We start from the raw sequence: 45,313 nt of genomic DNA, 5'->3' as shown, positions 1-45,313 counted from the left end.
AACCTTTCGAACTCCTAGTTTTTACCAAAAATGCTAGGGTTCTTTCCTACGGGCTTTTTTCTTGAATATGTCCTTTGATAAACAAATATCATCTTATTTTTTCATTGACATACTACCGCAGGTCTTCATAATATAGTTCTTTCCTATCTACTATCCCGCTTTTCCTAAATACAAACATGGAGTTCCATTTCTTCTCCGGCATAAAAAAAGGCCCCGCAGGACCTTCTCTCTTTCTATTCACTTTCTTCATACTCTGTACCCATGCCTGAACCGGGTCTATCCATCATGCCCCGGTCTTTGTCGCTAAATGGACCTCCTTCCCTGCTCTGACCCGGGCAGTTTCCTCTATCCCTCATGCCGTAGCCTTCATCGTCTTCGTTCCAGTGCGGGCCCCGCGGCATTTGGTATCCATCCCCGTCTTCATTCCAGTACGGACCACGGTGCATACCGTTTCCTTCATCGTCTTCATTCCAGTACGGCCCCCGGTGCATAACGTTTCTTTCATCGTCTTCGTTCCAGTACGGACCACGGTGCATGCCGTTTCCTTCATCGTCTTCGTTCCAGTACGGACCACGGTGCATGCCGCTTCCTTCATCATCTTCGTTCCAGTTTGGACCCCGTGGCATGCCGTTTTCTTCAAAGCGGTTTTCCAGCTCTTCGTCTGTCATTTGCGGATGTCTTTCCTGCATATAAGGAAGCATGTCCTCGAAATCCTCCGTACCGTTCACCGCAAGCGCCGCTCCTCCTCCGGCGAACAAAACAGCAGCAAGGCCGATCAAAACAGCTTTTTTCATTTGAAGCATCCCCTTTCCTTTTATCTAATTTAAGTATATAAAAGAGTTGTGAAGACGTGATGTAGAAGTTATGAAGAAGTAATGAAGAAAAAGGGATTTTAAGGAGCAGATGATATACTGAAAGGAGAGGATGAGGAGGGATATCAGTGAGCTTGAAAGTACTGATTATTGAAGACGAACCAATGATTATTGATGTACTGACCGGATACCTTCTGCGGGAGGGATACCACGTAATAAGCGAAACAAACGGCCAGGCGGGACTCGAGCTTTTCCATCACGAGCAGCCGGATTTTGTACTTCTCGATTTAATGCTCCCGGACCTCTCCGGAGAGGAAATCTGCGAAAACATCCGCCGTGTGTCCAACGTTCCTATTTTAATTTTAAGTGCCAAATCAGCGGAAGAGGAACGGATCCGCGGGCTCCGTCTTGGTGCGGATGACTATGTGACGAAGCCTTTCAGCCCGAGGGAGGTACTCGTCCGGATGCAGACCGTTCTCCGGAGAACGGGTGTTGAACCGAAGGAACAGCTGCCCCTCTCCTTCAATCAAAGCATGCTGATTATTGATGACCGCCGGAAGCTGGTCAAAATATACGGGCAGGAAATTCATCTCACGAGAATCGAATATGTACTTCTTCATACGATGGCTTCGCACCCCGGCCAGGTATTTCACCGGACGGCTCTTCTCGAGGCTGTACAGGCCGATCAGTTTTTTGAAGGCTATGAAAGGAGCATTGACGTTCATATTAAAAACCTGCGTAAAAAGATTGAAACAGATCCCCGCCATCCCCGGCTGATCGTTACTGTTTTTGGTATGGGATATAAGTTTGGAGGGGAAGAGGATGTTTCGCACACTACAGGGTAGATTTTTTTTGTTCGCTCTTTGTCTTTCTCTGGGAGCCGTACTGCTTACGGGGCTCTTTATGTATCTCGGAATTGAACGAAGCTTCGGAAGCTACGTAGGTGAAAGGCAGGAACAGCAGGCGGAGGAAGCGGCTGCACAGCTGGAAAATATCTACGATGGTTCATGGGAAACAGCCGACCTGCGTTTTCTGCAGGGAGCCGGCATGCACGAAGGAATGCAGTTTACCCTTTACACGCTGGAAGGAGAAGTTGTTTTTTCCTCCCGTTCCATGATGCACGGCCAGGGTATGCATTCCGCAGACGGTGACACCGCTGCCTACGAGCTGGAAAGCGGCGGGGAGCCGATCGGCCGGCTGGAAGTGGTGTACCCGGATCAGCTCGGAGGAGCCGAGCAGAATTTTGTCCGGCAGACAGTTCTCCTGCTGGGTGGTTCTGTCCTTGCGGTGATTATTATGAGTGCCCTGCTCAGCCGCTTTTTTTCCCGTCGGCTCACCGAAGGTCTCCGCTCTATTGGAACCTATGTCCACTCACTGAAAGAAAGGAGCCGTCCTCCTGCCCTTTCTTCTTCCTACAAAGTAGAAGAACTCGACACCCTGGCCTCCGGCGTCAATGATCTGGCTCTTTCCCTCGAGCGGGGAGAAAAACAGCGCCGGCAGTTTACCGGTGATATGGCACACGAGCTGCGCACCCCTCTCTCCACTTTAAGAAGCCAACTGGAAGCTTTCCAGGATGGGGTTCTGGAACCGACCCCCGAACGGCTGCAGCAAAGCTATCTGGAGCTGATGCGTCTCGTCCGTCTGGTCGATGAAATGGAACGTCTCCATGAAGCAGAAAATCAGTATCAGATGCTGCAGATGGAACAACTGGATGCAGAGGAGATGATCGCACACCTCGCCTCGCAGTTTCAGCCTTCTTTTGAAGAGAAAGGCGTCAAACTGACATCCTCCTCCCCCGCCGTCACTTTTACAGCTGATAGGGACAGATGGATGCAGATCATGACAAATCTTCTGCATAATGCGTGGAAATTTACTCCATCGGGAAAACGTGTCCACGTTGAAGCTGCCGATCTGGGGGAGGAAGTGGAGTTTCAGATTATTGATGAAGGGAAAGGAATGAGCTCCCGGGAGATGGAGCACATGTACGACCGGTTTTTCCGGGGTGAAAAATCCCGGAACAGAGAACGCGGGGGACTTGGTATCGGCCTTTCCATCGTCCGCGCTCTCGTGGAGGCTCACGACGGAACGATTAATATTGAGAGCATAGAAGGATCTGGGACCACTGTAAAAGTCCGTCTGAAAAAATAAAGCTGTCCGGCAGAAAAACTGCCGGACAGCTCTTTCTTTACGTATTCAGGCGGTACATAAATGCTTCGTACGGCTGCAGCGTAAATTGCTTAAGGTCGTGAAGGTCTTCCTTCTCATTCGAGATCAGAAGCCCTATTTCTTTGCCCGCGATGGTACCCGGGAGGCTTCTCTCCTGCTTTTCTGCTGTGAAATTACAGACGACAAGAATGGTTTCCCCTTCACGGGTCCGCGTATAGGCGTATACTTCCTCATCCTCCTCCAGAAGCAGACCGTAGCTGCCATGCACGAGGGTTTCCTCTTCTTTTCGAAGCTGAATCAGTTTCTGATAGTAATAAAAAAGAGAGTTTCTGTCGGCGAGCGCCTTCTCCACGTTAATGTCTTCATAGTTTGGATTGACAGTAAGCCACGGACTGCCTGTCGTGAAACCGGCGTGCTCGGAGCTGTTCCACTGAACCGGCGTTCGGGCGTTGTCCCTGCCCCTGCCGTAAATTGAGGGCATAAGCTCTTTTTCCGAAAAGCCCTGAAACCGTTTTTCGTTGAACCAGTTGATCGTCTCAATGTCTTTATACTCATTAATGGAGGAAAACTGTACGTTCGTCATGCCGATTTCCTCACCTTGATATATAAAGGGTGTCCCCTTCATTCCGTGAAGAAGTGTAGCGAGCATCTTCCCGGATTTTTCCCGGTGCACACTGTCATCACCAAAACGGGAAACAGCACGCGGCTGATCGTGGTTATTCCAGTAAAGGCTGTTCCATCCGTGTTCGTCCAGTCCTTCCTGCCACTTCGTCATGATTTCCTTGAGTTCCGTCAATTTCCACGGGCGGTCCTCCCATTTACCGTCCGGACCGTCACCGAGACTCATGTGTTCAAAGTGAAATACCATATTCAGTTCCTGCCGTGCTTCGTCTGTATATTTTCTTCCCTGTTCCACATCAACCCCCGGCATTTCCCCGACAGTCATGATGTCGTAATGTTTCAGTACTTGTTCGTGCATTTCGTGCAGAAACTCATGGATCCGCGGTCCATTCGCATGAAATTCAAAAGCGGAAACGAGCGATTTTCCTGGATCCGGGCGGCGCTCCGGCATCGTCTGATCCTTGGAAATCAAATTGATGACGTCCATACGGAAACCGTCGATTCCTTTATCCAGCCACCACCTCATCATCCGGTACACATCTTCCCGTAGATCCGGGTTTTCCCAGTTAAGGTCCGGCTGTTTTTCGCTGAACATGTGCAGGAAGTACTCGCCCGTTTTTTCATCATACTTCCACGCGGATCCGCTGAAGGCTGATTCCCAGTTTGTCGGAGGCCCGCCGTCTTTTTCTTTTTTCCAGATGTAATAGTCTCTTTTCGGACTATTTTTGGAAGAACGGGATTCCACAAACCAGGCATGTTCATCAGACGTGTGATTTACTACAAGATCCATGACGATACGGATGCCTCGCTCATGTGCTTCGTCCAGCATACGATCAAAATCCTCCATCGTTCCGAACTCTGAAAGGATAGACTGATAGTCGCGGATATCGTACCCATTGTCATCATTCGGCGAGTCATAAACCGGCGACAGCCAGATGACATCAATACCGAGCTGTTTCAAATAATCAAGCTTTGCAATGACGCCGGGAATATCACCAATGCCGTCGCCGTTACTATCGTAAAAACTTCTCGGATAAATCTGATAGACCACACTCTGTTTCCACCATTGAGTCTTTCCCATACGAATCATCCTTTATTTCAGAGTAGGTGCTTCTCTCTCCATCATAACGGAGCTGTTTCCAAAGGTACACAGGGATCTTTTTTCAACTGTAATTTTTAAAACCCGTGTCCGCTGCTGGCTGCGAAACAAACTTCGCTTTTACAGCATAAAAAACGGCCATGACAATAAGCTGTCGTGGCCGTTCTCCTGAATATGCAAAAAAAGTTCAAACATAGAAGAAAAATGTCTTCTTTCTAGCTCTCTTCAAAACGGGTCAGGGCCCGGTCCAGTTTTTCCAGCCCTTCGTCAATCTGCTCCTTTGTCACAATGAGCGGTGGAATCATGCGCATCACTTCCGTTTTGTTACCGCAGAAGTAAAACAATACGCCCTCTTCCAGTGCAAGGTCCAGCACTTCCATCAGTCCGCCGCCGTCAGCTTTGTTTGTTTCCGGGTTGATAATCTCGATACCGATCATCAGTCCTGTGCCGCGGATCGTACCGAGCGTCGGATGGCTTTTTTTCAGCTGTTCCAGCTGTTCAGCAGCGTACTTTCCCATCTTTTGGGCATTTTCCAGCAGATTTTCTTCTTCCAGCACTTCAATTGTAGCGATCCCTGCTTCGCAGGCAATTGGATTGCCGCCGAACGTCGTGGCGTGCGAACCGAGCGGCCACTGGTGCATCAGTTCCTTCGAAGCAGCTGTCACACCGATCGGCATGCCGGACGCAATGCCCTTGGCTGCCGCAATAATATCCGGTTCCACATCGAATGCCTGGGAAGCGAACCAGTGTCCCGTACGGCCGAATCCGGTCTGTACTTCATCAAAAATCAGAAGAATTCCGTGTCTGCTGCAGATTTCCCGGATTTTTTGAAGCCATTCCGCAGGTGGAACGATATATCCGCCTTCCCCGAGTATCGGCTCTACGATCATGCAGGCCGTCTCCTCCGGTGTTACTTGATGATCAAACAACGTTTCTGCTGCTTTTTCCAGTGCTTTCACATTTTCCTCCGCCGAAAGTGATGGATCCGCGTACGGAAGCTGAAAGGCGTTCAGCTGTGGCTGCTGGTACTTTCTGTACTTGCTTTTGGACGTACTGACGCCCATCGATCCATACGTGCGGCCGTGAAAACCTCCGGTAAAGGAAACTACTGCCGGACGTTTCGTCACGTGTTTTGCGAGCTTCAATGCTCCTTCCACCGCTTCCGTTCCGCTGTTGCCGAAAAAGAAGCAGTCGATGTCCCCGGGCATAATTTCAGCCAGTTTATCGGCCAGGTTCAGAATGGATTCGTACATAATAACGCCGGAAGGGCCGTGGGTGAGCAGATCTGCCCCCTCTTTCACCGCTTTCACTACTTTTGGATGCCGGTGTCCGGTGTTTGTCACCGCAATGCCGGAAGTAAAGTCGAGGTATGTTTTGCCGTCTGCTCCGTAATAATAGCAGCCTTCTTCTTTAATCACCGGAAGATTCGGATGATCCTTTGCCATGCTGGGTGCCAGCCGGTCCCCCATTCGTTTCATCAGTGACTGTACGTCTGAAGCCATTGAAAACAGCCTCCTTTCTCTTAGTTGTTTATTTAAAATATAGCTAGATAAAGTTCGCTGTTGACGGCTGGAAACAAACTTCACTTCCAACCGGCAGGCTTGCCGTGGAGGAGATTCTCAGCTTCCTCAGGCTGCGCCCTGCGGGATCTTCCAATCTCCTTCTTCCACAGGCGTCCGCCGGTTTCCGCTTCGTTTTTTCATAGAAAAAGAAAAGTTCTGCTTTCATAGACGCTGCTCTTATTTTTTATAAAACCAAGGCCCAGGCGATTTTTCGAGACGCCTGCGGAAGCGCGAAGATCCTCCCGGACGAAAAGGACAGCCGCAGGCAACCTTCACAAACCATCCGGAGCTTTAACAGAGCCAAAATGTTATGAAGGCAGAAGCTGCACTCCATCCTTTGCGCTGTGGAGTAAAAGAAACTTTTCTGCTGCTTCTATCTTAGCAGGAATCCGGCTGCTAGAAAATCAGGTGAGCCACACCGGCGATAATCGGCAGCGTAATAATGGTACGCTGAAGGAAAATCACCGCAAGCTCCCAGAAGCTGAGCGGGATGCGTGAACGGAGAATAAGCACTCCGATTTCCGACATATACACAAGCTGTGTGATCGACACGCCGGCAATAACAAACCGCGTCAGCTCACTTTCAATACCGCTTCCGATAACGGCCGGCAGGAACATATCCGCAAATCCGACAATCATTGCCGGAGCGGCTTCTGCTGCTTCCGGTATGTTCAACAGCTGCAGAACAGGTACAAACGGGGCAGAAAGCCACACAAAAATCGGTGTGAATTCAGCGAGAATCAGTGCAATCGTCCCCAGCGTCATGACAATAGGGATAAGGCCGAGCCACATATCCATCACGTTTACGAACCCTTTTTTCACGACGCTCCCGATACTTTTGACGCTGTTCGCTTTAGCCACCGCCACTTTCAGACCGAAAGAGAGCGTCGATTCATTTTCAGGTACAGCTTCCACAATCTGCTTTCCAACTGGTTCATGGTATTCGTCCTTTTTCAGTGATAAAGGTGGAATACGCGGCATAATAATCGCAGCTACCACAACAGCAAGGGTGACTGTTAAATAGAAAGGAACAAAATACGCTTCCAGACCGATAAAGCTGATGATAACGAGACTGAAAGCAATCGAGGCAATTGAGAAATTCGTTGCAATAACGGAGGACTCCCGCTTCGTATAATACCCCTGCTCAAACTGCTGGGTAGTGATAAGTACACCAACAGGCCCCGCTCCCATCCAGGAAGCTGTCGCATCGATCGCAGAACGTCCGGGCAACCGGAAAACCGGCTGCATAATCTTACGTAGAATCGTTCCGATAAAATCCATCAGGCCGAAAGATAACAAAAAGGGCATGAAAAGCGCCGCAAATAAAAACCATGCCATCAGAACAGGTACGAGGTCGTACAATACCGTCCCCCCGGTAAATTCAGCCGTAATAAATCCCGGTCCGATCTCCATCAGGACCATTACAGCAAAAACAGCTCCAATGACCCGGACGATCATCCAGGCGGCAGAAATATCAAAGAGCCCCCGGAGTGTATCACTTTTTAAAATCCATTCCGGCTGGGCTGTTCTTGCAATGATCGCCCCAAGCGCCGAAAGAATAATGACCCCGGTCATGAACGCCGGGATCTGCGGACCGAAATTCGTTTGTAAAGATTCGGCCAATATACCTACACCTATAGTAATACTTCCGTCGAACGGTACAGGAACTAGAAATAATAAAATGCCGAATAAAGAAGGAATAAGAAAACGCATGCTCGATGTTTTTTGTGCTGGCTCAGTCATAAGAAACCTCCGCTGTAATAAGAATATTTATAAATATACCAATATAATGTATAAATATCAATGGCGGTTTGTTCTTAAATACAGAAGTTCAGGAGGACCTTATTTTCTCCTTCCATACTATGCCAATTTTCCTCCTCCTGATAACTTCGTGTGCTATAATAAAAAACGAATCTAAACAGAAATGAGGGCTGACATTGGCTTCGCTTGGTACACTTCCAGATAATATTTCTTTACTGCACGCCCTGGACAGTATTGGTGAAAACGTACTTATCGCAGATACGGATTATACCATTACGTGGATGAATTCCAATGCTTCCAGGCTGTTTTCAAATATTGCCCCCCTCTACAACATCACCGACGTTAATGAAATGATCGGGATGAATATGAACGCCTTCCATAAAAATCCTCCCCGCCAGGAAGAAATCATGGAATCATTAACAAGCGAGCATCGTGCCCGCATAAATATCCGGGAACTTTTTATCGCAGATATCGTGATCACGCCGATCAAGGAAACCGGTGGGAAGATTGAAGGCTACATCGTCATGCTTCAGGATGTCACAACAAAAGCCGAAGAAGAAAAACGGAAAGAAGCAATGATTGAAGAAATGTCTGTACCAATGATGTCGATTTGGGATAAAACCATTTCTCTGCCGCTCGTCGGGGAGTTTACGGAAGAACGGGGCAGCAGAATGACCGCTTCTGTTCTCCGTGAGTGCACGGAGAATAACTTGGAATACGTACTCATTGCAATGAACGGTATTAGGGAGTTTGATGAAACAATCCGCTGGAACATTCAGCAGCTTGTTGACTGCCTGAAGCTGGTCGGCACGGAATGCGTCCTTGTCGGTATTAAACCGTCGCTTGCTATGACAATGCGGGATTTTGACCCCGAAATCCGGACGTTCAGCTCTGCCTATCAGGGACTGCAGTACATCATGAAAAAGCAGGCGGAAGACGAAAAATAAATTCCGGCTGTTTTTTATTCAGGAGAGGATCCGATGAAACCGAAACTGTTCGATGCCCACCTTCACATTATTGACCCGGCGTACCCGCTCATACAAAATGAGGGGTATCTTCCTGAACCGTATACAGTGAATGATTATTTACTCGATATGAAAGCGTACCACGTGGCGGGCGGTGCGGTCGTTTCCGGCTCCTTCCAGGGGTATGATCAGTCGTATTTAACCGACGCTCTTGCTTCGCTCGGACCAGGATTTTCCGGTGTCACGCAGCTGCCTCCTGAAACGCCTTCCGAAGAAATTCTCCGCCTGCACAAGGCGGGAGTACGGGCCGTCCGCTTTAATATTAAACGCGGGGGACGAAAAATGCTCGAGCAGATGGAGGATACGGCACTTCACGTTTATGACACAGCCGGGTGGCATGCAGAGCTCTATATAGATGCGGTGGACCTTCCGGAGCTCCTTCCTGTACTGCGAAGGCTTCCTGCTGTATCGATCGACCACCTCGGTCTGACAGAGGAGGGCCTTCCCGATCTGCTCCGCTTCGTGGAGCAGGGAGGCCGGGTTAAAGCTTCCGGTTTCGGGAGAGGAAACCTGGACGTAAAGAAAGCGCTGATCTCTCTTTACGACGCAGACCCCGAGGCTCTTATGTTCGGAAGCGATCTGCCTTCCACCCGTGCCCCCCGGCCGTTTCAGCACGAAGACGTACAATTAATCATCGAAGCTCTCGGAAACGAAGGCAGCAGCAAAGTACTTTACGATAATGCCGCTTCCTGGTATAAAAAGAAAAGCTGAAAAGATTTGTTATGAAAAAAGACTGCTTTCATCGTTTCGGATGAAAGCAGTCTTTTGGTGTTATTCATTTCGGTTCCACTCAAGCTCCAATAAACCGATTATATTATCAGCCGCTTCTTCTGATGACCCGCTGTCGATTTCCATCCGGAAGTGGTGGGCACTGTAAATGTCTTTCCGTTCATAGAAAAGTGCTTCTATTTCTTCCATCGAGCGGTTTTGAAGAACGGGGCGGCTGTCGATGAGGATATCGATGCGCTCTTTCCAGGACTCCCACGTCATATCCAGAAAAAACACGATCGAAGATTTCAGGCACATATCCCGGATTTCATCCTGCAGAAAAGCCCCTCCCCCCATCGAAATCACCTGAAATTTCTGATTGGTGTAGTACTCCACATATTCCTTTTCTTTTTCGCGAAATGTTTTTTCTCCGTATTCTTTAAAGATTTCCGGGATGGACATGCCGAATTCCCTTGATATCTCTTCATCAATATCGATGAATGTCCGATTCAGCCGTTCGGATACTTTCTGTCCGATCGTGGTTTTTCCGACACCCATAAAACCGATAAAAATAATGTTCTGTTCCCGAAGTGGTACGTGATTTGTCATAGGAGGTCCCTCTTCCAGCTTATAATTTCCATCCGCTTTATTACGTTAATGCAGTTGCCTAAAGTCTAAATCATCACTCCTGGAAAATCAACCGGCTCAGCGGGTCAGACGTACTGCTCTTAAACGGAGATACATGAAACGCGTGTTCTTTTTTATTTGATTAAAGAAGCGCAGGCGCGCAGAGCGAGAAGGTAGCTGTCCACTCCGAACCCGCTGATCTGTCCCTGAGCAATGTCTGCGAAAACAGATTTGTGACGAAATTCATCCCGTGCGTGGATGTTGGACATATGAACTTCAATAAAAGGGACTTCCAAAATGTCGAGGGCGTCCCGTATCCCATAGCTGTAGTGGGTCCATGCCCCTGCATTAATAATCACTGCGTCTACATTATCTTTATACCCCTGGTGAATGCGTTCCGTCATTTCTCCTTCAAAATTTGTTTGAAAGCTTTCGACTTCAATCTCCATTTCATGTCCCAGACCTTTCAGCTGTCGATCAATCTCCTCCAGAGTAATCGTTCCATAAACTTCAGGATTTCTCTTACCAAACATATTGTGGTTGATTCCGTGCAGCATTAATACTTTCTTCATAAGCCGAACCTCCTTCTATACGAATACAACGGATATGTAATAATCCCATCATACTTTCCTTTTGCTCTTTGGAAAAGAGCTTCCTGTCTTTTTATACGCAGAAATAGCCTTCAGCACCTCAAAAAACCGGAAGTTTGTTATACACTTACGTTTCTTATAAGATATAGTTTGATTGAAATGCAGCGAAACGGAATGGGAAGGAAGTTTGTATCGACGTGAAAAATCTGATTATCTTTTTATATTCGAGTGTTATTCTCCTTTACATAGTCAATCGATTTGCATCTGTTCCAGCTTTAACCTACGTTATCGGCATCCTGGCTTTTACAGCACTGATTACCGCTTTTTTCAGATCCAGTGGGCTTTATCGAAAATCCGGAATTTTCTTTTTTACCGGTGGTATGCTGCTTTTTTTCTACAACGGTACTCCAATAGAAACTTTTTTCTTTCACTTCGATACGATGATCGGAATTTTATCTTTATTTTTTGTTCTTCCTTTTATGAATACTATTATCCGGACCGGTCACTACGATTCTCATTTACGGAAGCTTCTTCAGCACGGTGCGGGAGATTTAAATAAACTATATAAACGGAGCTTTCTTATTTCTCATTTTTTAGGATTGTTTTTAAATATAGCCACTATTCCGCTCGTTCATAATACGCTGCGCCAGTCCCTCTCCAGTATTAAAACGAAGCTGGCTCAAAAGTTTTATTCCCAGAGTATTTTAAGAGGTTACGCTCTCTGTCTTGCATGGAGTCCGATCGAAATCATGGTAATTATTTCTCTCGATATGACCGGGTTTACATACATCTATCTTTTTCCTTTTATTGTTTCTATCGTTCTTTTTATGTTTCTTTCAGACTGGCTGTTCGCACGAAAAAAATATCAGGGAACGGCACTTCCAATAGAATCGGAGGCTGCTTATTCGACTCGGAAAGTTGCTTCGAAAATAACACAGATGATGGGAATGCTTATCCTTCTCGTTCTGACAGCCACCCTTTTGGAATATCTTTTTAACAAAGGGTTTCTCTTTTCCATTGTTTTGTCGATTATTCCTGTGTCGGTTTTGTGGGCTGCTTCGATTAAACGTCTCCGGAGGTATTTCACGATAGCCCTTCCCGTATTTAAAGCAAGAACGCTCGGCCTTTCTAATTTTTTCTTTTTGTTTTTAAGTGCCGGTTTTTTTGTAGAAACTTTGTCAGCTTCAAATTTTATGAATTACCTGGAATTTGTTTTCGTTAACAGTACAGATTATATTTTGGTTCTTTACTTTCTCATTGGCCTTTATTTTTTCGTATCTGCGTTTGCAGGGTTTCATCCGCTCGTATCCATCGCTCTTCTTGGAGAAGTACTTGCGCCGGTCATGAATGAAATCGGGTCTATTTCTTTAACACTTGTACTGATCACTTCGAGCCTGGCTACAGCGATTTACAGTCCGTTTAACTTGTCTGTATCGCTGCTTTCCAATCAATTAGGGATTACCCCTTACAAAATCAGTGGCTGGAATCTGCCGTTTTCCCTTTATTATGTGACGGTAAGCATTTTAATCGCCTATGCCCTGACATTCGTCATTTAACTGCGGCGAATTATTATATGCGGTTTGAAAGAAAAGCTAAGTTCGCTGTTGATGGCTGGAGGAACACTTCGCTTCCAACCGGCAGGCTTGCCGTGGAGGAGATTTTCAGCTTCCTCAGGGATCTTCCAATCTCCTTCTTCCACGGGCCGGTTTCCGCTTCGTTTTTTCATAAAAAAAGAAAAGTTCTGCTTTTCATAAACGGTGCTCTTTATCGCGTAAAACCGACGCCCGGGCAGAGACACTGCGGAAAAAGAAAGTATGAAGATCCTCCCGGATAGAAGGACAGCCGCATGCTTTCTCCGCGGCAAGTGAAGAAAAAAGAGCCGCAGGCACATGGAGCTTGGCTTTCCAGCTCTTTATTACGGAAGGAAACTTCACTTAAAAAGCTGGTAGGGCGGGCTCAAACGATAGTAATTTTGGGTGAAATCAGCTTTTTTGTAAGATATAATTTACTTTTGCCGCACACACCCAAAAAGCCGGAGCTTTAACAGAGCCAAAAGAAAAAAGTTTGAACCTTCCTCTGCTGGGTTATTCCTATGTTAAGCATACTATACGAAGGAGGAATACAGATGAACCGTAAACTGGACTGGAGCAGAGATAATGTTATTGCTTTTCAGATCGATAATAAAATAGAAGAACAGGAGTACAAAGAAATGCTTCGGGAAGTCGAACAGCTTATGGAGCAGTACGATAAGATCCGTATTTTTATGAAAGTTCCCGATCTGGAAGGAACAGAGCTTTCTACGATAGCCGACCGGTTCAAGTTTGTGAAGGAAAATAACATGGACCAGATTGAAAAATATGCCCTCGTAGGCGAACAGAAAACGACACAAGCGGTGACGAAAGCCGTCGATGTTTTATCCAGCATCAACACCCGGCAGTACCCATTCGACGAGGAAGAAGCGGCGAAAAAATGGATTTTTGAATAACCTTTGAAATCCTCTGAACCAGCCGGGACACGAGGGCTGCAACTGTGTTCACAATAAAACTAATCAGCAGACGGAACCGTCCCTTTATCCAGGAAGGACGGTTTTTTACTTTTTTTGGTATACACTCCCCCTTTTCCCCTCCTCTATCGGCTATAATAAAAACAGATACCTTTTCATATTGATAAGGGAGGGACCGGTATGATCACGATGACGGACGTCGGTAAAGTGTACAAAAGCGGTGAAGTGGAAACCCACGCCCTCAAGCACGTAAATGTAACGATCGAAGACGGAGAGTTTGTTGTTATTCTCGGTCCGAGCGGAAGCGGCAAAAGCACGCTGCTTAACGTGATCAGCGGACTCGACACGGTAAGCAGCGGCACCATTTTCTTCGGCAGTAAGGAACTCACACGCCTTACCATGGATGAGATGACTGCCTTCCGCCGGGAACACCTCGGCTTTATTTTTCAGCAGTACAACCTGCTCCAGAATTTGACGGCTTATGAAAACGTACAGATCGGTGCCGATATCGGCCGTGATCCGTTCGATGTAGATGAGCTTCTCGCAAAAGTCGGTCTCAACGAAGCGCGGAACAAATACCCCCACCAGCTTTCCGGAGGCGAACAGCTCCGTGTCTCCGTTGCGAGGAGTCTTGCCAAAAATCCGGACATTATTTTCTGTGATGAACCGACAGGCTCTCTTGATGAAGGGAATTCAAAAAAAGTACTGCGGCTTCTTCAGGAGCTTAATGAGGATTTCAAAAAAACCGTCGTTGTCATTACCCACAACATCGGTATTGCGGAAATGGCGGATAAAGTCATCCTCATGAACTCCGGAGAAATTACCGAGGTGCGTCATAACGCTGTGAAAAAAGATGCCCAGGATATCCGCTGGGGTTAGGAGTGGGAGCATGCTTCTCAAAAATGTACGGAGGACCCTGTCTAAGAAGTGGATGCAGCTCACAGCCATCAGCATTATTGTTATTCTGAGTTCTTTCATTTACACGATGATGTCTTACGGTATCAGCGGTATTGAGGAACCGACAGAAACATTTCTGGAGGAGTACAATCAGGAAGATTTTGCTGTAGAAATGATGAATCAGCTGACCGACAGAGAAATTCAGATTTTTGATGCAGAGGTACTTCCCGCGGAAGGATTGTTTACACTTCACAGCATAAAACAGGCTGATGAAGCTTTATTTTATGAGCTGATGGAAGAAAGAATCGAAGCGTTCGGGGAGGAGAACGATGGGATCCGTCTCGAACTCCGGGAAATGAAGGAAGTACATTTCGACGATCCCGGAGCCGGACATAAAGCTCTGGTGCTCAAAGATGCTGATGCGATTAACCGCTCCTTTATCGAAGAAGGACGGCAGCCGGCGGAGGCAGACGAGATCGCTCTGACCAAAATTTACGCTGAAAAAAATGGTCTCGTCATCGGTGACGTCTTTCCGGTGCACGGAGAAGAGTATACAATTACAGGCTTTGTTCTCTTTCCGGACTACACCCTTCCGATGTTTGATGACAGTTTCACCCTTGATACAGGTATGCAGACATTGTTTCTTTTCACTGACGAAACGTACGAAGCCCTGAGTGAAACAGAGCAGTTCCGTCTTGCAGGCGCCTGGACGAACGGGGAAACAGAGCTGACTGCCGAAAGGGAAGAAACAAATTTTGTTGTCCAGATCATTGATACCGAGACGAACTTCCGGAGCGGCGGCATTTATGATGAGCTTTCGAGCAGCCGGATTACAGCGCTCGGCTTGAGCATCTTTATCGCCTCAATCGCTGTTGTTATCGTATCGCTGATGATGCATAACCTTCTGCAGACAGAAAGAGGACAGATCGGAATACTCAAAGCACTCGGTTACAGCCGGACAAAAATTGCTCTCCCCTACTTCCTTTCTTTAATGCTTCTCGCTTTTCTCATGCTCTTGCTCGGTTATATTCTCGGTTTTTTTGCGGCAGAACCTTTGAAAAACCTGTATCTGGATTTTTATCTGCTGCCGGAAGAGCCGATTGCCCAGCAGCCGGGAGTTTTCGCAGCTGCCATCCTTGTCCCCTTTTTCTTTTTCGCCGCCGTCTCTGCTCTCATCATTTACCGCATTCTCGGAGAACAGCCGCTGGAGCTGCTTAATCCGAAAGAAAGTCATTCGGTCAATTTTCTTACCCGTCTTGTGAGCCGGATGCTCCGCGGAGCCCGGGGAGCAGTGAAATTTAAGTACCTTCATGCGGTAAGGAGTACGGGCAGTTTTCTTATTTTTTTTCTCGGCATCCTGTTTGCGACTATCCTCATTCTTTTTGCTTTTATGATGAACGGCATGATGGATCGTATGACGACCGAACACCTGGAAAAGACCGACTATCAGTATGAAGCTTATCCTGACCCTTTAATAGAAACACCGGATATCCCGGAAGACGCAGAAAGATTTCTCGCTTATCCATACGGATCCTATGAAGGGGAGACGGTGTCCCTGTACGGCCTCGAACCAGACAACACCCTTCACCGTCTGTACGACGAGAGCGGGGAAAATATTACCCGGGAAATAGAAGATGGCGTTGTTATTTCCGAAACAATGCGTATGAAGTTTGGTCTGGACATCGGGGGCACTCTTCAACTTACAGTGAATCAGGAAGAAGTGGAAGTTACTGTTCAGGGAGTATCCGAGGAATATATTTCCGACAAAGTCTATTTTGACCGGGAAACATTGAGCCTTCTTCTGACGGACGACCAGTCGGAGGAACTATACAGCGGCATTTATTCTCTTTCATCCCCTCCGGATGAAGATTTTGCAGCGGTGATAAGCAAAGAAGGACTGATGGAACAGAACGAATCACTCGAAGGCTATATGACAATGATGACGAATATTATGGTGGCTGGTTCCGGCATGATTGCTGCTAGTATTCTGTTTGTGCTTACTTCCTTTACCGTCGAAAAGAATTACTATGCGATTTCGCTGCTGAAAGTCATGGGATACAGCCGCCGCGAAGTGAACGGGATGATTTTAAACAGCTACTTCGTCTATACACTGCTTTCCTATTTGATCAGTATACCGATCGCTCTTTTACTGCTTCGTCTTATTGTTGTCTTCTTTGCTGATTACGGGGTAATACTGCCCCTCCGGTTTGAGCCGTTGTCACTCGTTATAACGCTTGCGGTTCTGCTTTTGATTTTCTTTCTAAGCACCTACATCAGCCGCCGGAAAATCAACCGTATCTCCCTCCAGGAAGTGTTGAAAAAGTATCATGAATAAATCAATAAAAAGTACCGCCGGTTCTGTTAATCGAGAACCGGCGGTACATCAGAATTACAGGGAGCTGCCCCTTCACTGTTTGCTTTATGATCGAACGTTTTCCCTCCAGAAATGAACCGGCTGCCATCCAAGAAGTGTTTTCGCTTTTTCGCTGTTCAAAAGAGATTCGTATTCGCCAATTTCTTTTTTGAACGGCACTTCCGGAAATTCTGCTTTCATGAGTTCACGGCTCGGGATCGCCATACTTGTATCATCAGAAGCCAGATTGAGTGCTTCCGCCCCGAGACCTTCGGCTTCCACAGCAAGGCGGCAGGCAGCTGCGGCATCGCGCGTATCGATATAGCTCCAGAGAATGCGGTCCCGCTGCGAGGAATCATTGATAAAGGACGGGAAGTTTTTATACATTTCCGGCGAAATCACATTACCGAGCCTAAAGCTTACGACCTGCATTCCGGTGCGGCGGTGAATCATTTTCGCTGTTTCTTCATTCACTATTTTGGAAAGACCATACGCATCTTCCGGGAGCTGCGGGTGTTCTTCGTCAATCGGTACGTACTGCGGATCGAACCGTTCTTTTGCAAAGCAGATACCGTAGGAAGATTCACTGGAAGCAAGCACAGCTTTTTTTATACCAAGCCCGGCTGCTGCTTCCAATATGTTGTACGTGGAAAGTGTATTGTTTTCGAAAGTTACTTCATTGGGATGGGAGTATGCTACGGGAATGGCTGCAAGATGTACGACGGCATCCGCCCCCTGCAGCACCCCGTACACTTCTCCGAGATTGGTTAAATCCGTGATTACTGTATCACAGAGCGGTTCTTCCGGTTTTTTCACGTCCGCATTAACGACGTGCCACCCTTTATTAAGAAATTCTTTTATAACCCACGGTCCGAGCAGGCCTGCTCCTCCGGTTACAACGACTTTTTTCATTACTCTTCCTCCTCTGAAGATTTGTTTCAGCTGTTTTCCTTCTGCTCTTTTTTAATCTCTTTTTTGGACCTGCGGAAAAAGTCACTAATAATTACTTTGGCAGCTCCCTGAAGCACAGTTTTATTAAGAGAAGCGACTTTCCCCCCGAGCTCTGCTTCGTACGTGTACATAAGCATTGTTGTTTCTTCGTTATGGCTGGAGAGCTTCATTTCCGCTTCCGCATCCACCGTTCCGGGACTGCCTTCTCCATATACAATCATCCGGCAGTAATGAGGAGGAGCTGTTTCATCCATAGTCAGAATAACGCTGTACTTTCCCCTGACACCCGCAATCCCTATTTCAAGTTCGGCCCGGTATTTATGGTCCTCCAGCTGCACAAGTTCTCTGCAGCCGGTAATACTTTCTTCCAGCAGTTCCGGATCAAACAGGCTTTCAAATACTTCCTCCCGAGGTCCCGGAAGCTTTATTTTTCCTTTTCCGTTCATAGGCTGCCTCCTTTTGAATACGTTTACCCTCCTTTCAGTTTCTTTTATCCTTTATAAAAAGTAAATATGTACAAACTACTCTTAGCAGGTTATTTCTATATCGACTATTCTACAACTGAAAAACAAGGTAAAGTATTGGAATCCATTCATAAATCACTTTAAGATAGAGATTTCCGAACATTGTGAATGATTTTCACTTCAGACAGATGCTTTCCGCGGGCTCGTCTTCAACTAATTCTTCCAGTGACCTACACTGGAAGAATGGATTTTCAGACTTCGCTTTATTCCGTCGGAGTCACTGCCTGCCGTTTCAATCATCTGATTTTGTATACGAATAGTGACATTATATACTGATAAAATGTTCAAAAATATATTGTGAAACTGATTCACTGAGCTTTAATTTTATTATTTAACAAAAAACTGCCTCGATTAACAATAACAGATTATCGAGGCAGTTTATTAATTATTTATCTCCTCTAAAAGACAGCCCTTTCAGGAAGTATTTATTAAAGAAAATGTATAAAAGAAGCACTGGCAGTGTAAAAACCATCGAAGCTGCCATTATATAATTCCAGTAAGTTGCGTAGTCAGATTGAAACGCATTTAATCCAACCGGAAGTGTGTACATCGAATCATCCGTCATAATAATAAGGGGTGCCATAAAATTGTTCCAAAAACCCATAAATACGAAGATAGCCATTGCACCAAGTGCGGGTTTAGCCATAGGCATAACAATTCTAAAAAATGTCCCTATGCGGCTTAATCCATCAATAGCGGCTGCTTCTTCTACCTCCTTAGGAAAGTTCACAAAAAACTGACGCATCATAAAAATAAATGTAGCATTAATCATTCCAGGAACAATAAGTCCTTGATAGCTGTTAAGCCAGCCCAGTTCTTTTAATATTAAGAAATTTGGGATCATAGTAACCTGGGCAGGAATCATCAATACAGCCAGTACAATAATGAACCAGGCTGTTCTCCCCGGGAAAACTACCCTTGCTAAAGCATAACCGGCCATTGAATTAAAAACAATATTCAGTGCAGTTCCAATGACTGCGACAATCAAACTGTTCATCAGCCAGCGCGGGAAAAGCTCCTGCTCTGTAAAAATCGTTACATAGTTTTGAAACGTGAATGATTCTGGGAATATATTTAACCCTGCAGATAGTATTTCATTCAGCGGCTTAAAAGAAGCAGACAGCGCCCAGGCAAATGGGAGCAAAGTTATCAGTGCATAGCTTATCAGCAAAATATATAGAAAAGCTTTCAGGATGTTCGGCTGCTTTTTATTCACGATGAATTCCTCCTTCCCCTCTATTAATACACTTGTTCATCTTTTTGAAGTTTTCTCTGAATTAAAGTAGCTACAAGAATAATAAGAGCCAGGGAAACGGCTAAAGCAGCTGCGTACCCCATCTGATTATTAGAAAATGCGTACTGATATATTAAGAGTACGACTGTTAAAGTGGAGTTATTGGGGCCTCCAGAACCGCCTGAAAACATATAAGACTGGTCAAATAACTGGAATGTTCCAATTACTCCTATGATTACTACAAAACCTGTTACCGGACGAAGCAGCGGAACTGTAACGTACCAAAATTTTTGTACAGCACTGGCTCCATCTAATTCAGCTGCCTCATAAAGTGATTCAGATATATCCTGAAGAGCAGCTAGGTAAATAACCATAAACATAGGAGCCGTAGCCCAGATATTCATAATCATGATAGAAATCAAAGCTACACTGGGATCGTTCATCCAGTTATATGTAGGAAGACCTACCGAGCCGAGAATTGTATTAATTAATCCATCCGGACGGTACATCCACATAAATATCATTACCAGTACTGCAGACGAGGTTAAAGTTGGCAGAAAATAAATGACTCTAAACCATTTCTCTCCCTTCATTCCTGCATTTAATGTAGCAGCAAGAACCAAGGCAAGGATCGTCTGAGTGGGCACCACAATAACCACGTAGAAAGCTGTATTTTGAAGGGCTATTATCGCTCTGTCATCAGTAGCCATACGAGTAAAGTTATCGAACCCGACAAAGTCAAAACTCGTGTCGCCCAGCAGATTCACATTATTAAAGGCAAGATAGAGAGCGAAGATAATAGGACCGATTAAAAATACTACTATTGTAAAGATGGTAGGGGACATAAATAAGTAACCTTGACCTGCATCTCTTAACTGGCTTTTTGATAATTTCCATTTAGCCATTTTATTTACCCCTTTCGATTTGTTTCCACTTATATATGTAGTAGGAATAAAAGGAGAGTAATCCTTCTATTCCTATTTAACTATTTAATAATTAATCCTGAATTTCATTATTTGCTGTGCGCTCTGCTTCTTCCATTGCTTCTTCTAAACTCTGATCACCCAGAAAAGCACTGGAAAACTGGTTTTCAAAGTTAGAGTTAATAATAGGAAGGTTCGTATCGTCTGCCCATACGGTTGCGTAACTGGCCCCTTCCATAAATGGGGCATAAATTTCATCATCTGTATAGTCCAAACTTTCAGCTACCGACTGGCGGGAAGGCAGGGCAAGTCCGCTTGAAGTCCAAGTTTCCATTCCTTCTTCTCCAGTAAGAAATTCAATCAGCTGCCACGCTTCTTCTTTCTTCTCTGATGCAGCGTTCATAGAATAAGATACCGTGTAAGCCATAGTAGAACGTTCTTCTTCTATTTTCGGAATCTCCACTACCCCATAATCCACTTCAGGAAAAGCATCTTCCATAAACTCTATCATCCAGTTACCTTCAATAATCATCGAAGCCCGCTCTGTACCGAACATATCTCCTCCCCACTCAGCTCCTACATCGGCCGGAGAGGCCCCAATTTCTTTTTCATTTCTCATATCAATTATCGGCTGCAGAGCATTTATTACATCCGGGTCGGTAAAGTTAGCCTGATTGTCAACAGCTACTTCCCCTCCCTGTGATTCTGCTATAAAATGCAGGCGTGCAAGATCTGTAACAATCCCGAAACCGTACCTGTCTCCAGTAGTCAGCTCTTCTGCAGTTTCCTCCATTTCTTCCCACGTTTCAGGCGGTGACTCAATCCCTGCCTCTTCAAAGTGCTCTTTGTTATAAAAAAGAGCCAGAGTGGAAGTATCTTTAGGAAGCCCCCACAATTGGTCTTCTCTTCTGAAGGCATCAATTAGAGGATCTTCAAAATCATCAATGTTAAATTCGTCAGTTACGTAATCATCAAGCGGTTCCACTACTCCTGCCTCAATAAGGCCAGGAGCTTCGAAAGCGTCCAGGAAAAAGACATCTGCCGCTTCTCCTCCAATAAGGCGGGTTCTAAGCACATCCATATACTGATCAGCAATTGTATCCACTTCTACGTTAATGTGAGGATTTGCTTCTTCAAAAGCATCTATTGTTTCTTCAAAATAACGCTGCTCTGTAGGAGAAGACTGCCATCCTGTTAGACGTACTGTTACTTCTTCCTGGTCCCCCGAACTTCCGTTATTACTTTCTGCAGTACTTTCCCCATTTGAGTTCCCATTATTGCCTCCGCAAGCTGTAAGAACGACTCCTGATAGTAGAAAAGCGGTAATCCCCATACTCTTTCTTAAAGTAGTCTTTTTCATTTTCACTGCCCCTTTCTGATTTAAATGCTTTTAATTTTTGACAATTTGATCATTCATGACAGTTTCACAACCTGTGGTGTTTTTCAGTACTTCCGTTTCACATCTTTCTTCAGTACGTCGAACGACTAAATCCAGTGTGCCTTTATGGATTTTCATGTTTTCAACCTTTAAGTAATCTACATTTTTCGGGAGCATAGGATTGATCGTTATTTGCTTCTTTAAGGCATCCGGGAACAGCCCTAGTATGGATTGAACGAATAGAAGAGGTGTGCCTGCAGCCCAGGCTTGAGGTGAACAAGCTACTGGATAGGCGATTACCGGCTTTTCTGAATTGTATCCACAGAACAATTCCGGCAGGCGGTCATACTCAAAATGGAAAGATGAGTTTATTAATCCCTCCATCGCTTTAACTGCCTGCCGTTGATTTTTTGTTTTACTCATTCCTAAAATGATCAAGCTGTTATCATGCGGCCATACAGTTCCATTGTGGTAACTCATTGGATTATACCCAGCCTCTTCTTCAGCCATCGTTCGAATCCCATAACCGGAAAACATCTTTTTAGAAACAAGCCTTTCACTTACGATTTCAGCTTTCTCTTTACTGAGCATTTCAGAAAAAAGAACGTGTCCAGGGTTGGAAGTAATCGTACCTACCTGTTCTTTTTCTTTATCCAAAGCCAGGGCATAGTACTGTTGATCTTCCATCCAGAAACTTTCCTCGAATTTTCTCTCCAGTTCCTGAGCTTGTTTTTTTAAACCTGCTGCTTTATCTTCTTTGTCCAGTAAATGGTAGACTTCTGCCATGCTTTGCTTAGCGTGATATACATATCCCTGTACTTCAGACAAGGCAATTGGGGTTTCTGCCAGATCTCCATTACGGTGCACCATGGAGTCCCCGGAATCCTTCCAGCCTTGATTGGCAATACCTTTAGAAGCTTCCTGATGATACTCTACAAATTCGTCTCCATCGCGGTCTCCATACTGATTAATCCACGTCAGAGCGTTTTCTACATTTTCTTCAAGCTCTGTGAATAAGCTGAAGTTTCCTGTCCACTTTAAATACTCACCGAGTAAAACTAAAAAGAGAGGAGTGGCATCAATTGTGCCGTAATATGGTGTAAAAGGAATCTGTCCAGTATTAGCTAATTCGCCAAACCGCATTTCGTGCATAATTTTACCCGGCTCTTCATCCCGCCAGCTGTCTTTCTTTGTCCCTTGATGAGCAGCCATTGTCTTAAGCGTTCCTTCAGCCACTTCAGGATTAAAAGGAAGCATCTGCAGCGCTGCGATAAGACTGTCTCTGCCAAACGGCACCCCAAACCAGGGAAGCCCTGCTACAGGAAATTTTCCATATCCCAGATCAGTGAGCAGTACTTTCATGTCTCCAAGCCCTCTATCGACCAGTTTCTGCAGAGGTTTATGATTTGTTTCCACCTTGGTAAGAGTTTCGTTCCAAGCTGCGTAGGAGGTCATTAATTCATTGAACGCTTCCCCATATGGCAGAATCTGAGGTTTTTCCTGATTTACGGAAGGCGCCATGTTTAAAACGAGTGTTGCTTCTTCGTCATGTTCCAAATTGAAATCAAAATAAACATCGCCTTCAGAAGAAGTTCGGGAAGGTCCTAAATTCCAATTTACGCTCAATTCTCTTTTTACTTCATCGGCTCCTATGTAATTTAGTTTCATTCCTTCTCTGCTGACATCTGTTTTTTCTTTAACTCCTGTTTTTCCGTTTTGAAAGCCTCTAACAATGAACATGTCTTTAAAATCTGCGTCAAGATGTATACTCAGGTTAAAGGCAGTGCGCTTGGGGTTATAATTTTTAACGATTATTTCTTCATAGAGTACCTCTTTGTAGATAAATCTCTTTCTTTTTATTTCAATGGATTCACGCCATAATTCTACTTCCCCTTCCTTTTCTATATGGGGGTTAGTAAGCAGCATCTCTGCGTAATAACTTTTATCTGCCTGGGAAGATAATAAAATGGGTTTTTCATTATTGATTAATAAATCGAATTTGCTTAAAAATCTTGTATCTTTCGTATAAAGACCGGGTCCATAAGGATGATTTTCAGGAATGTCACCACTTTCATCTGTAAGAAAAAATAGATCATTTTCTTTGATTACTCTATAATTCATTGTCAACCTCCAGCAATTTTATTAACCAAAACGTTCCGAACAAATACCGAAACGTTTCGGATTATTGTAAAAAAGGATGCTCCCTATTTAGGTGGAGCAGTAGTTCCTCTTATAATTAAACTATTATCTAAAGTAGCTATTTTCTGGGTTGGGATTCTATTAGTCAGCATAGAAGTCAACATTTTCGCAGCTTCATATCCCATTTGATATTTATCCTGTCCTATGGTGGTTAACTGTGGTGAGGTATATTCTGATAAAACGATATTATCGAATCCTACTATCGACAAATCTTCTGGAATTTTCAAGCCTAACCTAGTTGCTGCCTTCATTACACCCAGAGCCATGAGATCACTGGCACAAAAAACAGCTGTTATATGTTTGTTCTTCTCAAGAAAACGGTAAGCTTTCGTTTCAGCCACCGGTTCGAGGAATTCTCCATTTATTATATATTCCTCCTGGACTGCAATATCTGCTTCTATTAATTCTCTTTCATAACCTTTTCTCCGTTTTGCACTGACATGAGCCTGGTCATGGCCGTTCATCATTGCAATGTTTCTGTGCCCGAGGTTTATTAAGTGTTTTACAGCTATCTGCGCCCCAAAAATATTATCAGTCGTCACATAACCTACATTTTCTCCTTCTACTTCTACGTCTACAAAAACGCAGGGGATGTTACTTTCTATTACTTCCTTAATATAAGGATCATCCATTTTTATCCCCTGCATTATTACCCCTTCAACCTGCCTTTCACGGCACAGTTGAGTATAGCTTTTTTGTTTTTGTTTTACTGTATTAGTACTAAAAAGCACTAGATCGTAACCTTCATCCGCAGCAGAGTCGTTGATACCGCACATTACTTCGTAAGTGAACATATCTTTTGCTCCAGAGCGGTTTAATTCAGAAACCAGCAGCCCTATGGTTCTGGACTTATTCATTACTAAACTGCGAGCCAAAGTGTTGGGACTGTAATTTAATTCCTGAGCAGTTTTTTCTATCAATTTTCTCGTACCAGCACTCACATCAGAATATCCGTTTAATGCACGGGAAACAGTAGTAACAGAAACGCCCGCTTCTTTTGCTATATCTTTTATAGTAGCCATGACTCACTCCTTTCCAAAACGTTTCGGGTTTGTATTAGACAAACTATAACTTATTATGTAAGGGCTTGCAATAGTTATTTTTTCTATTGATTTTATTTCTCCCCTCTTTTGAAATAAAGTAGAAAAACTACATATTTGATATATTACTAATACTTGATTTGTTAAAATGCTTAAAAAAGTTCAAGAGAAATGGAGCTTCCTGAATGACAAAATTAACGATGCACCCTGTAACTGCCGAAAACTGGAGGGAGATCACAGCCCTCACTCCAAAAGAAAACCAGGAACGTTTTATTGAAAACAATGCTGTGTCCATTCTTGAATCGATCTACGAAACAGAACACGAGTGGCGCTGTTTCGGTCTTTATCAAGGAAAAGATGCGGCCGGATTTATTATGATCGGAGCAGAAGACAAAGAAGAAGGATGGATCTGGCTGGACCGCTTCATGCTTGATGAAAAATTTCAGGAAAAAGGCTTAGGAAGTTCCTTTTTGAAGACAGCCGTTGAGTATATCCGCCGAAACTATAAGGTCAGGGAAATTATTTTAAGCGTTACTGAAGAAAACAAAGCAGCAAAAACATTTTATGAAAAACACGGCTTCCAAAATCCAGGACGGATCGATCCGGAAAACGGGGAAGAAATTTTTTCGCTTCGTCTTTCCGGCTGAGAACATCTCTACGAATCCGGTTACGATTTTCTCCATCCGGGAAAAGACAGCCAAAGGAGGTTGTACGATGTTTATTATTTTTCTTATAGCAATTCTGACCGGCACATGGCTCCTCCTCCGCGCAGGTGTTAAGCAGCTGTTTGGTATCCGGGAAATGGACTCCGGGTTTTTCGAAGAGGCAGTTACTCCTCTGCACCAGAAAATCCGCGTTATTCTCAGTGCCTGTTACTTGCTGCTTGTAGTTTTTTTTCTTTATACGATTTTCAATATTACGCTTCTTCCAATTGTTCTGATGGTTCTTGTCGTACTGATTATGGTGGACGGCGCTTCCCGTATTTATTTTGAGCTGAACCACAGCACAGAACCGAAACGGGCGGCACTCACTGCTTTGGATACAATTGTTATTGTCAGTGCTCTTGTTTTCGGAATTACCCAGCTTTCCTGACCTCCCCTGCCCCCTGTCAAATCAGGAGGACAGGGTCTTTTTTTGTGCATCCGCACAGAAATATTTTCTTATGTACCGTCTTTTTTCCAATCTGCGTTATAATAAACGGTAAATGATGAGGAGGGAGAACGATGGAAGGGCTCAGCCGGTACGATATGAAAAAATACATCAGCCGTCCGCCGCAGCGGATCAGTCTGCTTGTGAAAATTGCTTTGATGACGGCCGTGCTGATTGCTGCCGTCCTGACAGCCCTCGGACTCTTTTTTTACCAGCTCATGGCTGAATCACTCGAGGATCAGATGGGGGAGCGTGCTCTCAGCATGTCCCGAAGCGTCGCGGAAATGCCCGAAATTCAAGCGGAAATCGGCGGCGGGAATCCCGATGCTGCCGTCGTGCAGAACTACATTTCCCCCATTCATGAAGCTTCGGAAGCAGAATTTATCGTTGTCGGTGACCGGGAGGAAATCCGCTATTCCCATCCTGATCCCGAGCGGCTCGGTGAACGGATGGTCGGTGAAGATAATGAACGGGCGCTGCAGCTCGGTGAATCCTACATATCCCATGCAGAAGGCTCCCTCGGTCCTTCCATCCGTGGAAAGACCCCGCTTTACTATGAAAACGAAATCGTAGGCGTTGTTTCCGTCGGTTTCTTAATGGAGGACGTACGGTCGGTTGTCGACGACTACCGGAATGAGCTTCTGCTGACTCTTTTGTTTATTCTCGGGGCCGGTGTTATCGGGGCGTGGCTTCTCTCCCGCTATATTAAACGCCGACTCTTTCAGCTGGAACCGGAGGAAATTTCCTTTCTGCTCCTTCAGAAAGAAACGATGCTGCAGTCAGCGTATGAAGGTATTATCGCCGTGAACCGGGAAGGACGTATTACACTGATGAATCAGGCGGCACAAAAGCTTATCAAAGAAGAAATCAAGGAAACCGATGAGTGGATCGGCCGCCCCGTCCAGGAAGTCCTCCCCCACTCCCGCCTCCCGGAAGTACTGGAGCAGGGAACAGCCCAGTACGACGAGGAACTCGTGATCGGCTCACACATCGTTCTTGTGAACCGTGTACCAATGTACGACGGAGAAAAACTTATCGGCGCCGTTTCCACGTTCCGGAACAAAACGGAGATTGAAAAACTGACAAATGAATTGACGCGTGTCCGGGAATATGCGGAAGGTCTCCGCGCGCAGACACATGAGTTTTCCAACAAGCTGCATACGATCTCCGGCCTTCTCCAGCTCGGAGAAGTAAAGCAGGCGATGCAGTATATTCAAAAAGAAAGTGTCAATCAGAAAAACTGGATCCGGCAGCTGATTCATAATGTGAAAGATCCGATGCTCAGCGCCATTCTTCTCGGCAAACTGAACCTCGCCCACGAAAACGGGGTGAAGCTGGAAGTTGATGAATCGAGCCAGCTTTCCGAAGAGCTTTCCCCCGAAGTACGTCAGGCACTTATTACCGCTGTCGGCAACGTGATCGATAATGCGATCGAAGCGATGCAGGACCTTCCGCGCGGTGAGCGGGTCATTGAAGTTTTCTTCAGTGATGCAGGCAAGGATATTCTTGTAGAAATTGAAGACGTCGGTCCGGGAATCCCGGAAGCTGTTCAGGAATCTTTATTTCAGCAGGGGACCTCTACGAAAGGAAAAGACGGTCACGGTTTCGGGCTTGCTCTTTCCAAAGCCCAGGTCGAAGCAGCAGGCGGAACGATTTTTCTCGAACAGATGCCGGAAGGTACCTGCTTTGTAATTACTATCCCGAAAGGAGAAAAACAACATGCGGCCTCCTCTTAATGTGCTCATTGTGGAAGATGACTTCCGCGTGGCGGAAATTACAGAGAAATACGTAAACAGCCTGGACGGCTTCCAGACAGCTGCCTCAGCCAAAACGGCCGCTGAAGCAAAACTCGCTGCCGAACAGCAGTCCATTCATATCGTCCTGCTCGATGTTTATATCCCGGATACGCAGGAAATGCAGCTGTTTCACGAGCTGCAGCAGAAACTTCCGGACGCGGCTGTTATTATGCTGACTGCTGCCCGGGAACAGGAAATTGTGCGGCGGGCGCTTCTTGGAGGAGCGGTCGACTACCTGCTGAAGCCGGTGGACTTTGAGCGGCTCTCTGCGGGTCTCTACCGGGCAGCCCGCTGGCTGACGATGCTTTACGGCGAAGAAGAAATCTCTCAGCAGCAGATCGATCATCTGCTGCAGCTGCCTGCAGCAGGAGGTGCGAAGGAAGACCTCCCAAAAGGCATCGATCCGATTACGCTCGAGCAGATTCTTGATCTTTTGAAAAGAGAAAAAGGAGTGACTGCTGTAGAAGCCGGGGAAGCTATTGGTGCCAGCCGTTCCACGGCACGCCGATACCTGGAATATTTAACAGCCGAAGGAAAGGCCGAAGCTCTTTTAAAATACGGCGATGTCGGGCGTCCGGAAAGGCGCTATATTCATTCGTGAACAAAATGAACAAAATATAAAAAATAATCAATATACGTTTTATCTTCGTTATATTTTCTCCCCTTCCTCCTGCTGATAAGATAAACGCAACTTAACCGTAAGCGTTTTCAAATCAGAAGGAGGAATATTTATGCTCAGTATTGTCGGTATTTTAACGATCGGAATCATTGTCGCCCTTCTCATCAGCGGGCGGGTGACCCCAATTGTCGGCCTCGTACTTGTACCTGTTATCGGCGCACTCATTACCGGATTCTCTCTTGATGCCATCGGCGGCTTTTTTAACGAAGGAATTGACTCGGTTATCAGCGTCGTCATTATGTTCATTTTCGCCATTCTCTTTTTCGGGATTATGCAGGACACCGGTCTTTTTGACCCGTTCATTAACCGCGTTGTCTCTCTCACCCGGGGCAGTGTTGTAGCGGTAGCTGTCGGTACGGTTGCCATCGGGGCAGTGACACACCTGGACGGATCCGGGGCTTCCACCTTTCTTATTACGATTCCGGCGCTTCTTCCGGTTTACCTGAAGCTCGGCATGAGCCCGTACCTGCTGCTTCTCCTCGTCGGGCTGAGCGCCAGTATCATGAACATGGTGCCGTGGGCCGGACCGATCGGCCGGGCCGGTTCTGTCCTCGGAGTTGATCCGACAGAACTGTGGCGTCCGCTCATTCCACTTCAGATCGCCGCTATGATTCTGCTTCTCCTGCTCGCTGCCTTTCTTGGCTTCCGGGAAAAGAAACGTATCGCCCGCCGTTCAGAGGAAATCAGTGACGAAGCAGCAGAGGAAGTGGCCGCTACGCTCGATACAGCAGCTGAAGAAGACGAGGAAAAAGAATCACTGCGTCGTCCAAAGCTGATCTGGATCAACGGCCTCATCACACTGTCGATGATTGCTATGCTCGTATGGGGCATTGTACCGACCGGATTTGTGTTTATGATCGCCTTAAGTATTGCACTGCCGCTGAACTATCCGAAAGTAACGGATCAGATGGACCGGATTAAAACCCATGCTCCAAACGCATTGATGATGGGGTCCATCATTTTGGCTGCCGGCTCCTTTCTCGGGATTATGGAAGGGACTGGCATGCTCGATGCCATCGCCGTCGATATGGTCGCCATTCTTCCGGCTTTCATCGTTCCTTACCTGCACGTCATTATGGGAGTGTTCGGGGTGCCGTTCGACTTGATTTTAAGTACGGACGCCTACTACTTTGCACTGCTTCCTGTCGTGGAACAGATCGTTACTTCCGCCGGCGTGGACTCGGTAACAGCAGCCTACACGATGATTATCGGAAATATTATCGGGACGTTTGTGAGCCCGTTTTCCCCGGCCCTGTGGCTCGCCCTCGGTCTTGCCGGTCTTGAGATGGGCAAGCACATCCGCTACTCTTTCTTCTGGGTATGGGGCTTCAGTATCGTCCTGATGGTCGTTGCACTGCTTCTCGGAATTATTTAGGAAACCAAAAAAGCTTCGTTCCGGCTTGGAACGAAGCTTTTTTAATGGGCATGTTATTTTCTTTCTCTCGGGTTACTTTTTCCCAGAAAGGGAATCTTATAAGAAAAGCAATTGCTGTCCGCTGCCTGTACGGGAGGAGGAGAACAAATGAAAGCTGCTGTTTATACAACGTACGGCCCTCCGGAAGTCATTCATCTTCACGAAACCGAAACCCCGGTTCCGAAAGAGAAAGAAGTCCAGGTAAAAGTTGCCGCTTCCACAGTCAAATTCGGGGACAGCTACGCCCGTCATTTTAATGATGTCTCTCCTTTTCAATTCACGATGCCGCTTCCTCTATGGATTCCTGCACGCCTTTCCATGGGATGGTCGAAACCGAAGCAGCCGATTCTCGGAAGTGAATTCTCGGGCATTATTACAGCAGTCGGAGACAAAGTCACCCGTTTTCGTCCGGGAGAAGCTGTATTCGGCTATACCGGACAGAAATTCGGTGCCTATGCCGAATATCTCTGTATAAACGCGGATGGTATCATTGCACGACAGCCGGAGAACTTAACGCCTGAGGAAGCTGCCACGCTTCCCTACGGTGCACTCATGGCACTTAACCTGCTCCGGAAGGCAGACCTGAAAGCAAAAGAAAAGGTGTTGATCATCGGAGCGTCCGGCGGGATCGGTTCTGCTGCTGTGCAGCTTGCCAAAAACTATTTCGGCGCTGAAGTCACCGGTGTATGCAGCAGTGCCGGAACAGATTACGTCAAATCACTCGGGGCAGATAATGTCATTGATTATACGAAGGAGGATTTTACTAAAAGCGAAACTTCCTTTGATGTCATTCTTGATATCCCGAGAAAAACTTCTTTTTCCAAAGGTAAACCAATTCTCCGCTCCGGCGGCCGCTACATGCCGGTCAGCTTTAAAGGAAGGCACGTTCTGCAGCGGCTTTTGACGATCCCGCGCCGGAAAAAAGTCATTACTGCCCTTGCCCTTGAAAAAACAGACGATCTTCTTCTTATCCAGGAACTCGCTGAGATCGGGAAAATCAAACCCGTTATCGCCCGCTCCTTCCCTCTCGAACAGGCAGCGGAAGCACACCGCTGGTTTGACGAAGGCGGAAGCAGGGGGAGTGTGGTTATACGTGTTAATAACGGCACCAATAATCTTTAGAGGCACGTCCTTAAACATTAATCATCCGGCCGAAGCTTCTTCTCAACAAATAACACGAGGGAATGGACAAGGACTTTTTAAAGCCTGTCAAAGTGATTTTTGACAGGCTTTGGTCCGTGTGAAGCATAGATTTATCACTTTTAGGATGGCTTTATTCACTAAAATTCATTTCCCTCCAAAAATGTTTGAAATTTCCTGTTGTTTCATTAAAATGTATTCTATTAAATTGTCTCTGGATTCATTATTCATTCTCTCTGCGAAACCTACTACTGTAATGGTACCTATAAGTTTGTTCTCAAAATTCAGTACGGGTACAGCAATCGAAGAAACCGAAGGAGCGAGTGCGTCTTCTGCAAAAGAGATTTTTTTATTCCATATATCCTTAAATTCCTTTTCCAGAAGGGAGGCCTTCTCTTTTCCTTGGTGTTCAAGCTGTTCTTCTTTCCACGACTCGTAGTCCCCTGAAGCAAAAGCTCCAAACAATTTACCTGTAGCTGAATAAATAGGCATTAAACTCCCAATTTCTGCTCCTATATTAAACATATGGGAACCATGTACTATTTTCAAAATCATTGGTCCCCCGACCGTCCACTTAGAAAACAGTACCGTCTCATTAAAGTTTTCCTTTATCTCTTCTAAATAAGGAGTGATTTGCTCTATTACATTGTCGTTGTTCGTAGCATTCATTCCAAACTCCACCATTTTTGGCCCAAGAGAATACCTTCCCGTGTGGTAGCTTTTATAAAGCATTCCAAGCTCTATCAACGTATTCAAATACTTATAAAGGTTACTTTTTGTAATACCTGTTTCTTCAAGGATTTCGGAAAATTTCATCGGTCTTCTATAGTCATTCACTACTTGAAGGATAGACATCCCTACCTGCAGAGACTGAATGACCGGCTTTTTCTTTTCAGTACTTTCATTCACTTTTAACCACCCCCTACTTCTATTTTCTAAAGATATAATTTTAATAAATTAACATATGATAAATCCATTATGACAAACACGCGATTTAATGTACATTTTCGCATTATAAAAAGAGCCCATGATAACATTTAAAGTTCGCGGCTTTAAACGCTTTCCTTATCATGGGCTGAACATATTTATTTTATTACCGTTTACTGATCATAAAGTCTCCCAATTAAATCTTCATCTAAAGGAGACATCAAATATTTCCTATTATAAACTTGCACTAAGCAGCAGAGTCTCAAACAGGCGTGATCGTATATCAATTCTTGGCAGAACCTGCCCTTTGTTTAAGCAAGAAAAATATTAACGGTAGGCGTTAAACTCTCCTGTAACTTTCTGATGTCCGTTGTTTTCCTCGTACACTTCTTTTTTTTCCAGCTCAAACCGGTCCATAATTGGAATATCGTTGACCGAGAACAGGTAGGAGTTTTCTTCTGCAAAGTGTTCGTGCCAAGCCCAGTTCGGCACCACAAAGTAATCTCCCTGCTTCCAGTCAAAACGGGTGCCGTTAATGACGGTATAACCGGATCCACGGTGCACACAATAGATCACTGAATGAGTATGCCGATGGGCTTTCGTATGGAATTTAGCCGGCAGATGCGTCATGCGGGAGCCCATCGTTGGGTTCGCGGTTTTTCCGGTAGACGGGTTAATATATTCGATCGCAAAAGCGTTGTAAGGATCTGGATCAAATTCCTGCAGGCCTTTGATCGCTTCGGTCGTACCGGACCATTTGTAGTTGGCCAGTGGTGCGATCGAATATTTTCCATCACCTACCGGACGCACCATACCGCCCCTGTACCGGATCTCGGAAAAATTATCCGGCACTTCCGGCTGCTGCAGGCCGTCTTCATATGGTTCAAAGAAGGTTCCGCCAAGAGAATAAATCGTTGGAATATCCAGGGCGTCCATCCATACCATCGGCTTATCGCCTTCGTGACCATGCCCGTGCCAGAGATTTTTCGGAGTGATGAGAAAATCACCTTCTTCCATGAAGATCCGCTGGCCTTGAACGATCGTATAAGCGCCTTCCCCTTTTGTAATAAAACGCATGGCGCTTTGAGAGTGCCGGTGGGATGGAGCCTGTTCTCCCGGCTGGAGAAGCTGAACCGCGGCATACAGCGTCTGTGTTGTAGATACCTGGCCCCACGGCTTCCGGTACGTCAGTCCCGGGTTCTGAAAGTAAATGGCCCGGCGTTCTCCGCCTCGTTCCGGGGTAAAGATTTCTGCCGCTTCGGAGAGCTTCTTGTCCATCAGCTCCCCACTCCAAAGATATGCTTCTGCATGTGGCTTTGGGGTTTTGTTCATGACTTCCGGGATCGCTTCCCAGAGGGGTCCGAGGTTATACTGTTGGATATCCTTTGTAAAATCCTTGACGATATCACTTTTAAAAAAATCGTTTTTTTCTGCCATCGTAAAAACTCCTTTTCCTTATAGTAAAAAAACATGTGTACCGATTTGAGGACAAGGGGTTTGAGTGTAAAGCTGCCTGCAGCTCGTTTTACTGCTTTTGATCGGCATACTGAGACTGCACTCTCTGATGCTGGTTAATGTGCTTATCCAAGTGCTCCACCAGGAAATGTTCAACTAAAAATTCCATGGATTTGTTTCCGAACTTTGGATTTCTGTGTTCCTGTTCTTGATCCAAATCTTCATCTTTGAGCGAACCAAGGCGATCTTCCACTTCCTTGCTTGTAGACTGGACGTTTTTAACGAGCTCTTTCTGGGAAGCATCAAAAGCTTTATTCACTGCTTCAAGCCGTTCCGGGTGGTCCAGCCCCCGTCCCCATTTTTCCTGTCCGTCTTTTACGACACCAAGCAGTTCACTCGTGAAATATAGAGGAAACTCAGCTACATGAGCCGTAATTTCCTGTATGGACCACTCTTCACTGCTCGGCTTCCAGGAAAAAAGCTCTTCATCCAGCTTTTCTCCCTGTTCTATAAAATAGTTCATTTTCTCTTTAATTGAATGCTGGTAATCCTGTACTCGTCCCATTTGTTCCGCCTCCTTAAACTTTTCGTACCGTATTCTCAAGCACCCCGACTTCTCCTACTTCGATCGTTACCACATCTCCATCTTTTAAAAACTCCTGTGGATCGCGGGCTACACCTACGCCTCCTGGAGTTCCCGTCAAAATAACATCCCCAGGTTCCAAGGTCATAATGCTGGAAGTAAAAGAAAGCATGCGGTTAACATTGAAAACAAGCTGCTCCGTGTTGGAACGCTGCTTCTCCACTCCGTTAACTTTCAAAGAGATATCCAGCGCGTCCGGATCGGCGATTTCATCCTTTGTTACAAGCCATGGGCCCATTGGTGCGCTGCCGTCCATGGATTTTCCTTGAAGCCACTGAAGTGTCCTCATCTGCAGATCGCGTGCACTGACATCGTTAACAATAGTGTATCCTGCTACATAATCAAGTGCTTCTTCTTCTGATACATCCTTTGCTTTCTTGCCTACGACGAAAGCAAATTCTGCTTCGTAGTCGAGCTTTTCTGTAATGGATGGATGTGGAATATCATCTTCCGGGCCGATGACTGCGTTGGAAAACTTTGCAAATAGGACTGGCACTTCTGGAAGATCGCGTCCCATTTCTTTAATATGATCCCGGTAGTTATGTCCGACACAGACAATTTTATTCGGCTTTGGTACAGGAGCACCAATTTTCACATCTGCTTTCTTATAAACAAGCTGGGCAGCAGCCTGATCTTTGGCTTCTAATGCAAAAAAAACAGCTTCCTTTGCCAGCTTCAGGCTTTCCTCTCCACCTTCCAGCAGTTCATTCATGTTATTAGGTACAAAGGCATTGGCTTTTTCCTCGATGCGCGTTTCTCCTTTGTGCTTAAGGTGCGCTTTGTAACTCTCATGCAGGTCGATCACCTGATTGTCTTCCACTACTCCAACTTTTGCTTTTCCTTTTGTTAAAAACGTTACGAGTTTCATAAAATACCTCCTAAAATTAATTCATTCATTTTCACTAGTTCAAAAGGTTTGGCAGCCATGTCACCAGCTGCGGGACATACGTGACAAGCAGCAGTCCCAAAATAGAAACAATAAGAAACGGTAGAATCGCTCTGGTTAATCGTTCAATCCTTACTTCAGAAATGGAGGAAGCAATAAATAACCCTGCTCCTATAGGCGGTGTTAACAAACCAATGGCCAGATTAAGACAGATGATTACCCCAAAATGAATAGGATCGATTCCGTAAGTCGCAAGCATTGGCATGAAAATTGGTACGAGAATGATTAACGCTGCAATTCCGTCCAACACCATACCCACTAGGAGAAGAAAGACATTTAGCAACAACAGAAAAACTAGTGGATTTTCGGTCAGCGTCATCATCCAGTCTGCAAATTCCTGAGGAAGTCTTTCTCTCGACAACAGCCACCCGAACACGTTGGCCATTCCTATTAACAGCGTTACCGTAGCGGTGGTAATCGCTGTATTGACCATGATTTTCGGGATATTTTTTATCTGCAATTCACGGTAAAATGCAAAGCCGGTAACAAAAGCTACGGCACACGCGACCGCTGCAGATTCTGTCGGAGTAAAAGCTCCGGTAATTATCCCTAAGATAATAATCAATGGTACAGATAAAGCCGGTATAACATTGAAAAAAGATTTTGATACCTCTTTCAATGATTTTCTCCGCTGGCTTCCCCACTTTTCTTTGTAACCCAGATAAGCAATCAAACCGACAAAAGAAAAGCCTAAGAGAAGTCCTGGAAGAATCCCTGCCAGGAACATTGCACCGATAGAAGTTCCCGATGTTACTCCATAAATAATGAAAAGCATGCTCGGTGGAATGATCGGACCCAGAAGCCCTGATGCGGCCGTTGTAGCTGAACTGAACCCTCTGTCGTACCCTTCCTTTTCCATAGCCGGCACCATCGTACGACTCATCATTGCGATCTGAGCATTCGCAGATCCTATAATAGAAGCTAATAGCATATTCGAAACGACGTTAACGTACGCAAGTCCTCCTCTGAAATGTCCGACAAGAACCTGTGCAAATCCCACCAGCCTGCGGGTAATGCCCCCGGAATTCATAATCTCTCCTGCCAGCATAAACAGTGAAATAGCAAGCAGACTGTAATTCTCCAGTCCGGAAAAAAGACGCTGCGGCACAGTATCCAACATTCCCATACTCCCGCTGATAATAATATACAGAACCGTTACAATCCCCAGCACCAAAGCTATAGGGACCCTCAGAAGCAGGAGAACAATAAAAGCCAGAAGAGCAGTTAACATACTATTGTCCTCCTTCCTGTACTGCGGCTTCCACCAGCAGCAGCGTAGAGTGAATAAGGATAAAAATAAACCCTATCAGCACGCTGACGTAAGGTATAAGCATAGGCACCCCAAGAGCAGTCGATGTCTGAACAGAAATGTTCGGAGACGATAACCATGAGATAGAAATGTAAATCATAAACACGGAAAAACCTACTACAATGACAAATCCTATAGAAATTAACACTTTTCTCATTACGCCATGCAATTTATCCACCAGAAAAGTCACGGCGGCCGCTTTATGTTGTTTAATCCCCATGCTTCCTCCAATAAAGGTGACCCAGACAAGGGCAAACGTAGCAAGTTCGGTAGCCCAGATCAATGGAGAACTCAATAGATATCGGAAAACGACTCCCAGGAATAGTGACAAAAACATGATGGTGCATAACCCGATTGCCAGTACTCTTTCAAAGGAGTAGATAGTATCGCTGACTTTCTTTAATAAGGTCATGCTATTCTCCCCTTACGTCCTATTGAGTCTCTTCCAGAAATTCTGCAATGATATCGGACTCTTCTGCGTACTGCTGATGCAGGGTTTCCTTCACTTCACTGAATTCCTCTTCATCCAGTTCATTAATGTTCATCCCTAATTCTTCTGCCTCTGCCAGATTAGCTTCTTCTCTTTCCACAGCATCCTGAACGCCCCAGTCAATTGCATTTTTCATTGCTTCACGAACAATATCCTGGTCTTCTTCTGAAAGCCCGTCATGAGAAATTTCACTCATCATTACAACAGCCGGCCAGGTCATATGGTTGGACATAGTCAAGTAGTCTGCTGTTTCGTACAAGTTCTCCGTAATAAGAGCGTCAAGATCGATATCAATTCCGTCTATTACTCCTGTCTGCAGAGAGGTGTACACTTCCGGCAGAGGCATGGCAGTCGGCCCCGCTCCTACTTCATCCCAAAAATCCTGGATAGCTGGTCCATCTGTAATTCTTATCGATTGTCCCGCCAGCTGTTCCGGAGATTCCACCGGTTCAGAAGCATTTAAAATGTGGCGGTTGCCTGCAAAAATAAAATCCAGACCTACAAATCCCTGTTCTGACAAACCTTCCAGCATATCCTGAGCAGGCTGTATACCTCTGTATTCCACAGCTTCTGCCAGATCTTCAAAAACGAACGGCATAAACCATGCATTGAATTCGGAATCCCGCGTGCTCATGTAGGCATTTGTAATGATTCCGAAATCAATATCACCCGATTCCATCTGCTGCAGCATATCTGCTTCGCTTCCAATTTCTCCGGCCGGATAAATTTCCAGATCCATTCTTCCATCAGACAGCTCTTGGAGTTCTTCATCGAATTTCATTGCTGTATCATGCCAGCCGTGGGAAGTCTGAGTAATGTGGGTCAAGGTAAATGTATGTTCCCCCCCCTCCCCCGAAGCTTCTGTGCTGCTGTTCTCATCTCCACCGCCGCAGGCAGCAAGAAAAGCTGAAAGACTAACTGTCCCTGCCAGAAAGAAAAACTTCTCTTTTCCGCCTAACCTTTTCATTAAGAACTCTCCTTTACAGATGAATTTTTCTGTTCACTGAAATATGAGTACAGCCAATCGACATGAGAAAAGTCATTCGGTTCTCTTTCCTTCAGAATAGAGTCTCTTAAAAGGCTGGTAATGGAATCTTCTGCGTGAAGAATTTCTCCCCATGTTCTCGCTCTCGTTTGTACGAGTGCGGTTCGTGGCTGACGCTCTTTCTGGACCGCCTTAAATACTTCTTCCATGTTTTCGCTTCCCTTTTCTTTAAGCACATCGGCAAAGCAGGAAGCATCTTCCAGTGCCTGACAGGCCCCTTGAGCCAGATACTGCAGCATTGGATGCGCCGCATCTCCAAGAAGCATCATCCGCCCGTTGATCCAGTTTTCAATAGGCAGTCTGTCGTACATCGGCCATCTTCTTGCTTTATTAATAAATTCAACAGCTCTCTTCACTGTACTGCAGCAGTCTCTGAAGCGCCGGTCAAGCTCTTCCGGCGTTCCCCAGTCCTCTGAATCAGGTTTGTAGTTATAAGTTTTGAATACGGCCACCTGGTTGTAGAGTTCTTTCCGGCGGACGGGATACTGAACAAGGTGAAGGTTCGGTCCGATCCACATGATTACGTCTTCCAGATTTGCTTCGTTGCTGATCTCCTCCATAGGAATTGTCCCACGGTAAGCGACGTATTCTGAGCAGACAGCTTCGTCTTTTTGTACATACTGCCGGGTAGTTGACCATAGGCCGTCGGCTCCAATAACGTAATCTGCCTCGAAATCCTCTCCCGCCTGATTAACAACTTTTACGTTTTCATCCCGGAGATCCACTTCCTGAATCATCGCATTTGTTGTCAGTGTGATATTCTTATCAGCTTCGCAGGCTTCCAGAAGTACTTTGTGCAGATCGGATCGGTGCATGACGATGTAGGGATGCCCGTACTTCTTTTTAAACTCTTCCCCAAGATCAAGTGCACTCAATTCCTCACCCGTTTGAGCATCACGCAGAACCAGCCGGTTTGGATAAACGGCATACTTATCAATTTCAGTTGTTAAACCAAAGCGATCCAGCACAGCCATGGCGTTCGGAGCCAGCTGAAGTCCTGCTCCAATTTCTCCAAATTCAGGAGCCTGTTCAAGCACCTGTACTTTCTGTCCTGCTTCAGACGCTCCAATAGCTGCCGCAAGCCCTCCGATCCCACCACCAACAATAATTAACTCTTTTGAGTTTTGACCTTTCATCCAGGATGCCTCCTTTGTTATTATATAAATAGAGAACTATTTTTCTATTTATATAATAAAACGCTATCATTTCCGACGTCAATAACATATTTTGTTTTTTTGAAAGCGTTTTAACATGGTAATATTTTGAAAACAGTGGCTACTCTTCTCTGAGAAGGCTTTTCAGCTTTCTATGTTGATGTAATTTTCTAAAAAATATAAAAAATTTTTTTAGAAAAAACTACTTTGTATCGCTATTTTTAAAGGAATTTATTTGAAAAGGAGTTTTAAAATGAGAATTTTAATGTATGGAGCAGGAGCTTTAGGAAGCTATTTTGGTGGAAGAATGAGCGAAGGAGAGTTAAACGTTTCTTATTATGTGAGAGAAAAACGCGCGGAACAGATTAGGAAACATGGTTTGACTATTAACAGTCCGCAGGGAAACTTTGAGACCTCAGATGTTAAGCTTTTCACCTCTCCAGAACAGATAGAAAACGTTGACCTGATCATCATAGCTTTAAAAGGGTATCATCTGGAAAAAGCCCTTTCCTCGATCAGAAAGATTGTTCAGCAAACAGAAGCCTATGTACTCCCTTTACTTAATGGGGTGGAACATATTAAAAAGCTTCAGCAGGCTGTTGGAGAAAAGAATGTGCTGGGTGGCTTTGCTTCCATTATTGCAACTTTAAACAGTAAGGGACATGTAGAACACACAAGTTCAGGTAGTGCCATGAAATTTGGCCCCCTTCATAAAGAGCAGGCTGCCTTTTGTGAAAAGTTCGCTGCTGCCACCTCCAGTCTGCGTACAAATGTTATTTGGGAAGAAGATATACTCAAACATATGTGGAAAAAATACATTTTTATTACTGCCTTTTCAGGTGTTACTTCGGCTTCCCAGTTGCCTGCAGGATACATTGCTCAATCAGAAGCTCTCCATTTAGTGGCCGAAAAAATCATTCGTGAAATGTATCAGTTGGCAGAACTCGACAATATTAATATAGAAAAAGGTGAAGTTTTTTCCATGATTCAGAGAATAAAAGCTTTCCCACAGGAAACAACTTCTTCAATGCATCAGGATATGAGAAAAGGTCTTCCACTGGAAGTGGAGCATTTACATGGAGGAGCCCTCCGGCTCGCCGAAAAACATAAGATAGCTCTGCCCGTTATTGAAACTATTTATGGTATTTTAAAGCCTTATGAGAATGGAAGACCCATGCGATAAACAAAAAGAAGGATAGAGGGCATTTTTCGAAGCCTCTCTATCCTTCTTTAATTCTTGCTCATCTTTCGGTAATAATCTTTAGCTACATTTAGAAATGCTAGCGCTGGAGCCGAGAGAGAGTCTCCTTTCTGATATGCTACTACAACATTATTTTTATAGGGGGGAGAGCCGAAAGTATAGCTGCGTGAGGAGGGCTTAAAATTATTAGTAATGATACATTCCGGAACTATTGTTAAACCTACGCCGCTGTTTGCAAGTCGATAGGCATTTTCGACGTTAATTGTTTCAAGTATTGCATTCGGTTTAATTCCGTTTGCTGAGAATATTTCATCAGTCATTCTTCTTAGACCTAACTCCGGCTTTAAAAGGATAAATTCCTGATTGCTCAGCTTTTTTAACTCATAGGGGAAAGGAGATAAATGGGCAGAGTTCTCATCATATAACTCGTGACCTTTTGGGACTACGATATACAGTTTCTCATCATATAAGTTTTCATAGCTTATGTCCGGATTAAAGATGGGGAGCATATTCAGACAAATATCTATTTTACGCTGCAGAAGCAGTTCCTCAATATTGTAGGCTGTCTGTTCTACAAGGTCGATTTTTATGCCGGGATAAGCGGATATGAATGCAGGAAGAATGTTATACAATGTATGCGAACCGAGAATTGGGTTGACTCCGAGCTTTAGTCTGCCCTTTTTCAATTTGGATATAGCTTCAATTTCATGCCTCATATCTGTGTGTATTTTTTCCACTTCTTCCATATACGACAGATATCTTTCTCCGGCAAAGGTCAATGTAAGTGGATTTTCATCACGTTTGATTAATTCAACCCCCATTTCTTCTTCAAGCTTTTTTACAAAGGTGCTCAAATATGGCTGAGAAATGTATAAATACCGGGCAGCATTTGAGAAATTGCCGTGTTCGACGATAGCCTTTAAATACGTGTATGAAAGATTTTTCAAAGTCCTCCCTCCCCCTTTTTTTCTTTAACTATAACTTAATTATTATAGCTTGCATATTAACATACGTATTTCCTTTTTCTATTCACTTGTTGTTATTCTATTTACACAGCAGATGGGCAAATTCGACCGAACGTCTCATTACCTCATCAGTTTTTTTATTCACACAAATGAAAACGCTTAATTAAAAAGGAAAGGCAGTGATGCTTCTATGTTTAGTAATCAAGTGGCGCTGATTACCGGTGCCAGTCAAGGCATTGGTAAGGAAATAGCTTATTATTTTGCGGAGAGAGGAGCAAGGGTCATTGTTAATTACCCTTTTGAATCTGAATATGAAAAAGCCCAGGCTGTAGTAGAAAGCATTCAGAAAGCAGGTGGCTGGGGAGAGGCAATCCAGGCAGATGTTGGAAAAGAAGACGAAGTAAAAAACATGTTTGAGCAGATTAAAAGCAAATATAATGCCCTTCATATACTTGTGAACAACGCTGGTATTACTAAAGATTCCTCCATTAAAAAAATGTCTGTCGAGCAGTACAGCGACGTGATTCATACTAACTTAACAGGATCGTTTTTAACTTTAAAAGAAGCATCCTTAATTATGGGAGGTCAAAGTTATGGGCGTATTATAAACACTTCATCCATTTCTGGACTTCACGGGAACTTTGGGCAGGCAAATTACGCTTCTGCTAAGGCGGGTATCGTCGGACTGACGAAAACTGCTGCTATAGAATACGCAAGAAAAGGTGTGACAGTAAACGCGATCGCTCCTGGATTTATTAGAACACCGATGACAGATCAAATTCCTGACGATATAAAGACTTCCATGATAAGTGAAATTCCGGTTCAGCGAATTGGAGAACCTGTGGATATAGCTTCTGCAGCAGCATTTTTAGCTTCAGAAGAGGCCGGATATATTACTGGCCAAATTCTCTCCGTCAACGGCGGTTCTTTTATGTAAATTAGTCACATTAAAATTATAGAGGTGAAGTATATGGAAAAAGTAGTTATAACAAGTGGAGCACGCACACCAGTAGGGGCCTACCTTGGCAGTTTAAAAACTGTGCCTGTAGAACAGCTTGCAGCAACAGCTGTTATTGGTGCTATGCAGCGCTCTAATCATTTAGATCCAAATCTCGTGAACGATGTCATCATGGGCCACGTAGAGTCTTCAAGCGAAGCTTCCAATCTTGGTAGAAATGCAGCTCTTCTTTCAAACTTGGAACATGTTCCGGGTTATACAGTGAATCGTATCTGCGGATCAGGAATTCAAGCTGTAGTTAATGCAACTACAGACATCATGACAGGTAATTCGGAAGTCGTTATAGCAGGAGGTGCGGAAAGCTTATCACGCGCACCCTATTATCTTCCTCTGGAAGCTCGATACGAAGGATTGAAAATGGGGAATCAGCTGTTAAAAGATGCAAATACTACTACTCATTATAATTCACAGCCCTACGGCCAATATAAAATAGATCATATGGGGAATACAGCTGAAAATGTCGTACGGCAATACGATATATCAAGAGAAGACAGCGATCAATTCGCTTATAACAGCCAGATGAGAACTAAATCAGCTGTAGAAAACGGAAGACTGGCTAAAGAAATAGTGTCTGTCAAAGTGAAAGATAAAAAAGGAAAAGTAAGTTATGTAAATAAAGATGAACATCCCCGTCCGGAAACCAACCTCGAAAAATTATCATCATTAAAACCAGTATTTGAAAAGGATGGCACAGTCACTGCCGGAAATGCTTCGGGACAAAATGATGGCGGAGCAGCTCTCGTTACCATGTCTGAAGCAAGAGCCAAAAAACTGAATTTAGAACCTTTGGCGGAAATTGTTGATTTTGCAAGTGTAGGTCTGGATCCACAGGTTATGGGAATGGGGCCTGCCTATGCAATTAGAAAACTTTTAAAAAAGCAAAATATGAATTTAGAAGAGGTTGATTTGTACGAAATCAATGAAGCTTTTTCCGGACAGATGCTCGGAGTGATGAAAGAGCTGGACATGTACTTTGATAGTCCATTGTATGCGCGGTTAAACGTAAATGGAGGAGCTGTAGCTCTCGGTCATCCCCTGGGAATGAGCGGAGCTCGTCTCACAATAACTTTAATGTATGAGTTGATTGAACAGAACAAACAATTTGGAATTGCCAGTGCCTGCATTGGCGGTGGTATGGGAATTGCAGTTCTTCTGAAAAACCCAAATTATAATCCCTAATCAGAGAAAGGAGTTATTATGGTAAATTTTATTACAGCTTCAGAGGCGGCAGCACTTATTCAGGACGATGATTTTCTTGCCTCCACCCCTATGGGACTTGGAGGTCTGCCAGAAGAGATTCTAGCCGGCATTGAAAAACGTTTTCTGCAGCAGGGACATCCACAGAATCTTACATTCGCTCACGCCTGTGGCATTGGAAATGGAACGGAAGGACGCGGGGCTGACTATCTGGCTCATGAAGGATTAACAAAACGAATTATTTCCGGTCATATAGGAGCTTCACCCCGTATGGGAAAATACGTAGCTGAAGAAAAACTCGAAGCATATTTATTTCCGCAAGGAGTAATTACGCAGATATGGCGTGCAACAGCAGGGAAAAAACCAGGAGTTATTACCAAAGTGGGGTTAGGTACCTATGTGGACCCTCAATTTGAAGGAGCTAAAGTAAATAATCGGACTACAGAGGAGCTTATTAAACGAATTCAATTAGAGGGAGAAGATTATCTTCATTACCCTACCCTTCCTGTAAATGTAGCCATTATCCGGGGAACGACAGCTGATGAAAAAGGAAATTTAACGAATGAAGGAGAAGTCGGAAGCTTTGAATTACTAGCTCTAGCTACTGCTGCGAAAAATAATGGGGGAATAGTGATTGCCCAGGTACAGAAACATGCCGAAGCTGGCTCCCTTGATCCAAAAAGAGTACAGGTTCCAGGAAATTTAATCGACTATGTAGTTGTAACTGAAAACCCCAATTTTCACTATCAGACTATGGGGACTTCATATAATCCTGCTCTTTCAGGGGAAATGCGTGTACCGTTGGGAGCTATTCCCCGGCTTCCCCTAAATCCGAGAAAAATCATAGCCCGGCGGGCAGCTATGGAATTAAAGCCGAAATCGATTGTTAATTTAGGAATTGGTATACCAGAAGGTGTATCCAGCGTAGCGGCTGAAGAAGGCGTGGTTGACGATATCACATTAACATTGGAGCTCGGAGTATTCGGCGGCATTCCAGCAGGAGGACCCGACTTTGGAGCTGCCTATAACCCCGGGGCAGTGGTCCAGCATGATGCTATGTTTGATTTCTACGACGGAGGCGGACTGGACACAGCTTTTTTAGGCGCTGCCCAGTTTGATAAATATGGAAATGTAAATGTAAGTAAATTTGGGCCTCGTGTTGTAGGGCCAGGAGGATTTATTAACATTTCTCAAACATCTAAAAAAGTAGTATTCTGTGGCACTTTCACAGCTGGCGGAAAAGCAGAAATAGGAAATCAGAATATCACTATTACAGATCAAGGAAAAGCGAAAAAATTTGTGCGAAATGTAGAACAGATCACTTTCAGCGGACAGTTTGCTTCAGATAACTCCCTCCCGGTCCTCTTTGTTACAGAACGGGCCGTCTTTGATATTGAAAATGGCCAGCTCAGATTAATTGAAATTGCACCTGGTCTGAATCTGCAGATGGACATCTTAGACTGGATGGAGTTTACACCGGTCATTGCGGAAGATTTGAAGGAAATGTCTCGGGAGATTTTTCAGGAGGAATGGGGATATCTGGAAAAAGCAATGTATGATTATAGCCAAGCAGACGTTATAGTGTAAATAAGAAAAGGGAGGTTAACCGCCCCCTTTTTTGTCTTAACTTTTTATTGGAAGCGCTCTCATAGACAAATAGTTGTTATCAAATAATATCGAGAACCAAAAGACCTGCGGTAGTATGTCAATGAAAAAATAAGATGATATTTGTTTATCAAAGGACATATTCAAGAAAAAAGCCCGTAGGAAAGAACCCTAGCATTTTTGGTAAAAACTAGGAGTTCGAAAGGT

42 protein-coding genes are annotated in these 45,313 nt (G+C 44.9%); 19 read left to right on the top strand and 23 right to left on the bottom strand.

Annotation, left to right across the window (positions count from 1 at the left end; genetic code table 11):
- Positions 1-233: 233 nt before the first annotated feature.
- Positions 234-794, bottom strand: a complete 561-nt coding sequence (locus tag C6Y45_RS13560) for a hypothetical protein (RefSeq protein WP_107585772.1) — start codon at positions 792-794, stop codon at positions 234-236.
- 146 nt (positions 795-940) lie between these two features.
- Here C6Y45_RS13560 and C6Y45_RS13555 point away from each other — a divergent pair, with 146 nt between their 5' ends.
- A complete protein-coding gene (locus tag C6Y45_RS13555) occupies positions 941-1,657 on the top strand; it encodes a response regulator transcription factor (protein ID WP_281260618.1) in 717 nt (238 codons plus the stop codon).
- Positions 1,635-2,960 carry a sensor histidine kinase gene (locus C6Y45_RS13550; RefSeq protein WP_107585771.1) on the top strand — a complete coding sequence of 442 codons (1,326 nt, stop codon included), beginning with the start codon at positions 1,635-1,637 and terminating at the stop codon, positions 2,958-2,960. The genes C6Y45_RS13555 and C6Y45_RS13550 overlap by 23 nt, the downstream gene beginning before the upstream one ends.
- A 37-nt stretch (positions 2,961-2,997) precedes the next feature.
- Here C6Y45_RS13550 and C6Y45_RS13545 read toward each other — a convergent pair whose 3' ends face one another.
- From C6Y45_RS13545 to C6Y45_RS13530, 4 genes are all read right to left on the bottom strand, one after another.
- Entirely contained in the window at positions 2,998-4,680 is a 1,683-nt protein-coding gene (locus C6Y45_RS13545; protein ID WP_107585770.1) for a glycoside hydrolase family 13 protein, read from the bottom strand.
- A gap of 233 nt (positions 4,681-4,913) precedes the next feature.
- A complete protein-coding gene (locus C6Y45_RS13540; protein WP_107585769.1) occupies positions 4,914-6,200 on the bottom strand; it encodes an aspartate aminotransferase family protein in 1,287 nt (428 codons plus the stop codon).
- A 43-nt stretch (positions 6,201-6,243) separates the two neighbouring features.
- Positions 6,244-6,426 carry a hypothetical protein gene (locus C6Y45_RS13535; protein WP_107585768.1) on the bottom strand — a complete coding sequence of 61 codons (183 nt, stop codon included), beginning with the start codon at positions 6,424-6,426 and terminating at the stop codon, positions 6,244-6,246.
- Between the two features lie 230 nt (positions 6,427-6,656).
- Positions 6,657-8,003 carry a YjiH family protein gene (locus C6Y45_RS13530; protein WP_107585767.1) on the bottom strand — a complete coding sequence of 449 codons (1,347 nt, stop codon included), beginning with the start codon at positions 8,001-8,003 and terminating at the stop codon, positions 6,657-6,659.
- A 194-nt stretch (positions 8,004-8,197) separates the two neighbouring features.
- Here C6Y45_RS13530 and C6Y45_RS13525 point away from each other — a divergent pair, with 194 nt between their 5' ends.
- Positions 8,198-8,968: a PAS domain-containing protein gene (locus C6Y45_RS13525; protein ID WP_107585766.1), complete on the top strand. Its 771-nt coding sequence runs from the start codon at positions 8,198-8,200 to the stop codon at positions 8,966-8,968.
- 33 nt (positions 8,969-9,001) lie between these two features.
- On the top strand, positions 9,002-9,757 hold the full coding sequence (locus tag C6Y45_RS13520) for an amidohydrolase family protein (RefSeq protein ID WP_107585765.1): 756 nt from the start codon (positions 9,002-9,004) through the stop codon (positions 9,755-9,757).
- Positions 9,758-9,817: 60 nt separating this feature from the next.
- On the opposite strand, the gene C6Y45_RS13515 is transcribed toward C6Y45_RS13520, so the two are convergent.
- Both C6Y45_RS13515 and aroQ read right to left on the bottom strand, forming a co-directional pair.
- Positions 9,818-10,363 carry a shikimate kinase gene (locus tag C6Y45_RS13515; protein WP_107585764.1) on the bottom strand — a complete coding sequence of 182 codons (546 nt, stop codon included), beginning with the start codon at positions 10,361-10,363 and terminating at the stop codon, positions 9,818-9,820.
- Between the two features lie 152 nt (positions 10,364-10,515).
- Positions 10,516-10,953 (bottom strand): type II 3-dehydroquinate dehydratase, encoded by a 438-nt coding sequence (gene aroQ / locus C6Y45_RS13510; RefSeq protein ID WP_107585763.1) that lies wholly within the window; start codon positions 10,951-10,953, stop codon positions 10,516-10,518.
- Positions 10,954-11,168: 215 nt separating this feature from the next.
- Between aroQ and C6Y45_RS13505 the strand changes: the two genes are divergently transcribed.
- From C6Y45_RS13505 to C6Y45_RS13480, 5 genes are all read left to right on the top strand, one after another.
- The gene (locus C6Y45_RS13505; protein ID WP_107585762.1) at positions 11,169-12,527 is read left to right on the top strand and encodes a hypothetical protein; all 1,359 of its coding nucleotides are present in this window, start codon (positions 11,169-11,171) and stop codon (positions 12,525-12,527) included.
- A 308-nt stretch (positions 12,528-12,835) separates the two neighbouring features.
- Positions 12,836-13,015 (top strand): hypothetical protein, encoded by a 180-nt coding sequence (locus C6Y45_RS17640; RefSeq protein ID WP_160058392.1) that lies wholly within the window; start codon positions 12,836-12,838, stop codon positions 13,013-13,015.
- An 81-nt stretch (positions 13,016-13,096) separates the two neighbouring features.
- On the top strand, positions 13,097-13,456 hold the full coding sequence (locus C6Y45_RS13490; protein ID WP_160058390.1) for a SpoIIAA family protein: 360 nt from the start codon (positions 13,097-13,099) through the stop codon (positions 13,454-13,456).
- A gap of 198 nt (positions 13,457-13,654) precedes the next feature.
- Positions 13,655-14,353, top strand: coding sequence for an ABC transporter ATP-binding protein (locus C6Y45_RS13485; protein WP_107585758.1), 699 nt, complete (start codon positions 13,655-13,657; stop codon positions 14,351-14,353).
- A 10-nt stretch (positions 14,354-14,363) separates the two neighbouring features.
- Positions 14,364-16,706, top strand: coding sequence for an ABC transporter permease (locus tag C6Y45_RS13480; RefSeq protein ID WP_107585757.1), 2,343 nt, complete (start codon positions 14,364-14,366; stop codon positions 16,704-16,706).
- 84 nt (positions 16,707-16,790) lie between these two features.
- Here C6Y45_RS13480 and C6Y45_RS13475 read toward each other — a convergent pair whose 3' ends face one another.
- The 7 genes from C6Y45_RS13475 to C6Y45_RS13445 all read right to left on the bottom strand — a co-directional run bounded on the left by C6Y45_RS13475 (position 16,791) and on the right by C6Y45_RS13445 (position 24,955).
- Entirely contained in the window at positions 16,791-17,636 is an 846-nt protein-coding gene (locus tag C6Y45_RS13475; protein ID WP_107585756.1) for an NAD-dependent epimerase/dehydratase family protein, read from the bottom strand.
- A 26-nt stretch (positions 17,637-17,662) separates the two neighbouring features.
- The gene (locus tag C6Y45_RS13470) at positions 17,663-18,121 is read right to left on the bottom strand and encodes an SRPBCC family protein (protein ID WP_107585755.1); all 459 of its coding nucleotides are present in this window, start codon (positions 18,119-18,121) and stop codon (positions 17,663-17,665) included.
- A gap of 463 nt (positions 18,122-18,584) precedes the next feature.
- Positions 18,585-19,415 carry a carbohydrate ABC transporter permease gene (locus C6Y45_RS13465; protein ID WP_107585754.1) on the bottom strand — a complete coding sequence of 277 codons (831 nt, stop codon included), beginning with the start codon at positions 19,413-19,415 and terminating at the stop codon, positions 18,585-18,587.
- A 23-nt stretch (positions 19,416-19,438) separates the two neighbouring features.
- Positions 19,439-20,338 (bottom strand): carbohydrate ABC transporter permease, encoded by a 900-nt coding sequence (locus C6Y45_RS13460; RefSeq protein ID WP_107585753.1) that lies wholly within the window; start codon positions 20,336-20,338, stop codon positions 19,439-19,441.
- Positions 20,339-20,429: 91 nt separating this feature from the next.
- Positions 20,430-21,716, bottom strand: coding sequence for an ABC transporter substrate-binding protein (locus C6Y45_RS13455; protein WP_107585752.1), 1,287 nt, complete (start codon positions 21,714-21,716; stop codon positions 20,430-20,432).
- 30 nt (positions 21,717-21,746) lie between these two features.
- Positions 21,747-23,855: an amylo-alpha-1,6-glucosidase gene (locus C6Y45_RS13450; protein ID WP_107585751.1), complete on the bottom strand. Its 2,109-nt coding sequence runs from the start codon at positions 23,853-23,855 to the stop codon at positions 21,747-21,749.
- Positions 23,856-23,938: 83 nt separating this feature from the next.
- Positions 23,939-24,955 carry a LacI family DNA-binding transcriptional regulator gene (locus C6Y45_RS13445; RefSeq protein ID WP_107585750.1) on the bottom strand — a complete coding sequence of 339 codons (1,017 nt, stop codon included), beginning with the start codon at positions 24,953-24,955 and terminating at the stop codon, positions 23,939-23,941.
- Positions 24,956-25,158: 203 nt separating this feature from the next.
- On the opposite strand from C6Y45_RS13445, the gene C6Y45_RS13440 reads away from it, so the two are divergent.
- The 6 genes from C6Y45_RS13440 (at position 25,159) to C6Y45_RS13415 (ending at position 31,133) form a co-directional block, all read left to right on the top strand.
- On the top strand, positions 25,159-25,620 hold the full coding sequence (locus C6Y45_RS13440; RefSeq protein WP_107585749.1) for a GNAT family N-acetyltransferase: 462 nt from the start codon (positions 25,159-25,161) through the stop codon (positions 25,618-25,620).
- A gap of 67 nt (positions 25,621-25,687) precedes the next feature.
- The gene (locus C6Y45_RS13435; RefSeq protein WP_160058388.1) at positions 25,688-26,065 is read left to right on the top strand and encodes a DUF4181 domain-containing protein; all 378 of its coding nucleotides are present in this window, start codon (positions 25,688-25,690) and stop codon (positions 26,063-26,065) included.
- Between the two features lie 131 nt (positions 26,066-26,196).
- Entirely contained in the window at positions 26,197-27,858 is a 1,662-nt protein-coding gene (locus C6Y45_RS13430; protein ID WP_107585747.1) for an ATP-binding protein, read from the top strand.
- Complete coding sequence (locus C6Y45_RS13425; RefSeq protein WP_107585746.1) at positions 27,842-28,519, top strand: response regulator; 678 nt, start codon at positions 27,842-27,844, stop codon at positions 28,517-28,519. The genes C6Y45_RS13430 and C6Y45_RS13425 overlap by 17 nt, the downstream gene beginning before the upstream one ends.
- 130 nt (positions 28,520-28,649) lie before the next feature.
- Complete coding sequence (locus C6Y45_RS13420; RefSeq protein WP_107585745.1) at positions 28,650-29,972, top strand: CitMHS family transporter; 1,323 nt, start codon at positions 28,650-28,652, stop codon at positions 29,970-29,972.
- A gap of 147 nt (positions 29,973-30,119) precedes the next feature.
- Positions 30,120-31,133: an NAD(P)-dependent alcohol dehydrogenase gene (locus C6Y45_RS13415; RefSeq protein WP_107585744.1), complete on the top strand. Its 1,014-nt coding sequence runs from the start codon at positions 30,120-30,122 to the stop codon at positions 31,131-31,133.
- 165 nt (positions 31,134-31,298) lie between these two features.
- Here the strand turns inward: C6Y45_RS13415 and C6Y45_RS13410 are convergent, their stop codons facing one another.
- From C6Y45_RS13410 to C6Y45_RS13375, 8 genes are all read right to left on the bottom strand, one after another.
- Positions 31,299-32,060, bottom strand: a complete 762-nt coding sequence (locus C6Y45_RS13410; protein ID WP_107585743.1) for an IclR family transcriptional regulator — start codon at positions 32,058-32,060, stop codon at positions 31,299-31,301.
- Positions 32,061-32,405: 345 nt separating this feature from the next.
- Positions 32,406-33,515 carry a cupin domain-containing protein gene (locus C6Y45_RS13405; protein WP_107585742.1) on the bottom strand — a complete coding sequence of 370 codons (1,110 nt, stop codon included), beginning with the start codon at positions 33,513-33,515 and terminating at the stop codon, positions 32,406-32,408.
- Between the two features lie 88 nt (positions 33,516-33,603).
- A complete protein-coding gene (locus C6Y45_RS13400; RefSeq protein WP_107585741.1) occupies positions 33,604-34,098 on the bottom strand; it encodes a DinB family protein in 495 nt (164 codons plus the stop codon).
- A 13-nt stretch (positions 34,099-34,111) separates the two neighbouring features.
- Positions 34,112-35,044: a fumarylacetoacetate hydrolase family protein gene (locus tag C6Y45_RS13395; protein WP_107585740.1), complete on the bottom strand. Its 933-nt coding sequence runs from the start codon at positions 35,042-35,044 to the stop codon at positions 34,112-34,114.
- Positions 35,045-35,078: 34 nt separating this feature from the next.
- Positions 35,079-36,353, bottom strand: coding sequence for a TRAP transporter large permease (locus tag C6Y45_RS13390; protein WP_107585739.1), 1,275 nt, complete (start codon positions 36,351-36,353; stop codon positions 35,079-35,081).
- A 1-nt stretch (position 36,354) separates the two neighbouring features.
- A complete protein-coding gene (locus C6Y45_RS13385; RefSeq protein WP_218017818.1) occupies positions 36,355-36,768 on the bottom strand; it encodes a TRAP transporter small permease in 414 nt (137 codons plus the stop codon).
- A 94-nt stretch (positions 36,769-36,862) separates the two neighbouring features.
- Complete coding sequence (locus C6Y45_RS13380) at positions 36,863-37,888, bottom strand: TRAP transporter substrate-binding protein (RefSeq protein WP_107585737.1); 1,026 nt, start codon at positions 37,886-37,888, stop codon at positions 36,863-36,865.
- A complete protein-coding gene (locus C6Y45_RS13375; protein ID WP_107585736.1) occupies positions 37,888-39,102 on the bottom strand; it encodes an FAD-dependent monooxygenase in 1,215 nt (404 codons plus the stop codon). The genes C6Y45_RS13380 and C6Y45_RS13375 overlap by 1 nt, the downstream gene beginning before the upstream one ends.
- A 271-nt stretch (positions 39,103-39,373) precedes the next feature.
- Between C6Y45_RS13375 and C6Y45_RS13370 the strand changes: the two genes are divergently transcribed.
- Complete coding sequence (locus tag C6Y45_RS13370) at positions 39,374-40,303, top strand: ketopantoate reductase family protein (protein ID WP_107585735.1); 930 nt, start codon at positions 39,374-39,376, stop codon at positions 40,301-40,303.
- 47 nt (positions 40,304-40,350) lie between these two features.
- Here the strand turns inward: C6Y45_RS13370 and C6Y45_RS13365 are convergent, their stop codons facing one another.
- The gene (locus tag C6Y45_RS13365) at positions 40,351-41,268 is read right to left on the bottom strand and encodes a LysR family transcriptional regulator (RefSeq protein WP_107585734.1); all 918 of its coding nucleotides are present in this window, start codon (positions 41,266-41,268) and stop codon (positions 40,351-40,353) included.
- 208 nt (positions 41,269-41,476) lie between these two features.
- Between C6Y45_RS13365 and fabG the strand changes: the two genes are divergently transcribed.
- Genes fabG through C6Y45_RS13350 form a run of 3 tightly spaced genes read left to right on the top strand, consistent with a single transcriptional unit; the run spans position 41,477 to position 45,088 of the window.
- Positions 41,477-42,223 (top strand): 3-oxoacyl-ACP reductase FabG, encoded by a 747-nt coding sequence (gene fabG, locus C6Y45_RS13360; protein ID WP_107585733.1) that lies wholly within the window; start codon positions 41,477-41,479, stop codon positions 42,221-42,223.
- Between the two features lie 33 nt (positions 42,224-42,256).
- The gene (locus C6Y45_RS13355; RefSeq protein ID WP_107585732.1) at positions 42,257-43,483 is read left to right on the top strand and encodes a thiolase family protein; all 1,227 of its coding nucleotides are present in this window, start codon (positions 42,257-42,259) and stop codon (positions 43,481-43,483) included.
- Between the two features lie 18 nt (positions 43,484-43,501).
- The gene (locus tag C6Y45_RS13350) at positions 43,502-45,088 is read left to right on the top strand and encodes an acyl CoA:acetate/3-ketoacid CoA transferase (RefSeq protein WP_107585731.1); all 1,587 of its coding nucleotides are present in this window, start codon (positions 43,502-43,504) and stop codon (positions 45,086-45,088) included.
- The last annotated feature ends 225 nt before the right edge of the window (positions 45,089-45,313 follow it).

The organism is Alkalicoccus saliphilus (assembly GCF_003044065.1).
Taxonomy (GTDB): domain Bacteria; phylum Bacillota; class Bacilli; order Bacillales; family Salisediminibacteriaceae; genus Alkalicoccus; species Alkalicoccus saliphilus.
This window is presented reverse-complemented; position numbering and strand designations above follow the sequence as displayed.

Excerpts from the sequence above, each read along its gene's own strand:
- C6Y45_RS13520 (WP_107585765.1), top strand. The coding sequence starts at position 9,002 with ATGAAACCGAAACTGTTCGATGCCCACCTTCACATTATTGACCCGGCG.
- C6Y45_RS13375 (WP_107585736.1), bottom strand. The coding sequence starts at position 39,102 with ATGAAAGGTCAAAACTCAAAAGAGTTAATTATTGTTGGTGGTGGGATC.
- C6Y45_RS13545 (WP_107585770.1), bottom strand. The coding sequence starts at position 4,680 with ATGGGAAAGACTCAATGGTGGAAACAGAGTGTGGTCTATCAGATTTAT.
- C6Y45_RS13485 (WP_107585758.1), top strand. The coding sequence starts at position 13,655 with ATGATCACGATGACGGACGTCGGTAAAGTGTACAAAAGCGGTGAAGTG.
- C6Y45_RS13435 (WP_160058388.1), top strand. The coding sequence starts at position 25,688 with ATGTTTATTATTTTTCTTATAGCAATTCTGACCGGCACATGGCTCCTC.
- C6Y45_RS13390 (WP_107585739.1), bottom strand. The coding sequence starts at position 36,353 with ATGTTAACTGCTCTTCTGGCTTTTATTGTTCTCCTGCTTCTGAGGGTC.
- C6Y45_RS13550 (WP_107585771.1), top strand. The coding sequence starts at position 1,635 with ATGTTTCGCACACTACAGGGTAGATTTTTTTTGTTCGCTCTTTGTCTT.
- C6Y45_RS13515 (WP_107585764.1), bottom strand. The coding sequence starts at position 10,363 with ATGACAAATCACGTACCACTTCGGGAACAGAACATTATTTTTATCGGT.
- C6Y45_RS13350 (WP_107585731.1), top strand. The coding sequence starts at position 43,502 with ATGGTAAATTTTATTACAGCTTCAGAGGCGGCAGCACTTATTCAGGAC.
- C6Y45_RS13450 (WP_107585751.1), bottom strand. The coding sequence starts at position 23,855 with ATGAATTATAGAGTAATCAAAGAAAATGATCTATTTTTTCTTACAGAT.
- C6Y45_RS13445 (WP_107585750.1), bottom strand. The coding sequence starts at position 24,955 with ATGGCTACTATAAAAGATATAGCAAAAGAAGCGGGCGTTTCTGTTACT.
- C6Y45_RS13480 (WP_107585757.1), top strand. The coding sequence starts at position 14,364 with ATGCTTCTCAAAAATGTACGGAGGACCCTGTCTAAGAAGTGGATGCAG.
- fabG (WP_107585733.1), top strand. The coding sequence starts at position 41,477 with ATGTTTAGTAATCAAGTGGCGCTGATTACCGGTGCCAGTCAAGGCATT.
- C6Y45_RS13490 (WP_160058390.1), top strand. The coding sequence starts at position 13,097 with ATGAACCGTAAACTGGACTGGAGCAGAGATAATGTTATTGCTTTTCAG.
- C6Y45_RS13385 (WP_218017818.1), bottom strand. The coding sequence starts at position 36,768 with ATGTTTTTGTCACTATTCCTGGGAGTCGTTTTCCGATATCTATTGAGT.
- C6Y45_RS13420 (WP_107585745.1), top strand. The coding sequence starts at position 28,650 with ATGCTCAGTATTGTCGGTATTTTAACGATCGGAATCATTGTCGCCCTT.
- C6Y45_RS13540 (WP_107585769.1), bottom strand. The coding sequence starts at position 6,200 with ATGGCTTCAGACGTACAGTCACTGATGAAACGAATGGGGGACCGGCTG.
- C6Y45_RS13405 (WP_107585742.1), bottom strand. The coding sequence starts at position 33,515 with ATGGCAGAAAAAAACGATTTTTTTAAAAGTGATATCGTCAAGGATTTT.
- C6Y45_RS13430 (WP_107585747.1), top strand. The coding sequence starts at position 26,197 with ATGGAAGGGCTCAGCCGGTACGATATGAAAAAATACATCAGCCGTCCG.
- C6Y45_RS13560 (WP_107585772.1), bottom strand. The coding sequence starts at position 794 with ATGAAAAAAGCTGTTTTGATCGGCCTTGCTGCTGTTTTGTTCGCCGGA.
- C6Y45_RS13355 (WP_107585732.1), top strand. The coding sequence starts at position 42,257 with ATGGAAAAAGTAGTTATAACAAGTGGAGCACGCACACCAGTAGGGGCC.
- C6Y45_RS13395 (WP_107585740.1), bottom strand. The coding sequence starts at position 35,044 with ATGAAACTCGTAACGTTTTTAACAAAAGGAAAAGCAAAAGTTGGAGTA.
- C6Y45_RS13470 (WP_107585755.1), bottom strand. The coding sequence starts at position 18,121 with ATGAACGGAAAAGGAAAAATAAAGCTTCCGGGACCTCGGGAGGAAGTA.
- C6Y45_RS13380 (WP_107585737.1), bottom strand. The coding sequence starts at position 37,888 with ATGAAAAGGTTAGGCGGAAAAGAGAAGTTTTTCTTTCTGGCAGGGACA.
- C6Y45_RS13370 (WP_107585735.1), top strand. The coding sequence starts at position 39,374 with ATGAGAATTTTAATGTATGGAGCAGGAGCTTTAGGAAGCTATTTTGGT.
- C6Y45_RS13400 (WP_107585741.1), bottom strand. The coding sequence starts at position 34,098 with ATGGGACGAGTACAGGATTACCAGCATTCAATTAAAGAGAAAATGAAC.
- C6Y45_RS13535 (WP_107585768.1), bottom strand. The coding sequence starts at position 6,426 with ATGAAAGCAGAACTTTTCTTTTTCTATGAAAAAACGAAGCGGAAACCG.
- C6Y45_RS13475 (WP_107585756.1), bottom strand. The coding sequence starts at position 17,636 with ATGAAAAAAGTCGTTGTAACCGGAGGAGCAGGCCTGCTCGGACCGTGG.
- C6Y45_RS13415 (WP_107585744.1), top strand. The coding sequence starts at position 30,120 with ATGAAAGCTGCTGTTTATACAACGTACGGCCCTCCGGAAGTCATTCAT.
- C6Y45_RS13425 (WP_107585746.1), top strand. The coding sequence starts at position 27,842 with ATGCGGCCTCCTCTTAATGTGCTCATTGTGGAAGATGACTTCCGCGTG.
- C6Y45_RS13455 (WP_107585752.1), bottom strand. The coding sequence starts at position 21,716 with ATGAAAAAGACTACTTTAAGAAAGAGTATGGGGATTACCGCTTTTCTA.
- C6Y45_RS13530 (WP_107585767.1), bottom strand. The coding sequence starts at position 8,003 with ATGACTGAGCCAGCACAAAAAACATCGAGCATGCGTTTTCTTATTCCT.
- C6Y45_RS13440 (WP_107585749.1), top strand. The coding sequence starts at position 25,159 with ATGACAAAATTAACGATGCACCCTGTAACTGCCGAAAACTGGAGGGAG.
- C6Y45_RS13460 (WP_107585753.1), bottom strand. The coding sequence starts at position 20,338 with ATGGCTAAATGGAAATTATCAAAAAGCCAGTTAAGAGATGCAGGTCAA.
- aroQ (WP_107585763.1), bottom strand. The coding sequence starts at position 10,953 with ATGAAGAAAGTATTAATGCTGCACGGAATCAACCACAATATGTTTGGT.